The sequence below is a fragment of the Rhodoferax sp. GW821-FHT07F03 genome (assembly GCF_059418745.1).
This window is the reverse complement of sequence record NZ_JBWKQM010000022.1, coordinates 1-56,639: the sequence shown is the minus strand read 5'-3', so window position 1 is coordinate 56,639 and position 56,639 is coordinate 1. Positions and strand designations below refer to the sequence as shown.

The following is a 56,639-nucleotide window of genomic DNA, read 5'->3' as shown; positions in this document are numbered from 1 at the left end:
TGCCGTGGTCAACGTGACCGATCGTGCCCACGTTGACGTGGGGCTTGGTGCGCGTGAACTTTTCTTTTCCCATTTTTTCGACTCCGAAAAAAACAAACCAAATCAACCGAAATATTGGTGCCCATTCCGGGAATCGGACCCGGGACCTCTCCCTTACCAAGGGAGTGCTCTGCCACTGAGCCAAATGGGCATTTCAAGTTGCTACAAATTTGTAGCAACCTAAACAAAACTTTCGCGCCGACGATCGCTTTTGGAGCGGGAGACGGGAATCGAACCCGCGTCATTAGCTTGGAAGGCTAGGGTTCTACCATTGAACTACTCCCGCATATGAAGTAAAAACTTCCATGCGAAACGCCGCCGCTAAATCCAAAAACGCGCATCAACACATCAAAAACTCACAGCTCGCAAGCAAGCCTGTCGCTGGTGGAGAGGGCTGGATTCGAACCAGCGTACTCGTAAGAGGGCAGATTTACAGTCTGCTGCCATTAACCACTCGGCCACCTCTCCGGCGAACTTCGAATTATAGCATCACAATGCTATTGCATTTTGTGCGTCTACGTTCGATAGCTTTCTATTATAGCGTGCTTTCTTGTCGGTGGGAGGGAGAGTAGAAATTCTGCTCAGTCCATGCTGCTCCAGCGAATGGGCCGGGAGCCATGTCCTACCAAAAAATCGTTGGCGGCTTGGAAGTGGCCGCAACCCACGAATGGTGTCGGCGGACGGTTGGCTGACAAGGGGGATGGATGGTTTGCCTGCAGTACCAGGATATTGCGATCGTGTGCAGCCGCCAGTTGCTGGATCATGGGGGCCTTGGCTTGGGCATGGGCGCCCCATAGCATGAAAACGCAGATGTGCGCGGTTTGAGCAATTTGCGCAACGACGGCATCGCTGAGTGCTTCCCATCCTTTTTTGGCATGGCTGGCGGGGTGGCCGTCTTCTACCGTCAGGCAGGTATTGAGCAGCAGCACGCCCTGTTGTGCCCAGGATGTGAGCGATCCATTGGTGTCGGCTTGATGGGCACGGCGCAATCCTTCTTGCTGCAGTTCTTTGAAGATATTGCGTAGTGAGGGTGGAGGCGTCACGCCTGGCGCAACAGAGAATGCCAATCCCTCGCCTTGGCCTGGGCCGTGGTAGGGGTCTTGGCCCAATATGACTACGCGCACAGAGTGCAGCGGCGTCAGTCGAAGAGCCCGTAGAGGTTCGGGGGGGTAAATGGTCGCCCGCTCGCCTAGGCGCGTGGCGATAAATTGCGATAGCTGCTGACCCTGGGGGCTGGCCCAAAACTGCGTTACCGTGGTTTGCCAGTCGGGTGCCACGGCCCCTGGCTCTGGGGGCCACGTGCGTAAAGTGGGGATAGCGTCTGTTGCGTCAAGCAATGCAAGTTGTCGCGAGACTTGCGTTGGTGTGAGCATCCCGTGTGGTTTGGATGCCGTCAATTAGTCCAGTCCAAATAATTTGGACAAAGCGGCGCCGGGTTCTTCTGCGCGCATGAAGGCTTCGCCGACCAGGAATGCGTCCACTTTGGCTTCACGCATGCGCTGTACATCAGCAGGGGTCATGATGCCGCTTTCGGTGACCAGGATACGATCGCCGGGCACGTCTTTGCGCAGTGCCAATGTGGTTTCCACGCTGACCTCAAAGGTTCGCAGATTGCGGTTGTTCACTCCCACCAAGGGGGTTTTCAGTTTCAAGGCTCTTTGCAGCTCTGCTGCGTCGTGTACTTCCACCAGTACGGCCATGTCCAGGGTGCGGGCAATGGCTTCAAAATCGGCCATCTGTGCGTCGTTCAGGGCGGCTGCTATCAACAGGATGCAATCGGCCCCCATGGCACGCGACTCGTAAATTTGGTACGCGTCCACCATGAAATCCTTGCGCAGCACCGGCAGCTGGCAGGAGGCGCGCGCCTGCTTGAGGTAGTCGATCTGGCCCTGGAAAAACTGCTTGTCGGTCAACACCGAGAGGCAGGCCGCTCCATATTCCGCATAGCTCTGGGCGATGTCGGCGGGAATGAAGTCTGCGCGGATGACACCCTTGGACGGACTGGCTTTTTTGATCTCGGCGATTACTGCAGGCTGTCCTGCAGCAATTTTTGCGCGTATCGCCCCCACAAAATCGCGGGTCAGAACGCGGGATTCGGCGTCGGCACGCATTTCCGGCAGAGGCTTGCGCTTGCTGGCTTGGGCGATTTCTTCGCGTTTGACGTCAATGATTTTTTGCAGGATGTCGGACATGGGGCGTAGGCAGGTTCAGATGGATCGACCTGCATTATCCCTCTACACCTTTCAGGGCAGTTCCACGCTGGGCATGCGGGCGACGATGGTGCCTGCGCGGCTGCTCAGATAGCCGGAGTTGGGCAGTTTCTCGAAGTATTTGGGGCGCGGCAGCATCACGGCTAGGCGAGCGGCCTCAAATGCGCTCAGGCGCGCTGCTGGCTTGCGAAAGTAATGCTGGGCCGCGGCCTCCGCGCCAAATACGCCCTCACCCCATTCCACGTTGTTCAGGTAAATCTCCAGGATGCGTTGCTTGTCCAGCAGCAGCTCCAACACCATGGTCAGCACAAACTCTTGCCCCTTGCGCAGCAGAGTGCGCTCGCCCGAAAGCAGCAGGTTCTTGGCCAATTGCTGGGTGATGGTGGAGCCACCGATGATTTTCGGAGCCCGCACCGGCGCCAGCGTCTTGGCTTTGGCGGGGGCAAATTTGGCGGCACGCTCTTGGGCTTTCTCGTTTTTTTGCCAGGCTTTCTCCAAAGCCTCCCAGTCCACTCCGTCGTGATTGACGAAAGAGCCGTCTTCTGAGGCGATGACGGCACGCTTGAGGTTGTCGGAGATCTGCGCGTACGGCACCCACTGTTGCCTCCAGCGCAGTCCCGGGCTGTCGGGGCTGGTCAGCAGTCGCCAGGCTTCTGAACGTTCAAACGTGGTTGACTCAGGTGCAACAGCCACCATCATGGCAATACGACCGATAAAAAACAGTTGCAGTGCAAGTGTGGCAAAAGCCGCCAGCACGCACCAGCGCAATAGCGGGCGCATGGATCAGGCCAAGGTAGCGCGTAATTCGGCCAATACCTGGGCCGATGGTGGACGCACGCCGCGCCAGATCAGGAAGGCTTCTGCCGCCTGTTCCACCAGCATGCCCAGTCCATCGCGCGGCACGGCTTGGTGTGCACGGGCCCAGTCCATGAAGCCCGCGGCGGCGGGGCCGTACATCATGTCCAGTGCCAGTGCGCCAGGCTTGAGTACTGCGGGCGACACCGGGACGCCGGCGCCGCTGAGGCTGCTGGCGGTCGCGTTGACCACCACGTCGAATGGACTCTGTACGTCGTGCAGTTCGCTGGCGTGCAATAGGGTCCCATGCTGCTGGGCCAGTGCCGTGTGGCGCGTCACCAGGTCGTCTGCCTTGGCCAGCGTGCGGTTGGCCACGGTGATGCTGCGTACCTTGGCTTCGATCATGGGGCCGATGACGCCGGCTGATGCGCCACCTGCACCTATGAGAAGTACATCTCGTCCCGCCAGGGCAAAGCCGGCATTAGATTGGATGTCATTGACCAGGCCGGCGCCGTCGGTGTTGTCGGCAAAAATGCCATCCGGGCGCAGGTGCAGGGTGTTGCAGGCGCCTGCCAACTGGGCCCGGGGCGTTTGCGTGGTACTGATGCGTGCCGCGTCAAATTTGAACGGCACGGTGACGTTGCAGCCCAGACCGCCCTCGGCCCGAAAGGCGGCAACCGCTGCGTCAAAGCCATCCAGCGGGACCAGCTTTTTGCCGTACTGCAGGCTGTGGCCGGTCAATTCGGCGAAGCGGGCGTGGATCCAGGGAGACCGGCTGTGTTCCACCGGGTTACCCATTACGCAATACTGGTCCATGAAAAAGCTCTTTACAAAATAAGGGGAAATTCAGGGCGAAGCGCTGACCTTGGTTTCCAGCGTTTGGTCGCGGGTGAAGCGAAAGCGCGACACCACCACCAATTGGTCCACCTTGCTGCGCATTGCATCCGTAAAGGGGCCGAACGGGCCGGCGCTGCGCACAATGGCCTCGGCGCGGCGGTCCAGCACCCGGTTGCCCGAGCTTTCGGCAATCTGGGTGGCGAGCACCTGGCCATCAAAGTTGACGGTGACGATCATGGTGAGCGCGCCGTAGAGCTTCTTACCGCCGTATTCGGGGAAGTTCTCGGTGCCGCGGTCTTCCACCTTGTGGCGCAGGTTGTCGTAGTACACCGCGTACACCTCTTCCCGGGTGGAGGGGCTGACATAGCGGCGCTTGGGGCGCGAGTTTTCCTGGTTGATGCGGCGCTCGATTTCGGCCAGCAGGTTCAGCAATTGGCGGCGTTTTTCCTCCTGGGCCGTGGCCTCGGGCGCATTGCTGGCCAGCTTGGGGTCCGGCAGCGGCATGGTAGCCAGCTTTTGACTGACCTGCGCCAGCAGCATGGCTTGCTGCTGCTGCATGGCGTCCATCTTGCGCTGGGTTTCTTCCATGGTCTCGCCGATGTCGGTAAACGCCGAAGGCGGCAGCGGCGAGGTGGCGCGCCCCCTGTCGGCCTCGCCACCGCCGGCCAGCGAGGCCTGGGCGATAGCGGTGGCCTTGTCTGGCGGGGTGGTGGACTGGGCGTTGACCAGAATCACCTCCAGCGGCGTGTCCTGGAACACCCGGTTGAAGCTCTCTGGGTCTATGAAGCGCACCGTCAGCAGCACCGCGTGCACGCCGATGGAGGCGCCCAGCGCCCACTGCAGAGTACTCAGATGGCGAATAGTGCTGAGGATGCGCAAGATCACGGTGTGGCGTCGGTGGCGGCGGGGGCCTCAGTTTCGTCGATATCGACAGCGATGGCGATAGGCCCGGCGCTGGGTTCGTCGTCTTCTTCGGTGTCGTCCTGCGGTGTTTCGGCCGGCGCATCCAGGCGTTCCACGACGGTGCCGGCAATGTCCAGCGTGATTTCGTCGATCGCACCCAATTGCACCCGCACCTTGGCGCCGCGCGGCAGGTCTTGCGTGCCCAGCACCGGCAGCACCAGGGGCAGGTTGTCGGCGCGCACCATGCCTTCTTTGAAGACGGTTCCGACGATGTCGTTGATGCTGTTTTGCTGCAGGTACTTCAGCGTCCAGAAGCGCTCCATTGCGCCTTGGTAGCCGTTATAAGTGGCATACGCCGCGTCAAACATCGAGATGATGGAGAACAGGTCGGCATCCTTGGGCTTGAACGGCGCGGCAAGGGCTGCGGTCTTGCCGTGGCGGGCGCAGGCAATGATCTGCCACTGGTTGACCAGATCGGTGTAGCGGCGTAAAGGCGAGGTGCTCCAGGCATAGCTTTTGACGCCGATGCCGGCGTGCGGCAGGGCCTTGGTGCCCATGCGCACCTTCACGCCCGGCAGCAGGCTGGCCTGGCTGCGGTAAATGCCGGGGACGCCGTTGTCGGCCATCCATTCGCCCCAGGTGCTGTTGGCCAGGATCATGGCCTCGGCCACGATCAGGTCCAGCGGTGCGCCGCGCTGGCGGGTGCTGATCTGCACCTGTTCGTTGCCGCTGGGCTCGGCGCCGTCGTTGCCAACCAGCTTGAAGTTGTAGTCGGGCCGGTTGAAGTTCTCTGGCTTGCCGCGGGCGATCTCGCGCAGGCCTTTCAGGTGTTTGGCCAGGCGGTATAAAAATGATAGCTGCTCGCGCTGGATATCCGTGCGCTGCAGTCCATTTTCATGTTCAAATGTGGGGTCTTCCAGCCAGGCCTCGGTGACCAGGGTGTCGAGCTGGTCATGGCGCAGGTTGGCTGCGATGTGTACGCGCTCCAGCCGGGTTTCGCTGGCGGTGATCTCCAGCGTCGCCTCGTCCAGCGTGACGTACAGCGACACGGCCGGGCAGTCGCGGCCTTCTTGCAAGGTGTAGTTCTGCACCACGGCGTCGGGCAGCATGGTCAGCTTGTAGCCCGGCATGTAGACCGTGGACAGGCGGGAGCGGCCCAGTTGGTCCACGGCGCTGCCCGGCGTGATGGCCAGGCCGGGCGCGGCGATGTGGATGCCGACCGTGACCGTGCCCGAGCCCAGGTTTTGCACCGACAGCGCATCGTCGATCTCGGTGGTTTGCGAATCGTCGATGGAAAAGGCCTGTGCGGTGGACAAGGGCAGCTCGTCCTTGATTTGCGGCGCCTCCAGCGTGGGAAAACCCGTGCCCTTGGGGAAGTTCTCCAGCAAGAAGCGGCGCCAGTGGAACTGGTAGGGCGAGTCGATGGCGCCGGCATGTTGCAGTAGCACCAGCGGCGCTTTGTGCGTGGCGCGCGAGGCTTCGACCACGGCCTTGTACTCGGGGCCGTTTTTGTCCGGCTTGAAAAGAATCTTGTAAAGCTGCTCGCGCACGGCCGGTGGGCATTCGCCGCGGCCCAGTTCTTCGGCCCAGGCGGCGATCTGCAACTGCAGCTGGGCCTTTTTCTCGATGGCGGCCAGTGCCAGCTGCAGGATGTCGGCCGGCGCTTTGCGGAAACGGCCTTTGCCGGCGCGGCGGAAATAGTGCGGCACCTCGAACAGGCGCAGCAACATGGCGGTTTGCTGCTCCAGCGTGGCGTTGGCGCTGAAATAGTCGCGCGCCAGGTCGGCGAAGCCGAAGTCTTCCTCGGGGGCAAACTCCCAGGCCAGCTCCAGCTCAATGGTTTGGCTCAGCGCCTGGGCGTCGCGCAGCAGGATGGCGGGAGCCGGTTTGTCGAATTTCAGCAGCAGGTTGGCGGCCTTGACCTTGACCCGCTTGCCGCTGTCCAGCTCTACCTGGGCGGATGACTCCGCCTCAGACAGGATACGCCCGGCCATGAATTTTCCGGCTTCTTCAAATATTGCAAACATGGGATGAATTCTCCCATGCGGCGCGCCGGGGTCTGGCGAGTCGGCGGAAAGCGCTTGGTTTGGCGGTTTGGATATGTGGGGCTTAGCCGCTACGATCACAGCCTGTCGATGCGATTGTCCGCAGTTGACCTAATTGTGAAAACCCATGTCTACCCGATCTCCTGGCGAAATTGCACGCGAAACCCTGAAGCTGCTGACTACCCGTAAGCTGGTTCCTACGCCGGAAAACTACCAAGCGCTGTACCACGAGGTGGCTGGCACCATGGTGCCGGCCCATTTCCCCTACGAGCCGCTGCGGCAGATTGCGGCCTCCCTGCCGGCCAGAAATCCGGGCCAGCAGCGCCAGTTGGGCTTGATGGAGTCCGCGATCGGCCAGCGTAGCTGGGACGGTGTGCACAACGCGCTGATGGCCTATGCCAACTTCGGCGTAGCCGCTTCCGACAGCCTGCAAAGTGGTCTGCCCTCGGGGCCAAACCTCAGTAACCCGGCGTTGACCCCCGAGTTCATGGAGCAGATTGCGCGCCTGATCGGCAATATGCTGCCGGCGCTGGGCGACGAGGACACCCGGTTTCTGGCGCAAACCGAGGAACTATTGAACTTCATGCGCCAGCCGGTGCCCGATTTGCCCCGCACCAAGACCATGCTGGCCGATTTCAGCCACCGTTTGTCGTTTACGGCAGAGGACCAGGGCGAGATCAAAACCGTGCTGCTGCAGCTGCTGCACCTGGTGTTTACCAATATTGGCGTGTTGTGCGTAGACGACCTGTGGCTGAAAGGGCAGATCGACGCCTTGATGGAGGCCTCTAAGCCGCCGTTGAGCTTGCGCCGGCTGGACGACGTGCAGCGTCGGCTGGTGGATGTAATCGCCAAGCAGTCCGAGGCCAAGGAGCGCGCCGTCGAAGCGCAACTGGAGATGCGCCAGCTGCTGGTGGCTTTTGTGGACCGCCTGTCCATCATGGGCGAGGCCAGTGGTGTCTACCAGAGCAAGATCGAGGAATGTGCCCGCCAGATAGAACAGGCCCAGTCGATTGAAGAATTGAGCCCCGTGCTGCAGGCTGCGTTGGGGGCCACGCGCCATATGGCGCACGACACCCAGGCGGCGCGCGACCAGCTACAGGCCATGCGGGACAAGACCGAAAAGGCCGAGGCCGAAATCTTCAAGCTGCACCAGGAGTTGGACCGCGTGAGCGTGCAGGCCCGACACGACCCGCTGACCGGCGCCCTGAACCGCCGCGGCCTGGACGAAGTCATCCAGCGCGAGATCGCCAACGCCCGGCGCAAAGGCACGCCGTTGTGCCTGGCTTTGCTGGACGTGGATAACTTCAAGAAGCTCAACGACGACCTCGGGCACGAGGCAGGCGACGAGGCGCTGAGCCATTTGGCCAAGGTGACGCGCGAATCCATGCGCCCACAGGACAGTCTGGCCCGTTTTGGCGGCGAAGAGTTCGTGATCGTGCTGCCGGACACCTTGCTCGACATGGGGGTTGTCGCCCTAACCCGGTTGCAGCGCGAGCTGACCAAGAAATTCTTTCTGCGTGAGAACCAGAAGGTGTTGATCACCTTCAGCGCTGGCGTGGCCCAACTGGCTGCCGACGAGGACGGCCAGGAATGCATCAAGCGTGCGGACAAGGCGATGTACCTGGCCAAGCGCACCGGCAAGAACCGGGTGTTGGGCGGCTAAGGCGCCTCAGCCGGCACCAGGGGTATACAGCCTGCGCCGATAATTGCGCCATGTCTGTTGTTTTTGAAAAACCACCCCTGTGGCGGCGCATCGCCCCCTTGTTCCGCGGCTTTGACGGGCCGCTGGCATTTGCTGTTTTCATGCTGGTGTGTGCCGGGTTGCTGACCATGTATTCGTCCGGCTACGACCATGGCGCCCGGTTTGTGGACCATGGCCGCAATATGCTGCTGGCGGGGGCCATTCTGTTTGTGGTGGCGCAGATTCCACCGCAGCGCCTCATGGCTTTTGCCGTGCCGCTCTATACAGTGGGCGTGGCCTTGCTGATTGCCGTGGCTATCTTCGGTATTACCAAGAAAGGGGCCCGGCGCTGGCTGAACGTGGGTATCACCATCCAGCCCAGCGAGATTTTGAAGATCGCCATGCCCTTGATGCTGTCCTGGTGGTTCCAGCGGCGCGAGGGGCAGCTCCGTCCGCTGGACTTTCTGGTTGGCGGCGTGTTGCTGGCCGTGCCGGTGGGGCTGATCGTTAAACAGCCCGACCTGGGCACCGCCATTTTGGTGATGACGACCGGTTTGTCGGTGCTGTTTTTTGCCGGTTTGAGCTGGAAGCTGATCGTGCCGCCGGTGCTTTTGGGCTTAGTCGCCATCGGCCTGGTGGTCTGGAACGAACCGGCACTGTGCGCCGATGGCGTGCGCTGGGTGGTGTTGCATGACTACCAGCAGCAGCGTATTTGCACCCTGATGGACCCGAGCCGCGATCCGCTGGGCAAGGGCTTCCACATCATCCAGGGCATGATCGCCATCGGCTCGGGCGGCGTGCTGGGCAAGGGCTTTATGCAGGGCACGCAAACCCATCTGGAATTCATCCCTGAGCGCACCACCGACTTCATCTTTGCCGCCTTTTCCGAAGAGTTCGGCCTGATAGGCAACCTGTTGCTGATTGCAGGCTTTCTGTTCCTGGTAATGCGGGGGCTGGTGATTGCGATGGACGCGCCCACCATGTTCTCGCGCTTGCTGGCGGGCAGCGTGACGCTGATCTTCTTCACCTATGCCTTCGTCAATATGGGCATGGTCAGCGGCATCCTGCCGGTGGTGGGCGTGCCCTTGCCCTTCATCAGCTATGGCGGCACCGCCATGGTGACTTTGGGCTTGGGCCTGGGCATTTTGATGTCCATCGCCAAGGCCCGGCGGCTGGTGTTGTCCTAGGCCGCGCCATGGGGATGCGCTGCGTCGTACGCGCAGTCCGGATCGCAGGCCTAAAATGCCTGCATGACCCTCCGTGAACCCACCCTCGAACGCCTCGCCATTGCCCAATCCCTGTTGCTGGACCCGTTCGGTCTGACGCCCGCGCACCTGAGCCGGGCGCTGGCCGAAATCACCGCGCACAAGGTGGACGACGCCGATCTGTACTTCCAGTACACCCGCAGCGAGGGCTGGAGCCTGGAGGAGGGCATCGTTAAAACCGGCTCCTTCAGCATCGACCAAGGCGTGGGCGTGCGCGCCGTCAGCGGCGAGAAAACCGCCTTCGCCTATTCCGACGACATCTCCGAAGCCTCGCTGCTGGATGCGGCCCGTACCGTACGGGCTATTTCGGCTGCAGCGCAGACAAAACGTACGAAGGTAGCTACGCAAAAGATAGCAAAAGGGCGCAGCCTTTATCCTGGCGTGGACCCGATTGCCTCGCTGGACAGCACGGCCAAGGTGAAGCTGCTGGAGCGGGTGGAAAAGCTGGCCCGCGCCAAAGACCCGCGCGTTGCGCAGGTCATGGCCGGCCTGGCCGCTGAATACGACGTGGTCATGGTCGCCCGTGCCGACGGCACGCTTGCCGCCGACGTGCGCCCGCTGGTGCGCCTGAGCGTCACGGTGATTGCCGAGGCTACAGTCAAGGGCGTGGTACGCCGCGAAGTGGGCTCGGGCGGCGGTGGAGGCCGTTTCGGTCTGGCCTATTTTGACGACGCCATGATCAACCAATATGTAAACGATGCTGTGCATGCGGCTCTGACCAATCTGGAATCACGGCCCGCTCCGGCCGGCGTGATGACGGTGGTGCTGGGCTCCGGCTGGCCCGGCATCCTGCTGCACGAGGCTATCGGCCACGGGCTGGAAGGCGACTTCAACCGCAAGGGCTCCAGCGCATTCAGCGGTCGCATCGGCCAACGCGTTGCCGCCAAGGGCGTGACTGTGCTGGACGATGGCACCATTAAAGACCGCCGCGGCTCGCTGAATGTGGACGACGAAGGCCACGCCAGCCAGCGCAATGTGTTGATTGAAGACGGCATCCTGAAGGGCTACATCCAGGACTCGATGAACGCTCGCTTGATGGGCGTCAAGCCCACCGGCAACGGCCGCCGCGAAAGCTATGCCCACATCCCCATGCCCCGCATGACCAACACCTATATGTTGGGTGGTGACAAGGAGCCAGCGGAAATCATCGCCAGCATCAAGAAGGGGCTGTATGCCAGCAACTTCGGTGGTGGGCAGGTGGACATCACCTCGGGCAAGTTTGTGTTCTCCGCCAGCGAAGCCTACTGGGTGGAAAACGGCAAGATTCTCTATCCAGTCAAGGGTGCGACCATCGTTGGCAGCGGCCCCGAATGCCTGAAAAAGGTCAGCATGATCGGCAACGATATGAAGCTGGATCCGGGCGTGGGTACCTGCGGCAAGGAAGGCCAGAGCGTGCCCGTGGGTGTGGGCCAACCCACCTTGCGTATCGACGGCCTGACGGTCGGCGGCACAGCCTGACCACGGCCCTAGGGTTTCGCCCCGGCATGTTGTGCAAATGACTGTGGTACATTGATCCTCTATGCAAAAGCACGTGTTTGCCTTTTTTTACTTTTGGTTCTCGGTCCCCGGCGGATGAGAGGCTAAGCTGTAAAAACTGCAAGTCCTTCCTAAAAACCGCCGGAGTCCAAAACTCCGGCGGTTTTTTTTCGTTTGTTTGTTTCCCATATCCATCCTTACAGGAGTCACCCCATGAATGCGAAAACCTATCCCGCCAGCAGTGAAGCCTGGTATGCGAGCGTCGAAAAAACCAGCCAAACCGACGACGAACGTATTAAGGATATTTCCGTGCTACCACCTCCAGAACATCTGATCCGCTTCTTCCCCATCCGCGGTACCGCGGTGGAAACACTGATCACCGACACCCGCAAGAACATCCACAACATCATTTCCGGCACGGACGACCGCCTGCTGGTGGTGATCGGCCCTTGCTCCATCCACGACCCGGCCGCCGCGCTGGAATACGCCCGCCGTCTGCACGCCCAGCGCCTGAAATACGCCGACACGCTGGAAATCGTGATGCGCGTCTACTTCGAGAAGCCGCGCACCACCGTGGGCTGGAAGGGCCTGATCAACGACCCCTACTTGGACGAGAGCTACCGCATCGACGAAGGCCTGCGCATCGCACGCCAGCTGCTGATCGAGATCAACCGCCTGGGCTTGCCTGCTGGCAGCGAGTTCCTGGACGTGATCTCGCCACAGTACATTGGCGACCTGATTTCCTGGGGCGCTATCGGTGCGCGCACCACTGAAAGCCAGGTGCACCGCGAGCTGGCGTCGGGCCTGTCGGCACCGATCGGCTTCAAGAACGGAACCGACGGCAATATCCGCATCGCCACCGACGCTATCCAGGCCGCCGCCCGCGGCCACCACTTTCTGTCCATCCACAAGAGCGGCCAGGTGGCCATCGTGCAAACCAATGGCAACAAGGACTGCCACGTGATCCTGCGCGGCGGCAAGACCCCTAACTACGATGCCGCCAGCGTCGCCGCTGCCTGCGCCGAATTGGCTGCCGCCCAGATGCCAGCCACGCTGATGGTGGATTGCAGCCACGCCAACAGCAGCAAGCAGCACGAGAAGCAGATCGACGTGGCGCGCGACATCGCTGGCCAGGTGGCCGGTGGCTCGCGCCAAGTCTTCGGCCTGATGGTGGAAAGCCATTTGCAGGAAGGCGCGCAGAAGTTCACCCCCGGCAAGACCGACCAGAAAACCCTGGAATACGGCCGCAGCATTACCGACGCCTGCCTGGGCTGGGAGCAGTCCCTGCAGACGCTGGAAATCCTGTCCGACGCGGTGAAGGCGCGCCGCGCTCGCTGATTGCTGCGTGCGCTAGAGGTTTAAGAGAAATAGGCCTCTGGCGCAGCTAGTGCCTGCGTTGGTAGCTATTTATTTTGTAGCGTATCCAGCAACTTGGCGTGGATGCCGCCAAAGCCGCCGTTGCTCATGCAAAGTATGTGGTCGCCCGGCTGGGCGGCTGCGCATACCTGCTGCACCAGGGCGTCGATGCTGTCGGCGACCTGCGCCCGGGCGCCCATGGGCTCCAGGGCACTGCGTGCATCCCAGCCCAGCCCGCCCGCGTGGCAGAAGGCCAGGTCGGCTTCTTCCAGGCTCCAGGGCAGCTGGGCTTTCATGGCGCCTAGCTTCATGGTGTTGCTGCGCGGCTCGAATACGGCCAGGATGCGCTGGCTTGGCGGCAGGCGCCGGCGCAGCCCGTCCACCGTGGTGCGGATGGCCGTGGGGTGGTGGGCGAAATCGTCGTAAACCGTGATACCGCGCACCGTGCCGCGCACCTCCATGCGCCGCTTTACATTCTGAAAACTGGCCAAGGCTTCGGCCGCTATGGCGGGCGTAACGCCCACATGGTCTGCTGCGGCAATGGCGGCCAGGGCATTGAGCTGGTTGTGTACGCCGCCCAGTGACCACTCCACAGTCGCAACCGGCTGGCCCTGTTGCAGTACATCGAAGTGGTGCGGCTCGCCACGCGCACTGAAGTCGCTGACCGCCGCGCCAAAGCTGCGTACCTCGCTCCAACAGCCCTGGTGCAACACGCGGGTCAGGCTTTCTTCCAGGCCGTTGCTCACCACACGCCCACTGGGCGGCACGGTGCGCAGCAGGTGGTGGAACTGGCGTTCGATAGCAGCCAGGTCGTCAAAGATGTCGGCGTGGTCGAACTCCAGGTTGTTCAGTACGGCCGTGCGCGGGCGGTAGTGCACAAACTTGCTGCGCTTGTCGAAGAAGGCTGTGTCGTATTCGTCGGCCTCGATGACAAAGGTTTTGCCGCTGCCCAGGCGGGCGGACACGCCGAAGTTCAGCGGCACGCCGCCCACCAGGAAGCCAGGGACCAAGCCGGCGTGTTCCAGCACCCAGCTCAGCATGGCGGTAGTGGTGGTCTTGCCGTGCGTACCGGCTACGGCCAGCACGTGCCGGCCTTGCAGCACGTGTTCGGCCAGCCACTGCGGGCCGCTGGTATAGGGCAGGCCTGCGTCCAGGATAGCTTCCATCAGCGGAAATTTGGGGCTACCGTCGGCCAGGCGGGCGCGTGACACCACGTTGCCGACCACAAACATATCGGGTTTGAGGGCCAATTGGTCTGCCGAAAAGCCTTCGATCAGGCTGATGTCCAGTGCGCGCAGCTGGTCGCTCATGGGGGGGTAGACCCCAGCGTCGCAACCGGTAACCCGGTGCCCGGCTTCGCGCGCCAAAGCCGCCAGTCCGCCCATGAAAGTGCCGCAAATACCCAGAATATGAATGTGCATGGCGGGGATTTTAGGGGGGGGCTGGGCGGCACCCTCCGGGCTTGGGCAAAAGGTGCAAAATCCGGTTCATGCAAGCATTGACTTCTGAAATCGCGGCCACGGCCGCCCGCCTGGTGGTCGAGGAGGGGCTGGAGTACGGCCCCGCCAAGCGCCGTGCCGCGTCCCAGTTGGGAGTGGGCCGTGCGCCCTTGCCCAGCAATGACGATCTGGAAGACGCCGTGCGCGAGTACATCGAGCTGTTTTGTGAAGACACCCAGCCTGTGGAGTTGCGGGCTTTGCGCGCGATGGCTTTGGTGTGGATGGAGCGCTTGGCCGCTTTCCGTCCCCATTTGTGTGGCGCGGTCTGGCACGGCACGGCGAACCGCTTGTCGGATATTTCCATCCAGCTGTTTTGCGATGACTCCAAATCAGCGGAGATTGCCCTGATCGACCACCGCGTGCCCTATACACCGGCGACAGTTACCGGTTTTCGGGGCGAGCCGGTCGAGGCCTTGAGTTTTGCCAGCCAGAACCCTGAGCTGGGTTTGGCCGTAGGTGTGCATTTGATGGTGTACGACCTGGATGATTTGCGCGGCGCGCTGAAGCCGGATAGCAAGGGGCGTAGCCCGCGCGGCGATACCGAGGCCGTGCGTAACTTATTGAAGGGGGCTGCATGAGTGCAGAAGTGTCAACACAGCGCCGGCGGCTTGTCGGCGGCGTTGCCGCTGTGGCTGGCTTGGCGGGGGCTGGTCTGGCTTGGTGGAGGCATCAACCGGAGTCCACATTGAACGAGGCTGAACAAGCGCTATGGGGGCTGCGTTTCGATACGCCCGCAGGCGGTGGTCTGGATATGCGGGGATTGCGTGGCAAGCCGGTGCTGCTGAACTTCTGGGCGACCTGGTGCCCGCCCTGTGTAGAAGAGATGCCGCTGATTGACCGTTTTTTTAAGGAAAATGCGGCTAACGGTTGGCAAGTTGTGGGATTGGCCGTGGACCAACCAGGGGCTGTGCGGCAATTTTTGCAAAAAACCCCGGTCAGTTATCCTATTGGAATGGCCGGGTTGGGCGGTACGGAGCTGGGCCGGTCTTTGGGCAACCTGAGCGGTGGCCTGCCCTTTACACTGCTGCTGGGGGGCTCCGGTGCTGTGCTTCATCGTAAAATGGGTAAGCTAAGCCCCGCTGATTTGCAGCTGTGGGCCGGGTTGAAGTAGAGGCTTCAACCTTCATGCACGCCGTCTTTTTGAATAAATTTCAACCCGGCGTGTACATCGAAATCAAAGAAATAAGCGACTGTTCGATCAATTTGGGGTAGATTGCCCCATTTTCTTACGTCGTGGCTGGAGGTTTTATGGATTTGCGCAAACTCAAAACGTTGATCGACTTGGTGTCTGATTCCAATGTGTCGGAACTGGAAATTACCGAGGCCGAGGGCAAGGTCCGCATCGTCAAGGGTGGTGGTGCCATGGTGTATCAAGCCGCTCCCGTGATGATGGCGCCCGCGCATGCTGAAACGGTGGCCCCTGCTGCTCCCGTTGCGGTGGCTGCCGCACCGGTGGCTGAAGCAGCCACTGGCCACGTGGTGAAGTCGCCGATGGTGGGCACCTTCTATCGCTCTTCCAGCCCAGGTGCCAAGGCCTTTGTGGAAGTGGGTAGCCAGGTCAAGGAAGGCGACACCATCTGCATTATCGAAGCGATGAAGATTTTGAACGAGATCGAAGCGGACAAGGCCGGGACGGTGGTGCAGGTCTTGTGTGAAAACGGCCAGGCTGTGGAATACGGTCAGCCTTTGTACGTGATCGAGTGATCCCGCAGGATTTGGTAGAGCATGTTTAAAAAAATACTGGTTGCGAATCGCGGCGAAATTGCCCTACGTATCCAACGCGCGTGCCGCGAAATGGGTATCAAGGCGGTCATGGTGTACTCTGAAGCCGACCGTGACGCCAAGTACGTTAAGCTGGCCGACGAGGCTGTGTGCATTGGCCCGGCGGCGTCGGCTCTGAGTTATCTGAATATGCCAGCCCTGATTTCGGCGGCAGAAGTCACGGATGCCGAGGCTATTCACCCCGGCTATGGTTTTCTGAGTGAAAACGCTGATTTTGCAGAGCGCGTGGAGAAAAGCGGCTTCCAGTTCATCGGCCCAACTCCGGAAAACATCCGCACCATGGGTGACAAGGTGTCTGCCAAGCAGGCCATGATCAAGGCCGGTGTGCCTTGTGTGCCCGGCTCGGAAGGTGAGTTGCCGGATGATCCGGTCATTATTCGCCGTACTGCGAAAGCTGTGGGTTATCCAGTCATCATCAAGGCGGCGGGCGGCGGCGGTGGTCGTGGCATGCGTGTGGTGCACACGGAGGCCGCATTGGTCAATGCCGTCCAGATGACCAAGGCGGAAGCCCTGGCTGCATTTGGCAATGGCGCTGTGTATATGGAGAAATACCTCCAGAACCCACGCCACATTGAAATTCAGATCCTGGCGGACAAGTTCAAGAATGCCGTCTACTTGGGCGAGCGCGACTGCTCCATGCAGCGCCGCCACCAAAAGGTACTGGAAGAAGCCCCTGCGCCTGGTATTCCACGCAAGCTGATCGAGCGTATCGGCGAGCGCTGCGTTGCTGCGTGCAAGAAGATAGGTTATCGCGGTGCGGGTACGTTCGAGTTTCTGTACGAAAACGGCGAGTTCTATTTCATTGAAATGAACACCCGGGTGCAAGTTGAGCATCCTGTAACCGAGATGATCACTGGCATCGATATTGTGCGCACCCAGATCATGGTGGCTGCCGGTGAGAAACTGCCGTTTGCCCAGCGCCAGATCGAAATCCGTGGACATGCGATCGAATGCCGTGTGAACGCGGAAGATCCTTACAAATTCATCCCATCTCCGGGGCGAATTTCCATGTGGCATCCACCGGGTGGCCCGGGTGTTCGGGTGGATTCGCATGTTTATACGAATTACTACGTGCCACCGAACTACGACTCGATGGTCGGCAAGATCATTGTGCACGGCGACACCCGTGAGCAGGCTTTGGCCCGCATGCGTACGGCCTTGCTGGAGACGGTGGTCGAAGGGATCAATACCAATATCCCGTTGCACCGCGAGTTGATGGTGGATGCCAAGTTCATGGCCGGTGCCACCAATATCCATTACTTGGAAGAGTGGCTGTCTCAGCACAAACGGTAAGCGCCGATGTTTGAAATCAGTCTGATGTGCCCGCAAGACCGGGTGGAGATGCTCAGCGATGCGCTGGACGCTCTGGATGCCCTGAGCGTGAGCGTGGAAGATGCAGACGCGCAAACCGATGCCGAACAGGCGCTGTTTGGCGAGCCCGGCATGCCACCGCCGCAGGACGGTTGGCAGCGCTCCCGTATTCAGGCGCTGTTTGCTAACGAGGCTTTGGCGCGCGATGCTGCTGAAGTTTTGACGGCACAAGACTTTTTTGTCGATTGCAGCGTGCTGGGTGTGGCTGTCGTGCCCGAGCAGGACTGGGTCCGCGTGACACAGTCGCAGTTTGCGCCGGTGGAAATCACACCTACGTTCTGGATTGTGCCTACTTGGCACGAGCCACCGGCACAGGCGACGCGTGTCATTCGTCTGGATCCGGGTTTGGCATTCGGTACGGGAACCCATCCCACAACCCGTATGTGTTTGCGCTGGATTGCGGGCCAGGAGGCGAGTCGCCTGGCTCGAGTGCTTGACTACGGTTGTGGTTCTGGCATTTTGGCTATTGGTGCAGCCAAGTTTGGTGCGGCAGAAATTGATGCCGTCGATATTGACGATGCAGCGGTGGAGTCCACGGTTCTCAATGCACATGCAAACCACGTGCAACTGCATGCTGGTTTGCCGGACCGCGCCAAGGGGCAGTACCAAACGGTGCTTGCCAATATCCTGGCAACGCCATTGAAGGTGCTTGCGCCCTTGCTGTGTTCCCATGTGGCACCGGGCGGCTCATTGGTGCTTGCCGGCATTTTGGAGCGCCAGTCGGAAGAGCTGAAACAGGCTTATGCGCCTTGGGCGCAGCTGGACGTATCGGACCGGGAAGACGGTTGGGTGCTGATGACGGCAAGCTTGTAGCGCATGCTACTGTTGGCTGGAACTGTAAAAGTCTATGGCCTTGATTACACGTTGTCCTGTTTGCGGTACGCAGTTCAAGGTTGTTCCTGACCAGCTCAGGATTTCCGAGGGCTGGGTACGTTGTGGTCAATGTGCAGAGGTTTTTGATGCCTCCAGCGATCTTCAGCAAGGTGAGATGGCGATGCCAGGGACGGCGGTTTTAGGTGCTGCTGTCGCTCCCGTTCTTGATGCTGCACCTGTAGAAAGTGTGGGAGTAGATGCGGATCTACCCCATGCTCCGTATTTGAATCCTACTGAGCCTGAGTCGTTTACCAATTACCTGAATCAGGCATCGGTGTCGTCAGTGCTTCCCGTTCAAGAAGATGTCTTACCCGAGGAGCCCGAAGAGGGGCCTGCGGCACCACTACTTCCTCCGGATATAGAGGCTGCTGGGGGCCAGGAGTCGGATGTTTTCCCGGTTGTCGACCAAGTTGACGTAAATGTGCTGCCTGAAGCGGAGCTTGAGGCGGAGCCTGAAGATGCGCCAGAGCTTGAAGAGCAGCCATTGTCTTCACCTGTGCTTTTTGCACCTGGACCCTCTGTAGAGTCATTGGCTGCAAATTACTCCTTTGCCCGGGCTCCAACTCCTCCAAGCGATGGTCAGACGCGGTTTGTACGCTGGGGCACCTTGTTGGGAGTGGGGTTGCTGGGCTTGCTGTTGGGCTTGCAGGTGCTGATGTACGGGCGGGACCGTATTGTTGCCAGTTGGTCGTCCACCAAACCATGGTTCCAGTCTGCGTGTGGGTTGTTGGGGTGCGAGGTGCAGGCGCTGCGACATATAGAGTCCATTGCCATCGACAGTTCATCGCTGAGTGTTGCGCATAACGACGCTTACCATTTGAGCCTGGTGTTAAAAAATCATGCGATGGTTGATTTGGCGATGCCTGCACTGGAGTTCGTGCTGACGGATGGTGATGAGCAGGCGTTGTTCCGTCGCGTGCTGTCCCCATCGGATTTCGGCGGGGCATCCCGATTGTTATTTGCAGGACGGGAATGGGCAACATCGGTCGATGTGCAGGTGTTGGACAATGCCATGAAGTCCCATATCGTCGGCTACCGCTTGCTGGCGTTTTACCCCTGAAGTAAAAAAGGCCTGGCATCTTGCGATGCCAGGCCTGAGACGAACAAGTCTTGTTCGATCAGGGTTTGCTTGCGGTTGGAAACGGCCAAGCAGCTTGTGGATTGAGCGTGGTCTGTGCCGAAGATGCTGCGGGGGCAGGCGCAGGCTTCGCTGCAGGGGCCTTTGTAGCTTTTTTTGCTACCGTTTTCGTGGCCTTCTTGGCCGCAGGGGCTTTCTTGGCTACAACAGCTGCCTTCTTCGCAGGAGCGGCTTTCTTGGCGGGTGCTGCCTTCTTGGCTGCTGCCTTGGGTGCAGGAGCGGCCTTTTTTGCTGCTGCCTTTACGGGTGCGGCCTTCTTGGCTGCAGCCTTTGCGGGAGCGGCCTTGGCTGCTGGAGCCTTGACTGCAACTGCCTTTTTGGCGGGTGCGGCTTTCTTGGCTGGTGCAGCTTTCTTTGCTGGCGCGACAGCAGCTTTTTTGGCCGGAGCCGCTACTTTTTTCGCAGGCGCAGCCTTCTTGGCGGGCGCGGCAGCTTTCTTTGCTGGCGCAGCCTTCACAGGTGCCGCTTTCTTTGCAGCGGGCTTAGCAGCCGCTACTTTTTTGGCTGCTGCCGCTTTCACGGGAGCCGCTTTCTTTGCGGGAACAGCCTTTTTTGCGGCTGGTTTTTTTGCAGTTGCCATTATTTTCTCCTTGATCTGTTTACAAAGAGCACTTGCTGCCGGTTGGTTGGCATCAAGCGATGCATGGTGTTGGGCCAATGCCCAGCACCATGTACTCGGGAGCGCAAACATCTACTCGCCCGTGGAGGCGAGTGGTGATTTGCGCATTGTTGGAAAGCATGGGGCAAGAAAAGCTTAATCCCAGGAGAGCGCACCGCCCGATTGGTATTCAATCACGCGGGTTTCAAAGAAATTGCGCTCTTTTTTGAGGTCGATCATTTCGCTCATCCATGGGAATGGATTTTCTTCGTGCGGGAAGCAGGCTTCCAGGCCGATCTGGGTCGCACGGCGGTTGGCAATGTAGCGCAGATAGCCTTTGAACATGGATGCGTTCATGCCTAGCACACCACGCGGCATGGTGTCTTCTGCGTACTGGTATTCCAGTTCGACGGCTTTCATGAACAGGTCTTTGATCTCGGTCTTGAACTCAGCAGTCCACAGGTGCGGATTCTCCAGCTTGAGTTGGTTGATCAAATCGATGCCAAAGTTGCAATGCATGGACTCGTCACGCAGGATGTATTGGTACTGCTCGGCTGCACCCGTCATCTTGTTCTGCCGACCCAAAGCCAGGATCTGGGTGAAGCCGACATAGAAGAACAGGCCTTCCATCAGGCATGCAAACACAATCAATGACTTCAGCAGGGTTTGGTCGTTCTCTGGAGTGCCCGTACGGAAATTCGGGTCCATGATCGCTTCAATGAAGGGGATCAGGAACTCGTCCTTGTTGCGAATGGATGCGACTTCGTTGTAGGCGTTGAAGATTTCGCTTTCATCCAGGCCCAGCGATTCCACGATGTACTGGTAGGCATGGGTATGGATGGCTTCTTCAAACGCCTGGCGCAACAGGAACTGGCGGCATTCGGGCGCCGTGATGTGGCGGTAAGTGCCCAGCACGATGTTGTTGGCGGCCAATGAGTCGGCAGTGACAAAGAAGCCGAGGTTGCGCTTGACGATACGGCGTTCATCTTCTGTCAGGCCGTTGGGGTCTTTCCAGAGCGCGATGTCGCGGGTCATGTTGACCTCTTGCGGCATCCAGTGGTTGGCGCAGGAGGCCAGGTATTTCTCCCAGGCCCATTTGTATTTGAAAGGCACCAACTGGTTGACATCGGTCTGACCATTGATGATGCGTTTGTCGGCGGCATTCACGCGACGTGCAGCCGTAGCTTGTGCGGTGACGTGTGCTGCTGCTGTGGCCACAGTGGCCTGGACGGCAACCGGTGTTGCAGCTGGTGCGGATGTAGGTGTAGCCGAAAAAACGGCGTGTGATGCCTCACGGTTGATGGGTAAACCGCTTTGCGCTGCAGATGGCGATGAGGGCGTGACTTCTTCGTCCCAGGTCAACATAAATTTTCCAATGCTAGGATTATGAGAGCAGCGTCACAAAATGAAAAGCGTTCATTTTCAACGCTGCTATTTTGTGCCGTTTGTGTTGCTCATGCGCATCGTGAAAACAAGGTTTCACGATGCGTGGCAAGCAGGCTTGGATTTATTGGCAGGCTTCGCAGCCTGGGTCGTCGATGGCGCAGAACTTGATGTCGGTTGCAGGGCTGGTGGCCAGTGCATCGGCGTTGATTTGCTGGCGTGCTGCGACTGCGGCTGCATCGACCGCGCTCATGGTTTGCCCAGGAGCTTGACCTGACGAAACTGCATTCATGCGGCCTGCCGCCACAGTGGATTTCTCCACGTGGGTGGCACTGCGGGTACGCAGGTAGTAAGTCGTTTTCAGGCCGCGCGTCCATGCCAGCTTGTAGGTGTCGTCGAGCTTCTTGCCGGAGGCGCCGGCCATGTATATGTTGAGCGACTGGGCTTGGTCTATCCATTTCTGGCGGCGTGACGCAGCTTCGACCAGCCAGGTGGTTTCCACTTCGAAGGCCGTGCGGTACAGCGCCTTGATTTCGTTTGGTACGCGGTCAATTGATTGCAGTGAACCGTCGAAATGTTTCAGGTCCATCAGCATCACGTTGTCCCACAGGCCCAAGCGCTTCAGGTCATGTACCAGGTAGCTGTTGATGACGGTGAATTCGCCGGACAGATTGGACTTGACGGACAGGTTGCCAAAGCAGGGCTCGATAGATGCATCCACGCCGATGATGTTGGAAATCGTGGCCGTAGGGGCGATGGCGACGCAGTTGGAGTTGCGCATGCCGTCGGCCTTGATTTTTTGGCGCAGCGCGTCCCAGTCCAGTGTTGCCGAACGGTCCACGTCTACGTAGCCGCCGCGGGCTTGGGCCAGCAGGTCCAGTGTGTCCAGTGGCAGGATGCCCTGGTCCCACAGGGAGCCCTTGTAGGTGGAGTATTGGCCGCGCTCTTTGGCCAGCTCGCTGGATGCCCAGTAGGCGTAGTAGCAGATGGCTTCCATCGATGTGTCTGCGAATGCCACAGCGCCTTCACTGGCATAGGCGATGCGCAGCGCGTACAGACTGTCTTGGAAGCCCATCAAGCCCAGGCCAACCGGGCGGTGGCGCATATTCGAGTCGCGGGCTTTTTTGACGGCGTAGTAGTTGATGTCGATCACGTTGTCGAGCATGCGCATGGCCGTGGAAATGGTCTTTTGCAGCTTGGCGTGGTCGAGTTGGCCGTTGGTGATGTGTTGGCGCAGATTGACCGACCCCAGGTTGCACACAGCGGTTTCGTCATCACTGGTGTTCAGCGTGATTTCTGTGCACAGATTGGATGAGTGCACCACACCGGCATGCTGCTGTGGGCTGCGCACATTGCAGGCATCCTTGAAGGTGATCCAGGGGTGGCCGGTTTCGAACAGCATGGTCAGCATCTTGCGCCACAGGTCGCTCGCTGGCAGGGTGCGCGAAGGCTTGATTTCACCGCGTTGGGCCTTGGCTTCGTAGGCGGTGTAGGCCTTTTCGAAATCGACTCCGAACTTGTCGTGCAGGTCGGGCACGTTGGAGGGTGAGAACAGCGTCCAGCTGCCGCCTTCCATGACGCGGCGCATGAACAGATCCGGCACCCAGTTGGCGGTGTTCATGTCGTGGGTGCGGCGGCGGTCATCGCCGGTGTTCTTGCGCAGCTCCAGGAATTCTTCGATGTCCAGATGCCAGGTTTCCAGGTAGGTGCAGACCGCGCCCTTGCGCTTGCCGCCCTGGTTCACCGCGACAGCGGTGTCGTTTACAACCTTCAGGAAGGGAACCACACCTTGCGATTCGCCATTCGTGCCTTTGATGTGGCTGCCCAGGGCGCGCACACGGGTCCAGTCGTTGCCCAGGCCGCCGGCAAACTTGGACAGCAAGGCGTTTTCCTTGATGGACTCGTAAATGCCGTCCAGATCGTCGGGCACGGTGGTTAGATAGCAGGACGACAGCTGGGGGCGCAGCGTGCCGCTGTTGAACAGCGTGGGCGTGCTGGACATGAAGTCAAACGCCGACATGACTTCGTAGAACTCGATGGCGCGGGCTTCGCGGTCGGTTTCGTTCAGGGCCAGGCCCATGGCTACGCGCATGAAGAAGGCCTGTGGCAGTTCGATGCGGGTCTTGCGGATGTGCAGGAAATAGCGGTCGTACAGGGTCTGCAGGCCCAGGTAATCAAACTGCAGGTCGCGCTGGGGCTTGAGTGCCGCGCCGAGCTTTTGCAGGTCGAAGGTCAGCAGCTTGGCATCCAGCAGTTCAGCGTCTACACCCTTTTGGATATAGCTGGGGAAGTAGTTGGCGTATTCCTGTGCCAGTTCGGCTTGCGTGACGTCCTTGCCCAGTACTTCTTTGGCAATGGTGTGCAACAGCAGGCGGGCGGTGGCGTAGGTGTAGTCGGGGTCGGTTTCGATCAGGGTACGGGCAGCCAGAATGGCGGCCTTGTAGACCTCTTCCATGGGCACGCCGTCGTACAGGTTGCGCATGGTTTCCGCCACGATGGGGGCGGCCGTCACTTCGCCGCCCAGGTTGGCGCAGGCCTGTTCGATCAGTTGTTGCAAGCGTGCCGTGTCCAATGGCACGCGTTGGCCCGCGTCCAGTACATGCAGCACGGGGGCTGCTGGTGCCTGTTCAACGCTTTGTTTGGCACGCTCTTGGGAATGGCGCTCGCGGTACAGCACATAGGCGCGCGCGACTTCATGGTGGCCGCCGCGCATGAGGCCCAGTTCCACATGGTCCTGCACGTCTTCGATATGGAAGGTACCGCCGCCTGGACGCGAGCGCACCAAAGCCCGAATCACGCCCTGCGTCAACGCGTCCACCACTTCGCGCACGCTGGCTGATGCTGCGCCTTGCGTGCCGTGCACGGCCAAGAAGGCTTTCATCATGGCGATGGCAATTTTGCCCGGCTCAAAAGGCACGACTGCGCCATTGCGGCGGATGACCTGGTAGTGGGCCAGCGTACCTTGCACTGCGGCGTCGCCATGGCTTGCGTCGTGGAGCGTGGAGTGTGGCTGGGGGACGGTAGACGGGGTGTTCAACGCGGTTTGCATAGCTTCCTTTGGACTTTTGGGACAGTATGAAGAGTGGAATGGGCGGTAATGGCAACCGCCGCAGCGAAACTGAGGTGCTTCGTAGCACTGGCTGGACACTATATATAGGGTCTTAAATCAATTCAAGCCACTACCGGTAGTGTACCGCCCTGCGAATAGCGCCTTGCGTGTCGGGTTTTGTTTGAGCACGGAGTGCAACCCTCCGGCAAGTGTTGTACTGCCTTGTCTGCGGCAGAAAAACCTAGGCTGGATGCGGGTTCTCGCCGGATTTGCCTTGTTTGGCAGCGTAATTCCTGGGGTGAGGCATGTGTCCGGGTGTATCTGGCCGCAGCCAGCAAGCTAAAAATATTTCTCAGAGTCCGGTGCCGAGCGGGAAATAACGGGCGTCCCAACCGGTTCCGCGTTGCAGCCTTGGCCAGCTGAAGCCGGTTCCTGGGTCTTTTTTTCGGCCTGGGGCGATATGTTCATGGCCTGCGATATGGCGTATCGGATAGGCTTGTGCGATGGCCGGAACCAGACTGGTCAGGGTTTCATATTGCGCGGCTTCGAAGCTGTCGCCTTCCAGGCCTTCCAGTTCGATACCTATGGAGTCATCGTTGCAGTTGCTGCGCCCCCGGTACTGGGATACCCCGGCATGCCAGGCTCGGTCGTCCGTACTCACAAACTGCCACAGCTCGCCATTGCGGCGTATATAGAAGTGGGCAGATACCTGCAGCCCGCGGATGCTGTTGAAATAGGGGTGGGCGTCCCAGTCCAGCGTATTGGCGAACAATGCCATCACCTCGTCTCCGCCATATTGCCCCGGCGGCAGGCTGATGGAATGGATCACCACCAGGTCGATGCGTGCCTGGGGTGGGCGTGGGCCGTAATTTGGCGAGCGTTGCTGGTGGGCAAAACGGTACCAGCCGTTTGACCACAGGGGGCGGCTGGGCTCGGTTGCTGCTTTAGGCGTCATGGGGCTCGTTGTCCTGCGGAGTGGCGATGTTGAGCCGTTCGATGCGGTAGCGTATCTGGCGCAGGCTCAGTCCCAGGCGATTGGCTGCCGCTGTGCGGTTGAAACCTGTTTCATGCAGTACCTTGACCAGGATCTCTCGCTCCTGCCGGTCCAGAAATGCCTGCAGGTCAGAGGGGACCGAGTCCAGGGTCCAGGGACTTGACGAGATACCGGGATCGGCGGGGGCCGTCGGCTCTGATGAGGTTTCGGGCAGCGGTACCAAGCCCATGTCCTGCGTGGGTTCAAAGTCCAGGTCCAGGTGCAAGGCTTCACCATCACCCATGGCGACCGCGCGGTGTAGCAGGTTTTCAAGTTCACGCACATTGCCGCCCAGCGGGTGGTTGGCCAACTGCTCCAGCAGTTCACAGGATAGGCGCGGTGGCGGCATGCCCGACTCTTGTGCGATGCGCTCCAGCAAGGCCTCGCATAGCGACGGCAGGTCTCCGCGGCGCTCGCGTAGTGGCGGGATGGCGATCTCGATCACATTCAAGCGGTAGTACAAATCCTGGCGGAAGCGGCCGGCCTTGACATCGGCGGCCAGGTCCTTGTGCGTAGCGCTGACGATGCGTACGTCTACCGCCTCTTCCTGGACCGAGCCCAGGGCACGTACGCTGCGCTCCTGTATGGCCCGCAGCAGCTTGGACTGCATGGCCAGGGGGAGGTCGCCAATTTCATCCAAAAACAAGGTGCCATTGCGGGCGGCCTGGAAGTAACCTTGTCGGTCTTGCGTGGCACCGGTGTACGAGCCTTTTTTGGCACCGAAGAACTCGGCTTCCAGCAGGTTCTCGGGGATGGCGCTGCAATTCACCGCCACCAGTGGGCCAGCGGCGCGGTGGCTGTTGGCGTGCAGGGCTTGGGCCACAAGCTCTTTGCCGGTGCCTGATTCGCCTCGAACCAGTACCGGTGCCATGCTGCGCGCGACCTTGATGATGCGCTGCTTGACTTGCTGCATGGCGTCCGAGGTGCCCACCAATTTTTGTAGCGCACTGTTCCCGGAAGCTGTGCGTTGGGGCTCCTTTTCATTCGGGGGGGCGGTGCGCTGTGTTCGGTTGCTGTCCTGGATCGCCGACGCCACCACGGTGCGAAATTGCTTCAGGTCCACCGGCTTGGTCAGGTAGTCGAAAGCACCAGCCTTCAGTGCCTCCACGGCATTTTCGGCCGAGCCGTAGGCGGTCATGACGATGACGCGCTCAGCGCGTTGCTGGGCTTTCAGGCTGTGCAATAGTGTGCTCCCCAGGCCGTCAGGTAGGCGCATATCGGTGATCACGACGTCGAAGCGCTGCTGGTCCAGCATCAGGCGGGCCTCTTGCAGGTCGGCTGCGGTGTCGATACGGTAGCCCTCGCGCAGCAAGGTCAGCTCATACAGCGTGCGCAAATCGGGTTCATCATCCACCACCAAGACGGATGCCGGGGAGGATGCACTGGATGAGGCCATGGTCAGACGGGTTGGATATCTAAAGGACGTGCCGCCAGGCTGCTTGGCTTGGGCGGGCGGAATTGCACAAAAAACTCATTGCCTTGTACTTCCTGGCCATTGCGCACCCGCGTCGCACGCTGGTAGCCGATGCTGGCGCGGTGGCGTTCGCACAATTCCCGGCAAATATACAGACCCAGTCCGCTGGAGCGGCTCTCAGAGCTGAAAAAAGGTTCAAACAAATGCTGCTCTACGGTTTGCTCCAGAGCTGGGCCGTCACTCCAGACTTGCAGATGCGATTGCTGGTTGGCCGACAGGCTGGTGCTGACCTGGATGGCCTCGGGCTGTGTGCTGACGTGGCGTGCGGCGTTGTCCAGCAGATTCAGCAGTACGCGCCGCAAATGGTCGGCATCGAAGTCCACCGGCATGCCCAGAGTGGCAGGGGTAACCTTGACTTGCTGGCGGCGCGCGTCCTGTTGCGTCCAATCGGCGCAAATGTTGTTGATGGCTTCGTCCAGACGGGTTTGCGGTGGCCGGCCGGTGCCGGAGTGCTGCAGGCGGGCAATACCCAGCACTTCATCAACGATCTTGGACAGCCGCAATGCATTCTGTTGCACCATATGCGTCAGCCGCTGGTGGGCCGGGTCTGTCAGGTCTTCTTCCAATAGCGCGTTGGCTTGGGTAATGGCGGCCAGTGGGTTGCGGATTTCATGGGCTACGGCGGCCGACATACGGCCCATGGCGGCCATTTTTTCAGTGCGTAGCCGGGCCTCAATTTCACGCAGATCGTGCAAAAACAGCACGCACAGGCTTTCCGTGCGAGCGGCCTGCGCCACCGTCATGCGGGTGCGGACCCGTACGCGGCGCGGGCTTTTGCCCGTCGCGTGGATGCTGATGTCACCGTTCTGGGGGCTCTCCGTGGCAAACGTCTTTTGCGCCAGCGCCAGCAGAGTGCGCCAACCGGGCTCACTGGACAAGAGTAGCGGAGGGCCTGCCTCTGCTCCCAGCAGCCAGCGGGCTGCCGGGTTGGCGGTACGGGTGGCGCCGTGGATATCGACCACCAGCACACCGTCGGCCAGGGTTTCGATCACCAATTCATTGACGCGGGTCTGCAGCTGTGCGTTCATCTGGCTGCGCAAGGCTAGCTGTTCTTCGCCCTCCAGTCGGGCTGCCAGTTGATTGACCAGGAAGGCCACCACGAAATACCCCATGCCGGTGAGCCCGCTTTGCACCAACCGGGCGGTACCGTCCGCGCTGTGGTGGGACGTCCACCAGGCTTCCAGCAGCAACAGCAGGGTCATGCCGGCCGCCGTACCCAGGGCAATGCGGCGCGAACCCTGCACCGCGGCCAGCAGTACTGGCAGCGCCAGCAGCGGGCTGTAGTTGATGCTGCTGGACTCCAGCAGCTGCAAAATGGAGAACACCAGCGCATCCACGCCGACCGTGCCGGCCCAGTAGCGGGCCGGCGGCTGTGCATCGCCGCTGGGGTGCACGCGCAGGCGCACCGCCAGGGTGCTGGCGAAATAGCCTACGCAGAACAGCAGCATCCACAGTGATACATCCTGGCCCAGAGCCCACAGTGAGACATGCAGCAACAGAATAGCCAGCGCAATGCTGACCCGGGCTGTCATGAACCCGTACCAGACCCGTGCCAGCGCCAGCGGCGCGCTGGGGGCCTGCAGGGTGGGGGTGGTGTTTGCCATTACCCTTCTGCCTGCTTGCGGTGTGCTTCGCCGCAGTAAGCGCCGTGCGCCGTGTGGATGGCCTCGGTGGACGGCAGATGTACGCCGCAGACCCGGCAAGTCACCATGTTTTGCAACTCCGCAGGGCGGCGCGGCGCTTGGGGGCGTTCGGCGAGTCGCCTTGATCGCCACAGCCATACGCCGAACAATACGGCCAGCAAGACCAGCAATAGCTTCATATGCCGCGCCTCAACACCACTTCCAGTACAAACTGCGAACCCACATAGGCCAGCAACAGCAGGCCGGCGCCTATGTACAGCACCCGCACGGCTTTGCGCCCGCGCCAGCCAAAGCGGCTGCGCCCCAGCAGCAGAATCGCAAAGGTCAACCAGGACAGCAGCGAAAACACGGTCTTGTGGCTCCATCGCCAGCCATGTACTCCATACAGCTGTTCGTCAAAAAACCAGCCCACCAGCAGAGTGGCGGACAGCAGCACAAAGCCCGCCGTGACCAGCCGGAACGTCAGCCGTTCCAACGTCAGCAAGGGTAGGCCGCTGGGTGCTTCTGCGGCGTTGCGCATCTGCCGTTCGGCCCGGGTCATCAGCCAGGCGTGCACCACCGCCGCCGCAAACAAGCCATAGGACGCAATGCCCAGGGCCCAGTGCAGAGGCAGCCAGGGCGAGGCAATGTCGTGCAGTGAACTGCCCGGAAACAACAAGGCCAGTAGTACCGCTACCGCCCCCAGTCCGGCCAGGGCCCAGCGTGCCTCCAGCTGCGGGAACAGATGGCTTTCAACCGCATATACCGTCAGCACCAGCCAAGCCGTGACCGATAAGGCCGGGGCAAAGCCGAAGTGCGGTGGCGAGTTAAATAAGCCTATGCTGAGTGCCAGCCCGTGCAATAGCCAAGCCAGCCACAACGCGCTTTTGCTGGCCCGCATGCTGAGGTGCGGGGCGCCTAGCGCGGGTACCGCATAGGCCAGAGCGGCAGCCACGCACAGCAGCACGTTGGCGAAGGGCGCAGTCGTTAAAATCATGGGCACAGTTTAGCGTTTCGCCCCGTACCCAGTCCTTGGCGCGGGCCTGCCTTGCGCAGCACCCGCACAACCCTCTCCGGAAATTTCTTATGGCCTCCGCCCTCACCGACAAACTCTCCCGCCTAGTCAAGGAAATCCGAGGCCAGGCCCGCATCACCGAGTCCAATGTGGCGGACATGCTGCGCGAAGTGCGCATGGCCCTGCTGGAGGCCGACGTGGCCTTGCCGGTGGTCCGTGACTTCATTGCCCGGGTGAAAGAAAAAGCCTTGGGCCAGGAGGTCATGGGCTCGCTGTCGCCCGGCCAGGCACTGGTGGGCATTGTCAACCGTGAGCTCAGCCGCACCATGGGCGAGGGTGTGAGCGACATCAATCTGGCAGCCCAGCCACCCGCCGTGATTTTGATGGCCGGTCTGCAAGGGGCGGGCAAGACCACTACCACCGCCAAGCTGGCCAAGCACCTGATCGAAAAGCGCAAGAAGAAGGTGCTCACCGTGTCCGGCGACGTCTACCGCCCTGCTGCCATCGAGCAGCTGAAGATGGTCACCAAGCAAGCCGGTGCCGAGTGGTTCCCCAGCACGCCTGACCAAAAGCCCGCCGACATCGCCGCAGCCGCCATCGATTACGCCCGCAAGCACTACTTTGACGTGCTGCTGGTCGATACCGCCGGCCGCCTGGCCATCGATGAAGTGCTGATGAACGAAATCAAGGGCCTGCACGCGCTGCTCAAGCCAGTGGAAACCCTGTTTGTGGTCGACGCCATGCAGGGCCAGGACGCGATCAATACCGCCAAGGCTTTCTCTGATGCCCTGCCGCTGACCGGCATCATCCTGACCAAGACCGATGGTGATTCCCGTGGCGGTGCGGCCCTGTCGGTGCGCCATGTCACCGGCGTGCCGATCAAGTTTGCCGGTACCAGCGAAAAGATCGACGGACTGGAAGTGTTTGACGCTGAGCGCCACGCTGGGCGGGTGCTGGGCATGGGCGACATCCTGGCCCTGGTCGAACAGGTCACGGCCGGCGTGGACATGGCCGCCGCGCAAAAGCTCGCCCTGAAGGTGAAGAGCGGCGAGAGCTTTGACCTAAACGACTTCCTGGGCCAGATCCAGCAGATGAAGCAGATGGGCGGCCTGTCCAGTCTGATGGATAAGCTGCCCACCCAGATGACCGCCAAGGCCGGTCAAATGGACATGGACAAGGCCGAACGCGACATCCGACGCAAGGAAGGCATCATCCACAGCATGACCCCGCTGGAGCGCCGCAAGCCCGACCTGATCAAGGCCACCCGCAAGCGCCGCATCGCCGCCGGTGCCGGCGTGCAGGTGCAAGAGGTCAACCGCATGCTGAACGAGTTTGGCCAGATGCAGGAAATGATGAAAAAGATGAAGGGCGGCGGCATGATGAAGATGCTCAAGCGCATGGGCGGTATGAAGGGCATGCCCAAGATGCCGTTTTAGGCTTTTAAGCCTTTTGGGCTGCCAGCGCAGGTGGTCGTTCCACCGGGGTATAGGGAAAGGTATCAAGGACGATATCTATGCGGGCATAGCTTTTCAGGTACTTTTGCCGTGGCAACGGGCCCGCCAGAGTGACCCGGGACGCATCGATACCTGCGCTTTCCAGTTTTGCTCGGAATTGTTGCTGGAACGCTTCGTCACTAACCGGATGGTTGGAGGGCTGTCAAGCGCACCGCGCGGGCACGGATGGCTTGCTATATCCAAACGAAAATGGTTCGGTTACAAAAAACATATCCGGCATTACCCTGGGTTCACCGGGTTTGCAGACTTTGGGCGACTGAAGCGGGGCTTGCTGAGGTATTCTGAACATTAACTTACATTTTCGGGGCAAGATGGCTCACATGAAAAATCTCAAGATTTCCACCCGGCTGCTGGTATTGGTCGGTGTTTTATCGGCCTTGCTGGTGGCGATTGGCGCACTTGGTCTGTTCGGGATCGCCAAGTCGAATGGGGCCATCGAGTCCATGTACAAGGACCGCATGCAGACCCAGACCTGGGTGTCTGACTTCTTGCTGCTTACCACGCGCAACCGCCTGCTGGTGTCCAACGCTCTGATGTCGCCGGTGCCGGAGAAGGTTGCCAAGGCCATGGCTGAGGCCACCGCCAATATCCAGAAGGTGAATACGGTGTGGGCATCGTTGTCGGCGGTGCCCATGGGGCTGGAAGGTAGCAAGCTGATCAAGGCGATTGGCGACCAGAACCAGAAGATCATGCAGGAAGGGCTGCAGCCTGCAATGGCCGCTCTGGCCAGCGAAGACACGGCCACGGCGCGGGTGCTGGTGGTGCGCAAGTTTGGTGATTTGTTCGACCCGCTGCTGGACAATACCAGCGCTCTGCTGACCCTGACCAAAGAGGCCACGCTGCGTGATTACCAAGATGCCGAGGCGCGGTACCTGGTGATTCGCAATATTGCCATCGCCGCCATCGCTGTCGGTGTCGTGTTTGCAGTACTGTTTGGTTTTGCCTTGATGCGCAGCATCACCCGGCCGCTGCAGCAGGCCAGCCAGGTGGCGAATGCGGTGGCCAGTGGCGACCTGAGCCAGCAGATCGACACCACGGGTAAGGACGAAGTGTCGTCCGTGATGCTGGCGCTCAGTTCTATGCAGTCCAGCCTATCGCAGGTGGTGGCCACGGTGCGCCGTGGATCGGAGAGCGTGGCCAATGCCAGCGCCGAGATTGCCGAAGGCAACCATGATCTGTCGGCCCGTACCGAACACCAGGCCAGTGCACTGGAGGAAACCGCTGCTTCCATGGAAGAGCTGGGCTCTACCGTGCGGCAGAACGCCGACAGCGCCTCCCAAGCCAACCAACTGGCCCTGCGTGCCAGCAAGGTTGCCATGCAGGGTGGCGAGGTGGTGGCCGAGGTAGTGACCACCATGCAGGGCATCAACGAGTCTTCGCGCAAGATCAGCGACATCATCGGCGTGATCGACGGCATCGCCTTCCAGACCAATATCCTGGCGCTGAATGCGGCGGTGGAAGCCGCCCGCGCGGGCGAGCAGGGCCGTGGCTTTGCCGTGGTGGCCAGCGAGGTGCGCAGCTTGGCTGGACGTTCGGCCGACGCAGCCAAGGAAATCAAGCAGCTGATTTCTGCCAGCGTGGAGCGCGTCGCCCAGGGTAGCCTGCTGGTGGACAAAGCCGGCACCACCATGACCGAGGTGGTGGATGCCATCCGCCGTGCCACCAGCATCATGGGCGAGATCAGTTCCGCCAGCCAGGAGCAAAGCCTGGGCGTGTCCCAGATCGGTGAAGCCGTGACCCAGATGGACCAGACCACACAGCAAAATGCCGCGCTGGTCGAGCAGATGGCGGCGGCCGCCAGCAGCATGCGCGCCCAGGCGCAAGACCTGGTGGACGCGGTGGCCGTGTTCCGGCTGCCGCAGGACCACATGGCTCTGGTGCCGATTGGTAACAACTAGGCCAACTAGCCGTACATCACACCAAGTTCAAGAGCATTTTCCTGGCACAGCGCAGACGAAATATGCGCTGCATGCTATGTTTTAAATAGCGGTTTAATGCCTGTGTGGCAAGTTTATGGACTTGTCATAAAAACATGTAGTTACAACCGCTAAGGTCTAACCCTAGGTCGCCACGTCGGCGGCGCAACATCTCCGGGCGTAGCAGGCTGCACTTGTCTGGCCTCGCCCGTTGCACAGGGTTAGCACATGAAAAATCTCAAAATATCCACCCGCCTGCTGGTACTCGTGGGGGTTTTATCGGCCCTGCTGGTCGCCGTGGGGGCCATCGGCTTGCTGGGCATTTCCCAGTCGAACGCCGTGGTGGAAGCCATGTACAAGCAGCGGATGCAGTCGATTGCCGCCCTGGGCAATTACCAGTTCCTGGCCATGCGTGCGCGGCAGGTGATTTCCGACACGCTGATCGACCCCGTGCCCCTGGTGGTCGCCAAAAATATCCAGGAGGTGGACGCCATCAGCGCTGCCTCCCAGAAGGCCTGGGATACTTTCATTGCCACCCCGATGTCCCCCGCCGCTGCAGGCCTGGTGAAGGAGCTCACCCAAAAGCGCCAAAGCTTCCAGCAAGAGGGCCTCAAACCGGTGATGGAGCGTCTGCGCGACGACGACTTTCTGCCCGCCCAGGTGCTGGTGCTGGGCAAGTTCACCGCCTTGTTCAACCCCATCAGCAACGACATCGTGGCCCTGCTCAAGCTGACCACCGACGAGGCCCAGCAAGACTATGACGCCGCTGTGCTGCGTTACCACGCCATCCGTACCGCCTGCATCGCCGCCATTGCCTTTGGCCTGCTGTTCTCCATGCTGTTTGGCTGGACGCTGATGCGCGGCATCACCGCACCCCTGCTGCGCGCTGGCGGCCTGGCCGAGGCGGTCGCCGGTGGCCGCCTGGACCAGACCGTGGACACGGCGGGCAGAGACGAGGTGGCCGCCGTGATGCAGTCCCTGGCCGCCATGCAGGCCAGCCTGTCCACTGTGGTGGTAAATGTGCGCCAGGGGGCGCAGTCCGTGGCGGCTGCCAGTGCCGAAATCGCCCAGGGAAACCACCACCTCAGCGTGCGTACCGAGCAGCAGGCCAGCGCGCTGCAGGAGACGGCCGTGTCCATGGATACGCTCAGCGCTACCGTGCAGCACAACGCCAGCAGCGCCGTCCAGGCCAACCAGTTGGCCCAGCGCGCCAGTACGGTGGCCCAGCAGGGCGGTGCCGTAGTGGCCGAGGTGGTGACCACCATGCAGGGCATCAATGCTTCTTCGCGCAAGATCAGCGACATCATTGGCGTGATCGACGGCATCGCCTTCCAGACCAATATCTTGGCCTTGAATGCTGCCGTGGAAGCCGCCCGCGCCGGCGAGCAGGGCCGTGGCTTTGCCGTGGTGGCCAGCGAAGTGCGTAGCCTGGCCGGCCGCAGCGCCGACGCGGCCCGGGAGATCAAACTGCTGATCTCCGCCAGCGTGGACCGCGTCGCCCAGGGCTCGGCGCTGGTGGACAGGGCCGGCGCCACCATGGGCGAGGTGGTGGACGCGATCCGCCAGGTGACCGCCATCGTGGCCGAGATCAGCGCCGCCAGCAGCGGCCAAAGCGCGGGCGTGGCCCACATCCTGCAGGCCGTGGGCCAGATCGACCAGGCGACCCAGCAAAACGCGGCCATGGTCGAGGAAATGGCCGCAGCAGCCCGCAGCATGAAGACCCAGGCGCACGAGCTGGTGGCTGCCGTGGAGGTTTTTACCCTGCCCGAGCAGCCGCTGCTTGGGGCTGTGGAGTCGCGTAGCTTGCTATTGAATGCATAGCTGCTGGCGCAGGTTTTGTCTGCGCTAGCAGGTTTTTTGCTGGTTAGAATCCAGCGCCCATGACTGTGCCTGCCATTTCACGCCCCCGTTGCCCGGCCTGCCTGCGCCCGCAGCGCGCCTGCATCTGCGCCTGGGTGCGGCCGACCGAACATGCCGTGGAGCTGTTGCTGCTGCAGCACCCGCTGGAGGTGGACCAAGCCAAGGGCAGCGCGCGCCTGCTGCACCTGAGCCTGCCGCACAGCCGCATGTTGGTCTGCGAAGCCCTGGCGGACGCCGCACTGCTGACGGCTCCCTGGAGCCGGCCTGCGCCGCAACACACCGTGCTGCTCTACCCCGACACGCCGGAAGACGCTGCCCTGGGCCTGCTGCCAGCACCCTCGCTGGACCCCGCAGCGCTGCAAGACCCGGCGCAGATCCGCCTGGTGGTGCTGGACGGCACCTGGCGCAAAAGCCGCAAGATGCTCTACCAAAGCCCCGCGCTGCAGCAACTGCCGCGTCTGGGCCTGCGCGACGTGCCGGCCTCGCGCTACCGCATCCGCAAGGCGCACCGGCCGGACCAGTTGTCCACGCTGGAGGCGACATGCCAAGCCTTGGCTCAGCTGGAGGGTGACGCCGGGCGCTTTCAGCCTTTGCTGGACGCGTTTGATGGATTTGTGGCGCAGCAACTGGCGTACCGGCCAGCTTAAATTTGCTGCGGTTTTAATAGCAGCTTACGCAAGTACTACCTGCGCCAGAGCCCGATTTCTTTTAAATCCCTAATGGATCGACGTCAATCGCCCAGCGGATCAGCCCCTTAGCCTCGGGCTGGCTGCGGGTGGCGCGCAGCACGGCTTGCCAGGTCGACAAGAAGCGTTGCAGCGCCTGGCGCGATGGGCTTTCCACCAGCATCTGGGCGCGCTCGACATTCGCCACCCGCTGCACGCCCATGGGCACGGCGGGGTAGAGCGTGACGCGGTCGGCATCAGGCACATCGCAGGCGGCGGCACTGGCCAGGGTCAGGAAGGCCTGGGCGGCCTTCTGCGTGCGCGCCTCGGCCCGCACCAGGGCCTGGTAGCTGAAGGGCGGCATGCCGGCGCCCAGGCGCTCGCCCAACTGGCTCTGCGCGAACGCCGGGTAGTCGTGCTGGCGCAGCGCGGTAAACAGCGGGTGGGTGGGGTGCTCGGTCTGCACCCACATCTCGCTGGCCGCGCTATGGGCGGCGTCGCGGCCGGCGCGGCCCCCGGCCTGCATCAGCAGGCTGAAGAGTCGCTCCGGCGCACGGAAGTCGCTGGAGAACAGCGCGCCGTCCGGGTTGATAGCCGCCACCAGGGTGATGCGGCGAAAGTCGTGGCCCTTGGCAATCATCTGCGTGCCGACCAGCACATCCACCGCGCCGGTGTGCACCTGGTCCAGCTGGGCTTCCAGCGCGCCCTTGGCCTTGGTGCTGTCGGCGTCTATGCGCGCCACCACCACAGCTCCGCCGTCGGGGCGGCGCAGGTTGACCAGTAGCTCGGCCAGGTGTTCTTCCAGCCGCTCGGTGCCCCGGCCTACGGGCGAGATGTCGGGGTTGCCGCAGCTCGGGCAGGCGCGCGGCACCGGCTCGGCGTAGCCGCAGTGGTGGCAGCGCAGGCTGCGGTCGATCTTGTGGAACACGCGGTAGGCGCTGCAGTGCGGGCATTCGCTCTTCCACTCGCAGGCGCTGCAGGCCAGCACCGGGGCGTAGCCGCGCCGGTTCAAAAACACCATGCTTTGCTCGCCGCGCTCCACCCGCTGCTGGATGGCGGCCAGCAGCGGGGGCGAGAACACGGTTTTCTTCTGCTGCAGATTCATGTCCACCAGGCGCACCTTGGGCAGGGCGCCAGCGCCTATGCGGCTGGGCATGGATAGGCGCACGTAGCGGCCGCCCTCCGCGGCCGGGCGGCTGTGGTGCCAGCTCTCCAGCGAGGGCGTGGCCGAGCCCAGCAGCACCTTGCAGGGCGTGGCTGCGGCGTCGGCCTGGGTGGCTAGGCGGGTTTCCAGCTGGCTGCGGTAGACGGCCAGGTCGCGCGCCGAGTAGCGGGCGCCTTCCTGCTGCTTGTAGCTGGGGTCGTGCTCTTCATCCACCACGATGAGTTTCAGGTGCGGCATGGAGGCAAACACCGCCATGCGCGTGCCCAGCACGATGCGGGCCGTGCCATGGTGGGCCGCCATCCAGCTTTTCAGACGCTGCGGCGGCGTCATGCCGCTGTGCATGGACACCACCGAGGCGGCGCCATACTGCGGCTCGAAGCGTTCGCGGAAACGCGCCTCCAGCTGCGGCGTGAGGTTGATCTCGGGCACCATCACCAGTGCCTGGGCGGTGGGGTCGCGGGCCAGCAGGCTTTGCACCAGCTGCAGGTACACCTCGGTCTTGCCGCTGCCGGTGGCGCCGAACAATAGGAACGGCCCGGCCTGTGCATCAAATTCGGCGATGGCGCTGGTTTGTTCTGCGCTGAGTGCTGCGGAATGTGTAGCGTCTTCGGTTCCTGCTGCTGCACCAATCGGTGGGCGCTTGAGTCGGCGTGCCAGTTGGGTGGTGTCCAGTTCGCGCAATTGCGGGGGCAGGGCGGCCAACGCCACCTCGCCCACGGCGCGCTGGTAGTACTGGGCGGCAAACTGCACCAGGCCGCGCCAGGCGGCGTTCAGCGGCAGCAGCCCGTCCAGCGCCGCGCTGAGGGGGCGGATCTCGAAGTCACTGTCTTCTGGCATCACATCCCACACCACGCCCAGGGTTTCGCGCTTGCCCAGCGGCACCCGCACCAGGCTGCCGGGTGGCAGCGGCGTGGCGTGGCTGTAGGTCAGCGGGCCGGACAGTGCGCTGTGGGCGGGGGTTTGGACAACGACGGAAAGCCGGTGGGACATGTGGGGTGGTGGAGGGTGCAGCTTATGTGCGTTTGTTCACGAAAACTTGTGGATTGGAGCCTAAGTGCTTGATTTACAAATGATTTGAAAGCTATCCCAAGAAGCTGTGGATAACTTTGTTGATATCCCAAGCGGGGGCTCTGTAAAGGCCCGTAAATCAAGGCTCTCAACACTTTGCCTGTAAAAAAAGCATTTTCAGATGACTATATAAATCAACCACTTACGTGCGCTATTCGTTTTATAGCGGCTTGCTGCTTTACGGCCGCTTCACCAAAGGGCAAGCACAAGTTTTGTGCATAACTGGGGCTTGCCAAAACTATTTTTCGCGTGCAGGGCCGCTATTTAGGCCCGGATTCGGTGCGAAGCCCGGTGCACAGCGGCCACCAGTGCGGCCACATGCTCTGGCGGTGTGTACTGGCTGATGCCATGGCCCAGGTTGAAGATGTGTGTCGGCCCGGTGCCGGCGCCCTGATGGGGCCGGCCGAAGCTTTGCACCACCTTGTCCACCTCGGCTTCTATCTGCGCTGGCGGCGCGAACAACACGTTCGGATCGATATTGCCTTGCAATGCTTTGCTGCCGCCAACGAGAGCGCGCGCCTTGGCCAGGTTTACCGTCCAGTCCAGGCCCAGCACCTCGCAGTCCAGGCCGGCCATCTCGTCCAGCCACAGGCCACCGCCCTTGGTGAACACCAGGCGCGGAATGCGTTGGCCGTTGTGCTCGGTCTTGAGTTGCTTGAGCACCTGCTGGGTATAGGCCATGCTGAACTGCTGGAACGCGCCATCGGCCAGCACGCCGCCCCAGCTGTCGAAAATCATCACCGCCTGGGCGCCGGCTTCGATCTGCGCGTTCAGGTAGGCCGCGACCGCGTCGGCATTCACCTGCAGCATGCGGTGCATCAGGTCCGGGCGGCTGTACAGCATGCTCTTGACCAGGCGGTAGTCGTCCGAGCCCTTGCCTTCGACCATGTAGCAGGCCAGCGTCCAGGGGCTGCCCGAGAAGCCAATCAGCGGCACGCGGCCGTTCAGGGCCTTGCGGATCGAGGTGACGGCGTCGAAGACGTAGCGCAGCTTGTCCATGTCGGGCACCTGCAGTGCGGCCACGGCGGCCTCGTCACGCACCGCGTGGGCGAAGCGCGGGCCTTCGCCCTGTGCAAAGCTCAGGCCCAGGCCCATGGCGTCGGGCACGGTGAGGATGTCGCTGAACAGGATGGCCGCGTCCAGCGGGTAGCGCTCCAGGGGCTGCAGCGTGACTTCGGTGGCGTAATCGGTATTGGTCGCCAGTCCCATGAAGCTGCCCGCCTTGGCCCGCGTGGCCACATATTCCGGCAGATAGCGGCCGGCCTGGCGCATCAGCCAGACGGGGGTGTGGTCGGTGGACTGGCGCAGGCAGGCGCGCAGGAAGCTATCGTTCTGGAGCGGGGCAAAGGACATGGTGTGCAAGCGGAGCGTGGGGAAACGCCAAGCTTACCGTACCCACCTGGCTAGATTACTCCACGCGCGGAAAGCACGGTGTGCGCCGTCTTGATGCATTTGTTCTGCACCACCCGCAGTCCGGCGGTCGTGGCGCGCTTGGCGGCTTCGCGGTGGGCGATGCCCTGCTGCATCCACACCGCCTTGGCTCCTATGGCAATGGCCTCTTCCACGATGGGCGGGATGTCCTGGCTCTTGCGGAAGCAGTTCACCACCTCGATGGTGTGCTCCTGCGCGGCGGCTTTCAGGCTGGGGTAGACCTTTTCACCCAGGATCTCGGTCGCATCCGTCACCGGGTTGACCGGAATGATGCGGTAGCCCCGCGACTGCATGGTGCTGGCAACGTCGTGGCTGGCCCGGCCCGGGTTGGGCGACAGACCCACGACCGCGATGGTGCGGGCATGGGTCAGTATTTGGCGGATGACATCAGCTTCGTTCATGCGCCACAGTTTACGCATGCAGGCGGTTCTGCGTGAATACCCTTAGCCGAAGTGGTCGAAGCCGGTCAGCGTCAGCTGCAATGCCTGGCCGTGGGCATCCACCAGGCGGATGGCCGGTCCCTGCGCCGTGCGGGGCTCTATTTGGCCGATGCGGGTCACCGGGGTCTGGGCTTGTGTGGAGGCGGCTTGCACGGCTTGGCGTGCGCTTGCGGGGGCGGTGAAGACCAGCTCGTAGTCGTCACCGCCGGCCAATACGTACTCTCTTTGCTTTTCCAAGTTAAAACTGCCGCTAGCGCAGGAGATATCTGCGCGAGTAGCTATTAAACCTGTAGCGATATCGGCATCCACCACGGCGCCCACGCCGGAGGCTTGCAGGATGTGGCCCAGGTCGCCCAGCAGGCCGTCGCTGATGTCGGCGGCCGCATTGGCCACGCCGCGCAGCGCCAGGCCCAGCGCCACTCGGGGTGTGGGGCGCTCCAGCCGCTGGCGGGCTTGGGCAAAGGCCGCTTCGGGCAGCGACAGCGTGCCGCGAAAAACCTCCAGCGCCATTCGTGCGTCACCCAGCGTGCCGCTGACGTACAGGTCGTCGCCCACGCGCGCGCCGGAGCGCAGCAGCGCCTGGCGAGGGGGGACTTCGCCAAAGACGGTGATGCAGATGTTCAAGGGTCCGCGCGTGGTGTCGCCGCCTACCAGTTCGCAGCCGTGGGCGTCGGCCAAGGCCAGCAGGCCTTGTGAGAACGGTTCCAGCCAGGCCGCATCGGCATTGGGCAGGGCCAGGGCCAGGGTGAAGGCCAGGGGCTGGGCGCCGCAGGCCGCCAGGTCGCTGAGGTTCACCGCCAGTGCCTTGTGGCCTAGCGCCGCCGGGTCCACGGTGGACAGAAAGTGCCGGCCTTCGACCAGCATGTCGCTGGATATGGCCAGCTGCATGCCGGGGCGCGGCTGCAGCAGGGCGCAGTCATCGCCCACGCCCAGCACCGCGCGCGGCGTGGGCCGGGTGAAGTAGCGGCGGATCAGGTCGAATTCGCCCATGCTGGCGCTCAGTGCAGGGTGTGCGATGCGGGCAGGCCGCTGTCGCCAGTGGAGTCGAGCACAAAGGTGGGAATAGGTACGTCGAAGCGTTCGCCGTCTTCGGCCACAAAGAAGTAGCTGCCGCGCATCGCCCCGGTGCTGCTGCGCAGCTGGCAGCCGCTGCTGTACTGGAAGGACTCGCCGGGCTGTAGCAGCGGCTGGTGGCCCACCACACCCAGGCCTTTGACCTCTTGCAGCTGGCCGTTGGCATCGCTGATGTTCCAGTGGCGCGAGATCAGCTGCGCCGCCACGCTGCCGGTGTTGCGGATGGTGATGGTGTACGCGAAGCTGAACACGGATTGCGCGGGCGCGGACTGCTCCGGCAGGTACTGCGGTACCGCTTCGATGGTGAACTGGTATTTGGGCATGGCGGCATCGTACAGCGCCGTTTTGGGCCCAAGAACGTGCTTACGGTTTATTTGAGGCCGCGTTGGGGAGCAATCGGGATGAGTTGGCTGTCAGCGCCTGCAGCATGGGCTCCCTGCCCATGCAAGGGTGATGGCTGACAAATCGCCCGATTTCTCCCCAACCCGCAGGGCAGTTGCCTTCTCGGGCAGTCTGGGGCGTTGCAACTCTTGCCCATAGCCGGGCTATGGACGGCGAGCCGCGCCTACCAGCCCCTCCCGAGAAGGCAGCTGCGCGGCCACAAATAAATCGTAAACACGTTCTTGCCGTGCAGGCCTGCGAAAATACGGCCCATGAAAAATTACCGCATCGCCCCTTCGATCCTGTCCGCCGACTTCGCCCGCCTGGGCGATGAGGTTAAAAATGTCATCCAGGCCGGTGCTGACTGGATCCATTTTGACGTGATGGACAACCATTACGTGCCCAATCTGACCTTCGGGCCGATGATCTGCAGCGCCCTGAAGCCGCACGCCAAAAAGCCCGATGGCACGCCAGTGCCCATTGACGTGCATTTGATGGTGCAGCCCGTGGATGCGCTGGCCGCTTCGTTTGCCGATGCGGGGGCTTCCTTGATCAGCTTCCACCCCGAAGCCTCGGGCCATGTGCACCGCAGCGTGCAGGCCATCAAGTCCAAGGGCTGCCAGGCCGGCGTGGTCTTTAACCCCGCCACGCCGTTGGACGTGCTGGATTGGGTCATTGACGATATCGACCTGATCCTGATCATGAGCGTCAACCCGGGGTTCGGCGGCCAGAGCTTCATCGATTCGGCCCTGCGCAAGATTGAGCAGGCGCGCAAGCGTATCGAGGCATCTGGTAAGGACATCCGCCTGGAAGTGGACGGCGGTATCAAGACCGACAACATTGCGCGTGTGGCTTCAGCTGGCGCCGATACCTTTGTGGCGGGCAGCGCGATCTTTGGCAACCCTGATTACAAGGCGGTAATTGACAGCATGCGCGGCGCTTTGGCGGGCGTGTGACCTACCATCCGCACATGAACGACCGGACCGCACTATGGCTTTGATCATCACCGACGAGTGCATCAACTGCGATGTGTGCGAGCCCGAGTGCCCGAACGATGCGATCTACCTGGGCGAGAAGATCTACGAGATCGATCCGCACAAGTGCACCGAGTGCGTGGGCCATTTCGACGAACCGCAGTGCGTGCAGGTCTGCCCCGTGTCCTGCATCCCGGTGAACCCGGATTTTGTGGAAGACAAGGAAACCCTGCTGCAGAAATACCGGCGGCTGCAGGCCGGTATCGCCAAGCCCTAGCTCTTGTCAGGGGTCGCCGGAGCCTCTGGCGCTTTTGGGGTTTCTGGCGGACGCTCCGGCTTGGGCCGTGGCGGTTTTGTGGTGTGGATGGCCATGGTGGCTTTGTTCATATCGCCTGCCAGCAGGGCCGGCACGGCTTTCAGTGCTCGGTGCATGCTGTCTTCGATGGCATGCCGATGCTCTGCCGAGGGTTTTTTGAGCACCCAGTTGGCGACTTCTTCCCTGGACCCGGGGTGGCCTATGCCGATGCGTAAGCGCCAGTAGTCCGGGCTGCCCAGTTGGCCGTGGATATCGCGCAGGCCGTTGTGGCCCGCATGGCTGCCGCCCAGTTTGAGTTTGGCCTGGCCGGGGACCACGTCCAACTCGTCGTGCACCACCAGAATCTCGGCCGGCTGAATTTTGAAGAAGCGGGCTAATGCCGCCACTGATTTGCCAGACAGGTTCATGAAGGTCTGTGGCTTGAGCAGCCAGCGCGGTTCCCCGTCCACTACCGTGCGGGCCACGAAGCCGTAATAACTTTTATCTGGCTGCAGGCTGGTTTTCAGCTCTTGGGCCAAGGCATCTATCCACCAGAAACCGGCGTTGTGGCGGGTCGCCTCGTATTCGGGGCCGGGGTTTCCCAGGCCAACAAACAATTTGATCATGCGCAGATTATCCCGAAGCAGAAACAAAAACGGCCCACCGAGGTGGGCCGTTGTGCAAGGCTAAGAAGTGGATTACTTCTTGGCTGGCTTGGCGCCGGCCTTGCCCTTGGCGGGTGCGGCAGCAGCGGCAGCTGGATCGACAGCCACTTCTTCAGCCAGAGCCACGACGGACACCAGAGCGGGGTTTTCTTTGCCGCGGGTCACAACCGACACGCCCTTGGGCAGGGTCAGATCCTTGGCGTGCAAGGAGGAGCCCTTGGTCAGGCCACTCAGGTCCACAGCGATGAACTCAGGCAGATCGGCAGGCAGGCAGGAAATCAACAGCTCGGTCACCACGGGGGTGACCATGCAGTTTTCCGTCTTCACAGCGGGGGACACTTCCTGGCCGCTGTAGTGCAGTGGCACTTTCATGGTCAGCTTGGTGTCGGATTCCACGCGTTGGAAGTCCACGTGCAGGATCAGCTGGCGGAAGGGGTGCATTTGCACGTTGCGCAGCAGAACCTTGCTTTCCTTGCCAGCCAATTCCATGTCCAGAATGGTGGAGTGGAAGGTTTCCTTTTTCAGGGCGTGCCACAGCGCGTTGTGATCGACTTCGATCTGGCTGGCAGGCGTAGCGCCACCGTAAACGATGCCGGGGGTACGGCCAGTAATGCGGAGACGGCGGCTCGCACCCGTGCCCTGCTTTGCGCGCTCAAAAGCGACGAATTTCATAACTAACTCCTGTAAGAGTGCACCGCGACCAGTGTCACTCCGATTTCATAAAAACCGGTGGGCACAGTGCACACCGGTCTGCTTTTTGTCCTGTTCAGAACAAATAGGGGAGGCTGCTGGGATGCAGCCTTAAAACGCGCTGTCCTGGTCCGAGAACAAGCTCATGACCGACTCGCCATTGGCAATGCGTTGAATCGTTTCTGCGATCAGCGGTGCCACGGTGAGTTGACGAATTTTGGAACATGCCGCAGCAGCCGGGCTGAGCGGAATGGTGTTGGTCACCACCACTTCGTCGAGCGCAGAGCCATTGGCAATGCGTTCGATGGCGGGGCCCGAGAAAATAGGGTGCGTGCAATAGGCGTAGACCTTCTTGGCACCGCGCTCCTTCAGTACTTCGGCGGCTTTCACCAGGGTGCCCGCGGTGTCGATCATGTCGTCCATGATGACGCAGTTGCGGCCATCGATTTCACCGATCACGTGCATCACTTCACTGACATTGGCCTTGGGGCGGCGCTTGTCGATGATGGCCATGTCGCAACCCAATTGCTTGGCCAGGGCGCGTGCACGCACCACGCCACCCACGTCAGGCGAGACCACGATCAGGTCTTCGTAATTTTTTTGGCGCAGATCACCCAGCAAAACGGGCGATGCGTAAATATTGTCGACCGGAATGTCGAAGAAACCCTGGATCTGGTCGGCATGCAGATCCATGGTCAGTACGCGTTCCACGCCCACGGCCTGCAGCATATTGGCCACCACCTTGGCGGTGATGGGGACGCGCGCCGAGCGAGGGCGGCGATCTTGCCGGGCATAACCGAAATAGGGGATCACAGCGCTGATGCGCTCAGCCGACGCACGCTTGAGCGCATCGACCATGATCAGCAATTCCATCAGGTTCTCATTGGTCGGCGCGCATGTGCTTTGCACCACGAAAACGTCGCGAGCGCGCACGTTTTGGTTGATTTCAACGGTTACTTCGCCATCCGAGAAGCGACCCACGCGGGCTGCGCCCAGTGAGATGCCCAAATGTTTGGCAATATCGGAGGCCATGCCAGGATTGGCATTGCCGGTGAAAATCATGAAATCAGTGTGGTGGGGCTGCATGAACGTCTTTGCGATGAATTGACTGTGTGCATATTTTGAACATCCGCAGGTTCAAAATATTTGGCAGGGGAAGAAGGATTCGAACCTTCGCATGCTGGAATCAAAATCCAGTGCCTTAACCAACTTGGCGACTCCCCTACACGGGTCAACAGCGTGACGCTGCCAACCGATTAACCATCGCTGGATGCCCAACCCACCAGAGGATGAACATCCATATTGCTGCACTTGCGAATGCTCCAGGCGCTTGGCGCATCTGTCACATCTACATCGCTTGGCATCGGCGCAAATACCGCGCTTCCTGAGCCAGTCATTCTAGCATGTAAACCTTTGCCTCCAAGCCACTCAAGGACTTGTTTTACAGCAGGGCAAAGATTTTCTGCGACTGGCTGCAAGACGTTTTCACCGAAGTGAAGTGGCCTAGCAGCAAAGCCTGCGAGTATAGCATGGTCTGAATTGCGCTTTAGATCTGGCGAAGAAAAAATTAATTTCGTATCCAATCCTTCGGGGGGTTTGGCGACCAGAAAGCGGCTGGGCGGCAGAGACAGTGGGGTGATTTTTTCGCCAATGCCTTCGACCCAGGCGTTGCGGCCACCCACAAAAAATGGCACGTCGGCACCCAGTGGCAAAGCGATGGCCTGCAGCTGGATTACGCTGAGTTTCAAGTTCCACAGGCGGTTCAATGCCAGCAAGCACGACGCTGCATCCGATGAGCCGCCGCCCATGCCGGCCTGTGCGGGTATGTCTTTGTGCACGCCGATATGCGCACCTTGCCGTGTGCCGGTGGCGGCCTGCAAGGCCCGAGCTGCGCGCAACACCAGATCGTCTGGCGGCAGTGGGGTGCTGAGATCTTCGCGGCTGAGCTGGCCGTCGCTGCGCAACTCGAAGTGCATGGTGTCGCACCAGTCGATCAGCATGAAGACGGATTGCAGCAGGTGGTAGCCGTCTTCACGGCGGCCGGTGATGTGCAAAAAAAGATTCAGTTTGGCTGGGGCGGCTACGTCGTACAGGGCTTGCATGTTTATTGGTCGATGACGACCCGCAGCGTGGCTGTGGGTTGGGGCTGGCTGCGCACCGCGTTCAGGCGCCCGTCGGCCAGCTGCGACAGGTCGGCTTGCCAGCCGGCTATGGGGGTATTGTCGCCACGCAGCCAGTCGAACAACGCCGCGACGGGCAGTGGGGCGCCCGTGGCTTGCTCTACCAGGGTTGCCAACGAGTCAAACTGGCGTGTTTCGCCGCGTGCCAGCAATGTGGCGGTGCCGGGCTGCCAGGCCATGCGGGCAACGGTTCCACCTAGCGGGTTAAACAGGTTGAGTTCGCCTGTTTGGGCTGAGCCTTTGAGTTCAAAGCCCGCCGAGAAAGACTGGGCGGCAGAACCTTCCACCTGCAATGCCAGGCGGCCACTCCAGAATGGGGTGCCTTCGGTGCGCTGTGTGGTGGTGCCGAGATGGGCACAGCCGCTGAGCAGCGCGATGCACAGCAACAGACCCCAGCGGCGAGTGAATTGCTTCAAAGTTTTACGTGCAGGCGCTTGAGGGTTTCCTGCAGTGTTTCGTTGTCGGCATTGAGTTGCAGCCCTTCTTTCCAGATGCTGGTAGCTCGTTCGCGTTGGCCCATGGCCCACAGGACTTCACCCAGGTGGGCGGCAATTTCGGCGTCGGGCTTCGCCTTGTAGGCAGAGTCCAGCACGCGTAAAGCTTCGGTTTGGTTACCCATGCGGAATTCCACCCAGCCCATGCTGTCGGAAATATAGGGATCGTTGGGCACGAACTCCAGGGCCTTGCGTATCAAGTCCCGGGCTTCCGGTAGCCGGATGTTGCGGTCCGCCAGGGAATAGCCCAGTGCGTTATAGGCATGGTGGTAAGTCGGCTTGAGTTGAATCAACTGGCGCAGCAGGCGCTCCATCTCATCCAGCTTGTTGAGTCTTTCGGCCAGCATGGCCTGGTCGTAGAGAAGGTCGGTGTCGTCGGGCGATTGTTTGATGGCGGCGGCCATCAGCTCGTAGGCCGCTTTGTATTGTTTGTTGTCACGCAGCAGCTGTACTTCGGCCACCAGCTTCTGCCGTGCGTCCGTGGGGCCTTGTTCCGGCAGTGCTTGCAGCAATGCGCGGGCTTGCGCCAGCTTGCCCTGCTTGGCTAGCAGGCTTGCCCGGCGGCCCTGTACTGCGATACGGTCTTGCCCGTCGTCGATTTTCTGCAGCCAGGCGTCTGCCCCGGCGTAGTCCTTACGGCTTTCGGCGATCTGGGCCAGGGATAAATAGGCCTGTGCCATGCCACGGGTGCGGGCTTCTCCTGCGGGCAAGGGTTGGGCCAGTGCCACGAATTGCTTGAAAGAGGTTTCGGCTGCTGCAAGCTGCTTGTCTTGTAGCTGCAGACTACCTTGCAACAGCCAGCCGTCGGCAAAGTCAGGGTTTTGCTCGGTCAGTAGCTTGGCTTGTGCACTTGCATCGTCGAAGCGTTGTCCGTCGATCAACACCCGTGCATAGCTCATGCGCAGCTCTGGCGCCGGTTGGCCGGCCATATAGTGCTGCACGATGGGTTCGGCCAAAGGCGTTTGGGGTCCCATCATTTCAAGAGCCAGCATGGCGGGGCCTGGGGCGTTGCGGTCGATTTCCTGGGCGCGGCGTGCGGCATCCAGGGCGCCTGTGCTGTCGCCTGCAGCCAGGCGCATGCGGCCCACGGTGGTCCAGGCATTTGCGCCTACGCTGGGGCTGGCGAGGTAGTCTGCCAACGCCGTTTCCACCACGCTGGCAGCCTGTTTCTTGTCAGAGCTTTGTGCGTAGCTCGGAGGTATGGCGTTGATGGCCGCGGCCCGCTCCATGGCCGGGGCCATGGCCAGTTCGTTTTTCAGCGGTTCGGCGGTGTCAGCGACACGGTTTAGCGCCAACAGTATTTGCAGGACGTAGCGGTTGGCTTCGCGGGAATAGGGCTGGGCCTTGTTCCATGCGCGTGCGGCTTGCAGCGCAGCATCGCCCGAGCGGGACTGCAGCGCAATTTCGATGGCCCGTTGGTACAGGCTGGCGTCGTCGGCTTTGCGTGCGCCTTCCAGATATAGCTGGTAGGCGTAGCCGGGCTCGCCGCCTGCCGCATTCAGTTCACCCAGCAGCAGAATGTAGAACAGCTCGCCATTCAATGCAGACTGTGCCGGCTCCGTAGAGGGGGTGCCAAGTGTTTGCGCCTGTGCGGGCAAACTACCTGTGATCAGGGCCAGTGTGGCAAGACTGGTGGTGGCTAAACGTTGGAATCGCTTCATCGGCTCATAATAATCCAAGCCTGCGAACTTACTGCTTATAGGGGGCTTGCCACCCTTGCCCTTGAAAATACTTTACCTGAATCCCTGCACGCCATGCCCGAATTACCCGAGGTGGAAGTCACCCGACTGAGTTTTGCCGATCGCATCCAGGGCGCACGCATACAGCAGCTGCGTATGGGCAAGCCGCTGCGCTGGCCCTTGGGCTGCGACACCTCCTTGCTGCAGGGGCGCACGGTGTTGCAGGTGCGTCGGCGCGGCAAATACCTGCTGCTGGACCTGGACCGTGGCCTGCTCCTGTTGCATCTGGGCATGTCTGGCAGCCTGCATTTCGCATCTGAGTTGCCGCCTGCCGGGGTGCATGATCACTGCGACCTGTTCACCAGCCGGGGCACGCTGCGTTTGCACGACCCGCGCCGGTTCGGCGCCGTGGTGTATGCCGACAGCCAGGATGCGCCGGTTGCGACCAAGTTGTTGGGGCACCTGGGCATGGAGCCGCTGGGCGACGATTTCCCCCTGGCTGCGTTCTACGCGGGCCTGCACGCGCGCAAGACGGCCATCAAGCAGGTACTGCTGGCGGGTGAGGTAGTGGTGGGGGTTGGCAATATCTATGCCTCCGAGGCGCTGTTCTTGGCCGGTATCCGCCCTACGACCAAAGCGTCCAGCATAGGCCGTGCGCGGGTGGCCAGGCTGCACGAGGCGGTGCGCACAGTGCTGGCGCGCGCCGTGCTGAAAGGCGGCAGCACCTTGCGCGACTTCTCCAATGCCCACGGTGAAAGCGGGTATTTTCAGCTGGAGGCGATGGTCTATGACCGCCAGGGCCTGCCATGCCGGGCTTGTGGCAGCACAATACAGCTCCTGCGACAAGGCCAGCGGTCTACCTATTTCTGTCCGCAATGCCAAAAGCGCTAGTGCCCGCAAATTACGGTGCCAGGCGGTGCTATATTGATTTTTTAACGCCCTATGTAAAGCACAGCCCACCGTGGTGACCTCCATCAATCAACAATTAGGCGAATACGCGGCCTGGCGACGCGAATTCGTGCTGCGCTTGAAGCTGCTTTCAGCCTGGATGAAAGAGCACGCCTTGATGGACGCCGGGGTTGAGGCCCGCCTGCAGCGTCTGGAAGAGCAGATGCGCAGCGACAAGGTCACCGTGGCCTTCGTGGCCGAGTTTTCACGCGGCAAGTCGGAGCTGATCAACGCTCTGTTTTTCGCTGGCTACGGGCGGCGCATCATGCCCGCCAGCGCCGGCCGCACCACTATGTGCCCGACCGAGCTGCGTTTCGATGTCGGCACGCCGCCCAGCTTGCGCCTGCTGCCCATCGAATCCCGCCTGCTGCCCCAGTCCTTGGCCGAATGGCGCCAGTCGCCTGACAAGTGGACCCAGTTCGAGCTGGACGTGGACAACGCCGAACATCTGGCCCACGCTTTGGAAAAGGTCACCGAAGTCCGCCGGGTAAGCCAGTCCGAGGCCCGTGCCCTGGGCTTCTGGCATGACGAAGTGCCTGAGGACAACCCCGTGCTCGACGCCGAAGGCAAGGTGGAAGTGCCGCGCTGGCGGCATGCCGTGGTGAATGTGGAGCACCCTCTGCTGGCCCAAGGCCTGGTGATTCTGGATACGCCTGGGCTAAATGCGATTGGCGCCGAACCCGAGTTGACCGTCAACCTGATCCCCCAGGCCAATGCCGTGGTCTTCATGCTGGCGGCCGACACCGGCGTGACCAAGTCCGACCTGGCAGTATGGCGAGAGCACCTGGGCCTGGATGGCGAAAACAGCCATGCGCGCCTGGTCGTGCTGAACAAGGTTGACACCTTATGGGATACGCTGAGCTCAGCTGAACAGCTACAGACACAGATCGACCGCCAGCGTGCCGAGTCGGCCGCGCTGCTGGGCGTGGCGGTGGAGCGCGTATTGGCCGTGTCGGCCCAGAAGGGCCTGGTGGCCAAGATCGGCGCCAACGCGGCCCTGCTGGAAGCCAGCGGCCTGCCTCTGCTGGAGACAGCGCTCAGTGAAGGCATTCTGGGCCAGCGCCATGCCATCTTGCGCGATGAATTGTCGCGCGGCATTTCTGATTTGCGCAAGGAAACAGGTCGTGTGCTGCACATCCGCCGCCGCGACCTGGCCGAGCAAAAGCAGGAGTTGCAGGGGCTGGGTGGCAAGAACACGGTGGTAGTGAAAAACATGCGCTCCCGCATCGAGCAGGAAAAGCGCGCTTTCGAGATGGGCAGCACCAAGATACAGGCCGTGCGCTCCGTGCAGCACCGCCTGCTGAGTGAAGTGTTTGCGTTGCTGGGCAGCCGCGCGGTGAAGGCCGAAATGGCATTGCTGGCCCAGGCCCTGCGCCAGCCCGGCCTGAAGCTGGGCGCCAAGGGCGTGTACACCGCCACCTTTACTCGGCTGCGTGACAACCTGGCCCGCGCCCAGGCCTTGGCGCAGGAGATGCAGCAGATGCTGGAAGGCACCTTCCGCCAGCTGAATGCCGAATACAGCTTCTCCTTGCAGCTGTATGGCATGCCCGATGTGCCGCACTACCAGGGCGAGCTGGACCAGATCGAGAACAGCCATATTCAGTACCTGGGCCTGCGCAATGTGATGAAGCTGGCCCAGCCCGAGTTTGTCGAGAGGCTGGTGCGGGCATTGACCGCGCGCCTGCGCCTGGTTTTCGAGTCGGCGTTTGGCGATGTGGAGCTGTGGAGCAAATCTGCCGCCGCCCAGCTGGACGACCAGCTCAAAGAACGGCAAAAAAGCTTTGTGCGGCGCATAGAAGCCATAGACCGCATCCAGGAAGCCGCCGGCGGCCTGGATGAGCGGGTTGCCGAAATCGAAGCACAAGAAGCGGTGCTGGGCCAGTTCGACACCCGCCTGCAGTTGCTGACCTCGTACTTTATTTCCACCGCCAGTGCGCATTTGCCGCCCCGGCCCGAGGTGGCATGACGGCGGCCTTGGCCGCACGCGAGGCCGCTCCCCCGTTTGCATCGCACCAGGCGGTGGCGACCGCGTTTGCTTCGCAGGTGATCTACTGGCAGCAAAGCCATGGCCGCAACAGCCTGCCCTGGCAAAACACGCAGGACCCTTACCGTGTCTGGCTGTCTGAAATCATGCTGCAGCAGACCCAGGTAAGCTCGGTATTGGAGTATTTCCCGCGCTTTCTGGTCCGCTTCCCGGATGTGCAGAGCCTGGCCGCTGCTGGCCTGGACGATGTGCTGGCTTTGTGGAGCGGCCTGGGCTACTACAGCCGCGCCCGCAACCTGCACCGCTGCGCCCAGCAGGTCATGGAAGTGCACGGCGGCCGCTTCCCGCCTACAGCGGAGCTGCTGCAGACCTTGCCCGGCATAGGCCGTTCGACGGCGGCCGCGATTGCCTCGTTCTGCTATGGCGAGCGCGCCGCCATCCTGGATGCAAATGTGAAGCGGGTGCTGACCCGGGTGCTGGGTTTTGATGCCGACCTGGCCGTGGCCGCCAATGAGCGCGCGCTGTGGGACCAGGCCACCGCCTTGCTGCCCGCCCAGGCCGGTTTGCACACTATGCCGCGCTATACCCAGGGCTTGATGGACCTGGGCGCCACAGTTTGCATGCCGCGCCAGCCCACCTGCCTGCTGTGTCCGGTGCAGCCGGTTTGCACCGCCCAGCGCGAGGGCGCACCAGAGAAATATCCCGTCAAAACCCGCAAGCTCAAGCGCAGCACCGAATCCTGGTGGCTGCTGTGGGCGCAGGACGCGGCTGGCCGCGTGTGGCTGCAGCGCCGGCCGGATGCCGGCGTGTGGGCCGGCCTGTACTGCCTGCCGGTGTTCGACAGCCGCGAGGCGCTGGCCGACACGACCGGGGTGGCAGAGTTGGATGATCTGCCGGTATTTCTGCACGTGCTGACGCACAAAGACCTGTACCTTCACCCTGTGCGGCTGCAGTTGCCGCCGGGCACGCGCCCGGGCCTGGATGGCGACTGGGTAGAGGCTGCGCGTTGGCCCGAGGTCGGCTTGCCTGCACCCATACGCAAGCTGCTGTCTGCAGCTTGATGTAAATCAGTTTGCTATTGATTGTGTAGCTGCTAGCGCAGGTATCTTCTGCGCTAGAGGCACTTTTTATTTAAAAAATAGTGGCGCCTGCCGTAGGTTCGGTGGACGGCCCCCGGGCGCTGGCCCGCGCGTCCAGTTCGCGGTGTCGCTTCAGGGTGACCCAGCGGGTGTTGAACGCCGCGGCCAATTGCTCCACCAAATAGACCGAGCGGTGCTGCCCGCCGGTGCAGCCCACCGCCACCGTGACGTAGCTGCGGTGGTCGCGCGCCAGCCGCTCCAGCCAGTGCGAAAGGAATTGCTCGATGTGGGTGAACATTTGCGCCACGTCGCGGCTTTTGTGCAGAAACTCGGCTACCGGCGCATCGCGCCCGGTCAGCGGGCGCAGTTCGGCCTCGTAGTGCGGGTTGGGTAGCATGCGCACGTCGAACACATAGTCCGCGTCCACAGGAATGCCGCGCTTGAAGGCGAAGGACTCGAACACCAGCGTCAGCTGTGCATCGGGCGCGGCCACCAGGGACTTGATGTAGCTCTGCAGCTGCGAGGGGCGGATGATGCTGGAGTCGATCACATGGGCCAGGTCGCGCAGGTCGGACAGCAGCTCGCGCTCCAGCTCGATGGCCTCCACCAGTGCGTGCTGCTGGTCTACCTGGTCTGAGCGCGATAGCGGGTGCTTACGCCGGGTTTCGGAGTAGCGCTGCACCAGGGTGTCGGTGGTGGCGTCCAGAAACAATGATTTGACCGTGACGCCGCTTTTGCGCAGCGTGGACAGGTACTGCGGCACCAGGGGCAGCGAGGTGGCGCTGCGCACGTCCATGGCAATCGCCACCTTCTGTGCGCCCTGGGTCTGCTCCAGCTTGGCAAAGCTCAGCAGCAGCTCGGGTGGCAGATTGTCCACACAGTAGTAGCCCGCGTCTTCCAGCGCATGCAGGGCGACCGACTTGCCCGAACCGGACATGCCGGTGATGAGGATGATTTCAAGTTTCATGGCGCTTAGGAGTAGGTGGGACCCAGCATTTCCTTGGCGTGTGCCAAGGTGGTGCCGGATAGTTTTTCACCGCCCAGCATGCGCGCAACCTCGGCCACGCGCTGCTCGCCCTGCACCAAGGCCACGCTGCTGACCGTGCTTTTGCCGTCGTGCTGCTTGGCCACCACCAAGTGGTGGTCGGCACAGGCCGCTACCTGGGGCAGGTGGGTGACGGCCAGCACCTGGCGGTCGCGGCCCAGCTGCTTCATCAGCCGGCCCACCGTTTCGGCCACGGCGCCGCCCACGCCGGAATCCACTTCGTCAAAAATCAATGTTTGCGCCGTGCCTAGCTCGCTGGTGGTGACGGCAATCGCCAGCGCGATGCGCGACAGCTCGCCGCCCGAGGCCACTTTGCCCACCGCGCGCGGCGTGCTGCCGGCGTGGCCGGCCACCAGGAACTGCACCTCTTCCATGCCGCTGGCGCTGGGCTCGATCTTTTGCAGTGCCACCTGAAACTGGCCGCCCTGCATACCCAGGCCCTGCATCGCCAGGGTGATGGCCTTGGCCAGCTTCGGGGCGGCGAGGGCGCGGACCTTGGTTAGTGCCTGGGCTTCGGCCAGATAGGTCTTGTGCGCCTGGCGCTCGGCGGCTTCTAGCTTGCCGGTGTCGGCGGCGGCATCGAGCCGGGCCAGCTCGGTTTTCCAGCTGTCCAGCAGGGCGGGCAGCTCAGGGGGCGTACGTTTGTAGCGCCGCGCCAGCGATACCCATTGCGCCATGCGTTCGTCCAGCTCGGACAGGCGGTCCGGGTCCAGCTCGGTCTTGCGCAGCGTGGCGTGCAGCGAATGCGCGGCATCTTCGGCCTGCGCCAGACTGGAGGCTAAAACCTCGGCTAGCGCAGCATATTCGGGCGCAATGTGCTCCTGATTATGTAGCGCTGTGTAGGCACGCGACAGGCCGGTCAGTGCACCGGAGTCCTCACCTTCGAGGGCATCGATGGCGGCCTGCACCGCGTCCAGCAGGGCCTGGGCGTGCGAAAGCCGGGTGTGCTCGGCGTTCAGTCCGTCCCATTCGTCTGCGCCGGGCGCCAGCTTGCCGACCTCGCCAATTTGCCAGGCCAGACGCTCCTGCTCCTGTTGCAGCGAATCGCGGGCGGCATGGGCGTCGGTCAGCGCTTTTTGGGCGCTGCGCCACTGGGTCCAGTAGCTTTGCAAGGCGCTGGTATTGCAGCCCGCGTAGGCATCCAGCAGGCCGCGCACGGTGTCGGGCCGGGTCAGGCTTTGCCAGGCGTGCTGGCCGTGGATGTCCAGCAGCAGGTCGCCGATTTCACGCAGCTGCGTGGCGGTGGCCGGGCTGCCGTTGATCCAGGAACGGCTCTTGCCTTGTGTGTCCACGGTACGGCGCAGCAGCAGGCTGTCGCCCAGGTCAAAGCCGGCGTCTTCCAGCCAGGCCGTGGTGGCGGGGGCGGTGTCGAATTCGGCGCTGATATCGGCCCGGGTCGCGCCCTCGCGCACGGTGCCTGCGTCGGCCCGGCTGCCCAGGGCCAGTTGTAGGGCGTCTATCAATATGGATTTGCCCGCACCGGTTTCGCCTGTGAGCACGCTGAAGCCGGTGTGCAGGTCCAGTTCTAGCTCGCGCACGATCACGAAGTCGCGCAGGGTGATGCGTTTCAATGCCATGGCTCAGGCGCCCTCGTTCCAGTGAAGTTTTTTACGCAGGGTGTCGAAGTAGCTCCAGCCCTGGGGGTGCAGAAAGCGCACGCGGTGCTCGGAGCGGCGCACGACGATGCGGTCACCGTGTTGCAGGGTGGCCAGCGACTGCATGTCGAAGTTCGCGCTGGCATCTCGGCCTGCTATGAGTTCTATAGCTACCTCCGCAGCATCTGCCAGCACGATAGGCCTGTTTGTCAATGTGTGCGGGGCAATGGGCACCATCAGCCAGCCGGGGATGGAAGGGTGCATCAGCGGCCCGCCGGCCGACAGCGCGTAGGCGGTGGAGCCGGTGGGCGTGGCGATGATCAGGCCGTCGGCCCGCTGGTTGGACACCAGGTGGCCGTCCACCTCCACCCGCAGCTCCACCATGCCAGAGGTAGCGCCGCGGTTCACCACCACGTCGTTCATGGCCAGTGCGCTGAATACGCATTCACCCGCCCGCATGACCCGGGCGTGCATCAGGCTGCGGTGGTCTTCCTCGAAAGCGCCCAGCAGCATCGGCGTCAGCGTGGCCTGGTAATTGTTGAGCGGGATGTCGGTAATAAAGCCCAGGCGCCCCTGGTTGATACCGATCAACGGCACGCCGTACTGGGCCACCTGCCGGCCTATGCCGAGCATGGTGCCGTCGCCGCCGACCACCAGGCCCAGGTCGCATTGCTTGCCAATCGCGTCTACATCCAGTGCCGGATAGCCCTGCAGGCCGGTGTTGGCCACCGTGTCCAGGTCCACCACCACGGAGCATCCTTGGCTGCTTAAAAAAAGTGCAATATCCTCCAGCACCTTGCATGATGAGGCGTTGGCGACATGGGTGCCCGGTGCAGCATATTTCCCAAATAGCGCCACGTGGCGGAATTGTGATTTCATCTACAAATTACATCATTAAAATGGTGACATGCTCGATGACCGTGCCAAGTTGTTAATGAAAGCGCTGGTCGAGCGCTATATCGCCGATGGCCAGCCGATTGGCTCGCGCACCTTGTCCAAAGCCTCGGGCCTGGACCTGTCGCCAGCCACCATCCGCAATGTGATGTCCGACCTGGAAGAGCTGGGTCTGATCGTCAGCCCGCACACCTCGGCCGGCCGCATCCCCACCGCGCGTGGCTACCGCCTGTTTGTGGACACCATGCTCACCGCCCAGCCCGGCCCGCTGGCACCGCCCAAGCTGGTGGCCGAGCAGCCGCAGAAAGTCATCGTCAACGCTGCCAACCTGCTGTCCAACCTGTCGCAGTTTGTCGGCGTGGTGATGGCGCCGCGGCGCACCTCGGTGTTTCGCCATATCGAATTTTTGCGCCTGTCCGAGCGGCGCTTTCTGGTCATCATCGTTTCGCCCGAGGGCGATGTGCAGAACCGCGTGATCTTCACCGAGGTCGATTACTCGTCCTCGCAACTGGTCGAGGCGGCCAATTACCTGAACGGCAATTACGCCGGCTTGTCCATCGAGCAGGTGCGCGAACGCTTGAAGAATGAGGTTGAATCTTTGCGCGGCGAAATCGCCAGCCTGATGCAGGCGGCGGTGAATGCCGGCTCCGAAGCCCTGGCGCGCGAGCAGGACGAGGTCGTCATTTCCGGAGAGCGCAACCTGCTGTCCGTCAGCGACTTTTCCAGCGACATGGGCCATCTGCGCCGGGCGTTTGATCTGTTCGAGCAAAAGACCCAGCTGATGCGCTTGTTGGATGTCTCCAGCCGGGCTGAGGGCGTTCGTATTTATATCGGTGGTGAAAGCCAGGTCGTGCCCTTCGAAGAGCTGTCCATCGTCAGCGCACCCTATGAGGTCGATGGCCAGATCGTAGGCACCTTGGGCGTCATCGGTCCCACCCGCATGGCCTATGACCGCATGATCCAAATTGTGGACATTACGTCCAAGCTGGTCAGCAACGCCCTCAGCCACCAAAAATAGGCCCCGGCGCCAGTTAGAATGCTGGGTTGTGTGGGGCGTTAGCTCAGTTGGTTAGAGCAGAGGACTCATAATCCTTTGGTCGAGTGTTCAAGTCACTCACGCCCTACCATTTCATCTTTTGCATGAAAAGGTTCCCATGAT

49 protein-coding genes and 5 tRNA genes are annotated in these 56,639 nt (G+C 61.7%); 21 read left to right on the top strand and 33 right to left on the bottom strand.

The genetic code is table 11. The features are described 5' to 3' along the window. Positions 1-115: 115 nt before the first annotated feature. The 9 genes from AC07R0_RS25070 to AC07R0_RS25030 all read right to left on the bottom strand — a co-directional run bounded on the left by AC07R0_RS25070 (position 116) and on the right by AC07R0_RS25030 (position 6,811). Positions 116-190, bottom strand: a tRNA-Thr gene (locus AC07R0_RS25070). Between the two features lie 61 nt (positions 191-251). After that, positions 252-325, bottom strand: a tRNA-Gly gene (locus tag AC07R0_RS25065). 96 nt (positions 326-421) lie between these two features. Next, positions 422-507 (bottom strand) — tRNA-Tyr (locus tag AC07R0_RS25060). A gap of 113 nt (positions 508-620) precedes the next feature. Further along, complete coding sequence (locus tag AC07R0_RS25055; RefSeq protein WP_495106925.1) at positions 621-1,412, bottom strand: uracil-DNA glycosylase; 792 nt, start codon at positions 1,410-1,412, stop codon at positions 621-623. 24 nt (positions 1,413-1,436) lie between these two features. Beyond that, a complete protein-coding gene (gene trpC, locus AC07R0_RS25050; protein WP_495106924.1) occupies positions 1,437-2,231 on the bottom strand; it encodes an indole-3-glycerol phosphate synthase TrpC in 795 nt (264 codons plus the stop codon). 51 nt (positions 2,232-2,282) lie between these two features. Continuing rightward, positions 2,283-3,029 (bottom strand): monofunctional biosynthetic peptidoglycan transglycosylase, encoded by a 747-nt coding sequence (gene mtgA / locus AC07R0_RS25045; RefSeq protein ID WP_495106923.1) that lies wholly within the window; start codon positions 3,027-3,029, stop codon positions 2,283-2,285. 3 nt (positions 3,030-3,032) lie between these two features. Further along, entirely contained in the window at positions 3,033-3,860 is an 828-nt protein-coding gene (gene aroE, locus AC07R0_RS25040) for a shikimate dehydrogenase (RefSeq protein WP_495106922.1), read from the bottom strand. A gap of 30 nt (positions 3,861-3,890) precedes the next feature. Then, positions 3,891-4,760 carry an energy transducer TonB gene (locus AC07R0_RS25035; protein ID WP_495106927.1) on the bottom strand — a complete coding sequence of 290 codons (870 nt, stop codon included), beginning with the start codon at positions 4,758-4,760 and terminating at the stop codon, positions 3,891-3,893. Between the two features lie 2 nt (positions 4,761-4,762). After that, positions 4,763-6,811, bottom strand: a complete 2,049-nt coding sequence (locus tag AC07R0_RS25030) for a ribonuclease catalytic domain-containing protein (protein ID WP_495106921.1) — start codon at positions 6,809-6,811, stop codon at positions 4,763-4,765. A 145-nt stretch (positions 6,812-6,956) separates the two neighbouring features. On the opposite strand from AC07R0_RS25030, the gene AC07R0_RS25025 reads away from it, so the two are divergent. The 4 genes from AC07R0_RS25025 to AC07R0_RS25010 all read left to right on the top strand — a co-directional run bounded on the left by AC07R0_RS25025 (position 6,957) and on the right by AC07R0_RS25010 (position 12,589). Further along, positions 6,957-8,492 carry a GGDEF domain-containing protein gene (locus tag AC07R0_RS25025; protein ID WP_495106920.1) on the top strand — a complete coding sequence of 512 codons (1,536 nt, stop codon included), beginning with the start codon at positions 6,957-6,959 and terminating at the stop codon, positions 8,490-8,492. Between the two features lie 50 nt (positions 8,493-8,542). Then, positions 8,543-9,697 carry a rod shape-determining protein RodA gene (rodA, locus tag AC07R0_RS25020; RefSeq protein ID WP_495106919.1) on the top strand — a complete coding sequence of 385 codons (1,155 nt, stop codon included), beginning with the start codon at positions 8,543-8,545 and terminating at the stop codon, positions 9,695-9,697. Positions 9,698-9,760: 63 nt separating this feature from the next. Then, complete coding sequence (gene tldD / locus AC07R0_RS25015) at positions 9,761-11,233, top strand: metalloprotease TldD (protein WP_495075104.1); 1,473 nt, start codon at positions 9,761-9,763, stop codon at positions 11,231-11,233. A gap of 231 nt (positions 11,234-11,464) precedes the next feature. Further along, positions 11,465-12,589 carry a 3-deoxy-7-phosphoheptulonate synthase gene (locus tag AC07R0_RS25010; protein WP_495098958.1) on the top strand — a complete coding sequence of 375 codons (1,125 nt, stop codon included), beginning with the start codon at positions 11,465-11,467 and terminating at the stop codon, positions 12,587-12,589. 65 nt (positions 12,590-12,654) lie between these two features. Here AC07R0_RS25010 and mpl read toward each other — a convergent pair whose 3' ends face one another. Further along, positions 12,655-14,028, bottom strand: coding sequence for a UDP-N-acetylmuramate:L-alanyl-gamma-D-glutamyl-meso-diaminopimelate ligase (gene mpl / locus AC07R0_RS25005; protein WP_495106918.1), 1,374 nt, complete (start codon positions 14,026-14,028; stop codon positions 12,655-12,657). 68 nt (positions 14,029-14,096) lie between these two features. On the opposite strand from mpl, the gene AC07R0_RS25000 reads away from it, so the two are divergent. The 6 genes from AC07R0_RS25000 (at position 14,097) to AC07R0_RS24975 (ending at position 19,192) form a co-directional block, all read left to right on the top strand. Beyond that, positions 14,097-14,684: a hypothetical protein gene (locus tag AC07R0_RS25000; protein ID WP_495106917.1), complete on the top strand. Its 588-nt coding sequence runs from the start codon at positions 14,097-14,099 to the stop codon at positions 14,682-14,684. Between the two features lie 107 nt (positions 14,685-14,791). After that, on the top strand, positions 14,792-15,217 hold the full coding sequence (locus tag AC07R0_RS24995; RefSeq protein WP_495106916.1) for a TlpA family protein disulfide reductase: 426 nt from the start codon (positions 14,792-14,794) through the stop codon (positions 15,215-15,217). A 137-nt stretch (positions 15,218-15,354) separates the two neighbouring features. Then, positions 15,355-15,810 carry an acetyl-CoA carboxylase biotin carboxyl carrier protein gene (gene accB, locus AC07R0_RS24990; RefSeq protein ID WP_495106915.1) on the top strand — a complete coding sequence of 152 codons (456 nt, stop codon included), beginning with the start codon at positions 15,355-15,357 and terminating at the stop codon, positions 15,808-15,810. Between the two features lie 21 nt (positions 15,811-15,831). Continuing rightward, entirely contained in the window at positions 15,832-17,181 is a 1,350-nt protein-coding gene (gene accC, locus AC07R0_RS24985) for an acetyl-CoA carboxylase biotin carboxylase subunit (protein WP_495075110.1), read from the top strand. 6 nt (positions 17,182-17,187) lie between these two features. Further along, positions 17,188-18,072 carry a 50S ribosomal protein L11 methyltransferase gene (prmA, locus tag AC07R0_RS24980; RefSeq protein ID WP_495098953.1) on the top strand — a complete coding sequence of 295 codons (885 nt, stop codon included), beginning with the start codon at positions 17,188-17,190 and terminating at the stop codon, positions 18,070-18,072. A gap of 34 nt (positions 18,073-18,106) precedes the next feature. After that, positions 18,107-19,192 (top strand): zinc-ribbon and DUF3426 domain-containing protein, encoded by a 1,086-nt coding sequence (locus AC07R0_RS24975; RefSeq protein ID WP_495106914.1) that lies wholly within the window; start codon positions 18,107-18,109, stop codon positions 19,190-19,192. A gap of 58 nt (positions 19,193-19,250) precedes the next feature. Here AC07R0_RS24975 and AC07R0_RS24970 read toward each other — a convergent pair whose 3' ends face one another. From AC07R0_RS24970 to AC07R0_RS24935, 8 genes are all read right to left on the bottom strand, one after another. Then, a complete protein-coding gene (locus AC07R0_RS24970; RefSeq protein WP_495106926.1) occupies positions 19,251-19,850 on the bottom strand; it encodes a histone in 600 nt (199 codons plus the stop codon). A 174-nt stretch (positions 19,851-20,024) separates the two neighbouring features. Beyond that, entirely contained in the window at positions 20,025-21,233 is a 1,209-nt protein-coding gene (locus AC07R0_RS24965; protein WP_495106913.1) for a ribonucleotide-diphosphate reductase subunit beta, read from the bottom strand. 142 nt (positions 21,234-21,375) lie between these two features. Then, positions 21,376-24,300 (bottom strand): ribonucleoside-diphosphate reductase subunit alpha, encoded by a 2,925-nt coding sequence (locus tag AC07R0_RS24960; RefSeq protein ID WP_495106912.1) that lies wholly within the window; start codon positions 24,298-24,300, stop codon positions 21,376-21,378. Positions 24,301-24,652: 352 nt separating this feature from the next. Then, on the bottom strand, positions 24,653-25,255 hold the full coding sequence (gene ampD / locus AC07R0_RS24955) for a 1,6-anhydro-N-acetylmuramyl-L-alanine amidase AmpD (protein ID WP_495106911.1): 603 nt from the start codon (positions 25,253-25,255) through the stop codon (positions 24,653-24,655). After that, entirely contained in the window at positions 25,245-26,729 is a 1,485-nt protein-coding gene (locus tag AC07R0_RS24950) for a sigma-54-dependent transcriptional regulator (protein ID WP_495106910.1), read from the bottom strand. The genes ampD and AC07R0_RS24950 overlap by 11 nt, the downstream gene beginning before the upstream one ends. A gap of 2 nt (positions 26,730-26,731) precedes the next feature. Continuing rightward, entirely contained in the window at positions 26,732-28,411 is a 1,680-nt protein-coding gene (locus AC07R0_RS24945; protein ID WP_495106909.1) for a sensor histidine kinase, read from the bottom strand. Continuing rightward, complete coding sequence (locus AC07R0_RS24940; RefSeq protein WP_495106908.1) at positions 28,411-28,629, bottom strand: PP0621 family protein; 219 nt, start codon at positions 28,627-28,629, stop codon at positions 28,411-28,413. Before AC07R0_RS24940 ends, AC07R0_RS24945 begins: the two co-directional genes overlap by 1 nt. Beyond that, positions 28,626-29,426: a cytochrome C assembly family protein gene (locus AC07R0_RS24935; protein ID WP_495106907.1), complete on the bottom strand. Its 801-nt coding sequence runs from the start codon at positions 29,424-29,426 to the stop codon at positions 28,626-28,628. The genes AC07R0_RS24940 and AC07R0_RS24935 overlap by 4 nt, the downstream gene beginning before the upstream one ends. Positions 29,427-29,515: 89 nt before the next feature. Here AC07R0_RS24935 and ffh point away from each other — a divergent pair, with 89 nt between their 5' ends. From ffh to AC07R0_RS24915, 4 genes are all read left to right on the top strand, one after another. Beyond that, positions 29,516-30,880 carry a signal recognition particle protein gene (gene ffh / locus AC07R0_RS24930; RefSeq protein ID WP_495106906.1) on the top strand — a complete coding sequence of 455 codons (1,365 nt, stop codon included), beginning with the start codon at positions 29,516-29,518 and terminating at the stop codon, positions 30,878-30,880. Positions 30,881-31,278: 398 nt separating this feature from the next. Continuing rightward, positions 31,279-32,856 (top strand): methyl-accepting chemotaxis protein, encoded by a 1,578-nt coding sequence (locus AC07R0_RS24925; RefSeq protein WP_495075123.1) that lies wholly within the window; start codon positions 31,279-31,281, stop codon positions 32,854-32,856. Between the two features lie 246 nt (positions 32,857-33,102). After that, positions 33,103-34,695, top strand: coding sequence for a methyl-accepting chemotaxis protein (locus tag AC07R0_RS24920; protein ID WP_495106905.1), 1,593 nt, complete (start codon positions 33,103-33,105; stop codon positions 34,693-34,695). 59 nt (positions 34,696-34,754) lie between these two features. Then, on the top strand, positions 34,755-35,381 hold the full coding sequence (locus tag AC07R0_RS24915) for a tRNA-uridine aminocarboxypropyltransferase (RefSeq protein WP_495106904.1): 627 nt from the start codon (positions 34,755-34,757) through the stop codon (positions 35,379-35,381). A gap of 61 nt (positions 35,382-35,442) precedes the next feature. Here the strand turns inward: AC07R0_RS24915 and priA are convergent, their stop codons facing one another. The 5 genes from priA to apaG all read right to left on the bottom strand — a co-directional run bounded on the left by priA (position 35,443) and on the right by apaG (position 40,900). Next, entirely contained in the window at positions 35,443-37,554 is a 2,112-nt protein-coding gene (gene priA / locus AC07R0_RS24910) for a replication restart helicase PriA (RefSeq protein WP_495106903.1), read from the bottom strand. A gap of 342 nt (positions 37,555-37,896) precedes the next feature. Further along, positions 37,897-38,985: a uroporphyrinogen decarboxylase gene (gene hemE, locus AC07R0_RS24905; RefSeq protein WP_495075127.1), complete on the bottom strand. Its 1,089-nt coding sequence runs from the start codon at positions 38,983-38,985 to the stop codon at positions 37,897-37,899. Between the two features lie 50 nt (positions 38,986-39,035). Next, positions 39,036-39,482 (bottom strand): CoA-binding protein, encoded by a 447-nt coding sequence (locus AC07R0_RS24900; protein WP_495075128.1) that lies wholly within the window; start codon positions 39,480-39,482, stop codon positions 39,036-39,038. A gap of 24 nt (positions 39,483-39,506) precedes the next feature. Then, a complete protein-coding gene (gene thiL, locus AC07R0_RS24895; RefSeq protein ID WP_495106902.1) occupies positions 39,507-40,493 on the bottom strand; it encodes a thiamine-phosphate kinase in 987 nt (328 codons plus the stop codon). Between the two features lie 8 nt (positions 40,494-40,501). Then, positions 40,502-40,900 carry a Co2+/Mg2+ efflux facilitator ApaG/CorD gene (gene apaG / locus AC07R0_RS24890; protein WP_495106901.1) on the bottom strand — a complete coding sequence of 133 codons (399 nt, stop codon included), beginning with the start codon at positions 40,898-40,900 and terminating at the stop codon, positions 40,502-40,504. Positions 40,901-41,230: 330 nt separating this feature from the next. Between apaG and rpe the strand changes: the two genes are divergently transcribed. Then, positions 41,231-41,914 (top strand): ribulose-phosphate 3-epimerase, encoded by a 684-nt coding sequence (gene rpe / locus AC07R0_RS24885; protein ID WP_495098936.1) that lies wholly within the window; start codon positions 41,231-41,233, stop codon positions 41,912-41,914. A gap of 34 nt (positions 41,915-41,948) precedes the next feature. After that, positions 41,949-42,209, top strand: a complete 261-nt coding sequence (locus AC07R0_RS24880) for a YfhL family 4Fe-4S dicluster ferredoxin (protein WP_490592199.1) — start codon at positions 41,949-41,951, stop codon at positions 42,207-42,209. Here AC07R0_RS24880 and pth read toward each other — a convergent pair. From pth to AC07R0_RS24845, 7 genes are all read right to left on the bottom strand, one after another. Then, positions 42,206-42,853 (bottom strand): aminoacyl-tRNA hydrolase, encoded by a 648-nt coding sequence (gene pth, locus AC07R0_RS24875; RefSeq protein WP_495098935.1) that lies wholly within the window; start codon positions 42,851-42,853, stop codon positions 42,206-42,208. The genes AC07R0_RS24880 and pth overlap by 4 nt on opposite strands. 72 nt (positions 42,854-42,925) lie before the next feature. Further along, positions 42,926-43,564 (bottom strand): 50S ribosomal protein L25/general stress protein Ctc, encoded by a 639-nt coding sequence (locus tag AC07R0_RS24870; protein ID WP_495075133.1) that lies wholly within the window; start codon positions 43,562-43,564, stop codon positions 42,926-42,928. 129 nt (positions 43,565-43,693) lie between these two features. Continuing rightward, a complete protein-coding gene (locus tag AC07R0_RS24865) occupies positions 43,694-44,668 on the bottom strand; it encodes a ribose-phosphate pyrophosphokinase (RefSeq protein WP_495075134.1) in 975 nt (324 codons plus the stop codon). A gap of 61 nt (positions 44,669-44,729) precedes the next feature. Then, positions 44,730-44,806, bottom strand: a tRNA-Gln gene (locus AC07R0_RS24860). Positions 44,807-44,838: 32 nt separating this feature from the next. Next, on the bottom strand, positions 44,839-45,684 hold the full coding sequence (gene ispE, locus AC07R0_RS24855; protein WP_495075135.1) for a 4-(cytidine 5'-diphospho)-2-C-methyl-D-erythritol kinase: 846 nt from the start codon (positions 45,682-45,684) through the stop codon (positions 44,839-44,841). A 2-nt stretch (positions 45,685-45,686) separates the two neighbouring features. Beyond that, on the bottom strand, positions 45,687-46,178 hold the full coding sequence (locus tag AC07R0_RS24850; RefSeq protein ID WP_495106900.1) for a lipoprotein insertase outer membrane protein LolB: 492 nt from the start codon (positions 46,176-46,178) through the stop codon (positions 45,687-45,689). Then, positions 46,175-47,917, bottom strand: coding sequence for a tetratricopeptide repeat protein (locus AC07R0_RS24845; protein WP_495106899.1), 1,743 nt, complete (start codon positions 47,915-47,917; stop codon positions 46,175-46,177). Before AC07R0_RS24845 ends, AC07R0_RS24850 begins: the two co-directional genes overlap by 4 nt. A gap of 93 nt (positions 47,918-48,010) precedes the next feature. On the opposite strand from AC07R0_RS24845, the gene mutM reads away from it, so the two are divergent. The 3 genes from mutM (at position 48,011) to mutY (ending at position 51,928) form a co-directional block, all read left to right on the top strand. Beyond that, the gene (gene mutM / locus AC07R0_RS24840) at positions 48,011-48,826 is read left to right on the top strand and encodes a bifunctional DNA-formamidopyrimidine glycosylase/DNA-(apurinic or apyrimidinic site) lyase (protein WP_495098930.1); all 816 of its coding nucleotides are present in this window, start codon (positions 48,011-48,013) and stop codon (positions 48,824-48,826) included. Between the two features lie 70 nt (positions 48,827-48,896). Beyond that, positions 48,897-50,849, top strand: a complete 1,953-nt coding sequence (locus AC07R0_RS24835) for a dynamin family protein (protein WP_495106898.1) — start codon at positions 48,897-48,899, stop codon at positions 50,847-50,849. Beyond that, complete coding sequence (mutY, locus tag AC07R0_RS24830) at positions 50,846-51,928, top strand: A/G-specific adenine glycosylase (RefSeq protein WP_495106897.1); 1,083 nt, start codon at positions 50,846-50,848, stop codon at positions 51,926-51,928. The genes AC07R0_RS24835 and mutY overlap by 4 nt, the downstream gene beginning before the upstream one ends. Positions 51,929-51,998: 70 nt before the next feature. Here the strand turns inward: mutY and rapZ are convergent, their stop codons facing one another. From rapZ to AC07R0_RS24815, 3 genes are read right to left on the bottom strand one after another with little or no spacing between them, the layout of a single operon-like run. After that, entirely contained in the window at positions 51,999-52,913 is a 915-nt protein-coding gene (gene rapZ, locus AC07R0_RS24825) for an RNase adapter RapZ (RefSeq protein ID WP_495106896.1), read from the bottom strand. Between the two features lie 5 nt (positions 52,914-52,918). Then, entirely contained in the window at positions 52,919-54,568 is a 1,650-nt protein-coding gene (gene recN / locus AC07R0_RS24820) for a DNA repair protein RecN (protein WP_495106895.1), read from the bottom strand. Between the two features lie 3 nt (positions 54,569-54,571). Further along, entirely contained in the window at positions 54,572-55,465 is an 894-nt protein-coding gene (locus tag AC07R0_RS24815; RefSeq protein WP_495106894.1) for an NAD kinase, read from the bottom strand. Positions 55,466-55,493: 28 nt separating this feature from the next. Between AC07R0_RS24815 and hrcA the strand changes: the two genes are divergently transcribed. Together hrcA and AC07R0_RS24805 are read left to right on the top strand one after the other, a co-directional pair. Continuing rightward, the gene (gene hrcA / locus AC07R0_RS24810; protein WP_495075144.1) at positions 55,494-56,498 is read left to right on the top strand and encodes a heat-inducible transcriptional repressor HrcA; all 1,005 of its coding nucleotides are present in this window, start codon (positions 55,494-55,496) and stop codon (positions 56,496-56,498) included. 32 nt (positions 56,499-56,530) lie between these two features. Further along, positions 56,531-56,607, top strand: a tRNA-Ile gene (locus AC07R0_RS24805). Positions 56,608-56,639: the final 32 nt, after the last annotated feature.

Excerpts from the sequence above, each read along its gene's own strand:
- AC07R0_RS25055 (WP_495106925.1), bottom strand. The coding sequence starts at position 1,412 with ATGCTCACACCAACGCAAGTCTCGCGACAACTTGCATTGCTTGACGCA.
- trpC (WP_495106924.1), bottom strand. The coding sequence starts at position 2,231 with ATGTCCGACATCCTGCAAAAAATCATTGACGTCAAACGCGAAGAAATC.
- mtgA (WP_495106923.1), bottom strand. The coding sequence starts at position 3,029 with ATGCGCCCGCTATTGCGCTGGTGCGTGCTGGCGGCTTTTGCCACACTT.
- aroE (WP_495106922.1), bottom strand. The coding sequence starts at position 3,860 with ATGGACCAGTATTGCGTAATGGGTAACCCGGTGGAACACAGCCGGTCT.
- AC07R0_RS25030 (WP_495106921.1), bottom strand. The coding sequence starts at position 6,811 with ATGTTTGCAATATTTGAAGAAGCCGGAAAATTCATGGCCGGGCGTATC.
- AC07R0_RS25025 (WP_495106920.1), top strand. The coding sequence starts at position 6,957 with ATGTCTACCCGATCTCCTGGCGAAATTGCACGCGAAACCCTGAAGCTG.
- rodA (WP_495106919.1), top strand. The coding sequence starts at position 8,543 with ATGTCTGTTGTTTTTGAAAAACCACCCCTGTGGCGGCGCATCGCCCCC.
- tldD (WP_495075104.1), top strand. The coding sequence starts at position 9,761 with ATGACCCTCCGTGAACCCACCCTCGAACGCCTCGCCATTGCCCAATCC.
- AC07R0_RS25010 (WP_495098958.1), top strand. The coding sequence starts at position 11,465 with ATGAATGCGAAAACCTATCCCGCCAGCAGTGAAGCCTGGTATGCGAGC.
- mpl (WP_495106918.1), bottom strand. The coding sequence starts at position 14,028 with ATGCACATTCATATTCTGGGTATTTGCGGCACTTTCATGGGCGGACTG.
- AC07R0_RS25000 (WP_495106917.1), top strand. The coding sequence starts at position 14,097 with ATGCAAGCATTGACTTCTGAAATCGCGGCCACGGCCGCCCGCCTGGTG.
- accB (WP_495106915.1), top strand. The coding sequence starts at position 15,355 with ATGGATTTGCGCAAACTCAAAACGTTGATCGACTTGGTGTCTGATTCC.
- accC (WP_495075110.1), top strand. The coding sequence starts at position 15,832 with ATGTTTAAAAAAATACTGGTTGCGAATCGCGGCGAAATTGCCCTACGT.
- prmA (WP_495098953.1), top strand. The coding sequence starts at position 17,188 with ATGTTTGAAATCAGTCTGATGTGCCCGCAAGACCGGGTGGAGATGCTC.
- AC07R0_RS24975 (WP_495106914.1), top strand. The coding sequence starts at position 18,107 with ATGGCCTTGATTACACGTTGTCCTGTTTGCGGTACGCAGTTCAAGGTT.
- AC07R0_RS24970 (WP_495106926.1), bottom strand. The coding sequence starts at position 19,850 with ATGGCAACTGCAAAAAAACCAGCCGCAAAAAAGGCTGTTCCCGCAAAG.
- AC07R0_RS24965 (WP_495106913.1), bottom strand. The coding sequence starts at position 21,233 with ATGTTGACCTGGGACGAAGAAGTCACGCCCTCATCGCCATCTGCAGCG.
- AC07R0_RS24960 (WP_495106912.1), bottom strand. The coding sequence starts at position 24,300 with ATGCAAACCGCGTTGAACACCCCGTCTACCGTCCCCCAGCCACACTCC.
- ampD (WP_495106911.1), bottom strand. The coding sequence starts at position 25,255 with ATGACGCCTAAAGCAGCAACCGAGCCCAGCCGCCCCCTGTGGTCAAAC.
- AC07R0_RS24950 (WP_495106910.1), bottom strand. The coding sequence starts at position 26,729 with ATGGCCTCATCCAGTGCATCCTCCCCGGCATCCGTCTTGGTGGTGGAT.
- AC07R0_RS24945 (WP_495106909.1), bottom strand. The coding sequence starts at position 28,411 with ATGGCAAACACCACCCCCACCCTGCAGGCCCCCAGCGCGCCGCTGGCG.
- AC07R0_RS24940 (WP_495106908.1), bottom strand. The coding sequence starts at position 28,629 with ATGAAGCTATTGCTGGTCTTGCTGGCCGTATTGTTCGGCGTATGGCTG.
- AC07R0_RS24935 (WP_495106907.1), bottom strand. The coding sequence starts at position 29,426 with ATGATTTTAACGACTGCGCCCTTCGCCAACGTGCTGCTGTGCGTGGCT.
- ffh (WP_495106906.1), top strand. The coding sequence starts at position 29,516 with ATGGCCTCCGCCCTCACCGACAAACTCTCCCGCCTAGTCAAGGAAATC.
- AC07R0_RS24925 (WP_495075123.1), top strand. The coding sequence starts at position 31,279 with ATGAAAAATCTCAAGATTTCCACCCGGCTGCTGGTATTGGTCGGTGTT.
- AC07R0_RS24920 (WP_495106905.1), top strand. The coding sequence starts at position 33,103 with ATGAAAAATCTCAAAATATCCACCCGCCTGCTGGTACTCGTGGGGGTT.
- AC07R0_RS24915 (WP_495106904.1), top strand. The coding sequence starts at position 34,755 with ATGACTGTGCCTGCCATTTCACGCCCCCGTTGCCCGGCCTGCCTGCGC.
- priA (WP_495106903.1), bottom strand. The coding sequence starts at position 37,554 with ATGTCCCACCGGCTTTCCGTCGTTGTCCAAACCCCCGCCCACAGCGCA.
- hemE (WP_495075127.1), bottom strand. The coding sequence starts at position 38,985 with ATGTCCTTTGCCCCGCTCCAGAACGATAGCTTCCTGCGCGCCTGCCTG.
- AC07R0_RS24900 (WP_495075128.1), bottom strand. The coding sequence starts at position 39,482 with ATGCGTAAACTGTGGCGCATGAACGAAGCTGATGTCATCCGCCAAATA.
- thiL (WP_495106902.1), bottom strand. The coding sequence starts at position 40,493 with ATGGGCGAATTCGACCTGATCCGCCGCTACTTCACCCGGCCCACGCCG.
- apaG (WP_495106901.1), bottom strand. The coding sequence starts at position 40,900 with ATGCCCAAATACCAGTTCACCATCGAAGCGGTACCGCAGTACCTGCCG.
- rpe (WP_495098936.1), top strand. The coding sequence starts at position 41,231 with ATGAAAAATTACCGCATCGCCCCTTCGATCCTGTCCGCCGACTTCGCC.
- AC07R0_RS24880 (WP_490592199.1), top strand. The coding sequence starts at position 41,949 with ATGGCTTTGATCATCACCGACGAGTGCATCAACTGCGATGTGTGCGAG.
- pth (WP_495098935.1), bottom strand. The coding sequence starts at position 42,853 with ATGATCAAATTGTTTGTTGGCCTGGGAAACCCCGGCCCCGAATACGAG.
- AC07R0_RS24870 (WP_495075133.1), bottom strand. The coding sequence starts at position 43,564 with ATGAAATTCGTCGCTTTTGAGCGCGCAAAGCAGGGCACGGGTGCGAGC.
- AC07R0_RS24865 (WP_495075134.1), bottom strand. The coding sequence starts at position 44,668 with ATGCAGCCCCACCACACTGATTTCATGATTTTCACCGGCAATGCCAAT.
- ispE (WP_495075135.1), bottom strand. The coding sequence starts at position 45,684 with ATGCAAGCCCTGTACGACGTAGCCGCCCCAGCCAAACTGAATCTTTTT.
- AC07R0_RS24845 (WP_495106899.1), bottom strand. The coding sequence starts at position 47,917 with ATGAAGCGATTCCAACGTTTAGCCACCACCAGTCTTGCCACACTGGCC.
- mutM (WP_495098930.1), top strand. The coding sequence starts at position 48,011 with ATGCCCGAATTACCCGAGGTGGAAGTCACCCGACTGAGTTTTGCCGAT.
- mutY (WP_495106897.1), top strand. The coding sequence starts at position 50,846 with ATGACGGCGGCCTTGGCCGCACGCGAGGCCGCTCCCCCGTTTGCATCG.
- rapZ (WP_495106896.1), bottom strand. The coding sequence starts at position 52,913 with ATGAAACTTGAAATCATCCTCATCACCGGCATGTCCGGTTCGGGCAAG.
- recN (WP_495106895.1), bottom strand. The coding sequence starts at position 54,568 with ATGGCATTGAAACGCATCACCCTGCGCGACTTCGTGATCGTGCGCGAG.
- AC07R0_RS24815 (WP_495106894.1), bottom strand. The coding sequence starts at position 55,465 with ATGAAATCACAATTCCGCCACGTGGCGCTATTTGGGAAATATGCTGCA.
- hrcA (WP_495075144.1), top strand. The coding sequence starts at position 55,494 with ATGCTCGATGACCGTGCCAAGTTGTTAATGAAAGCGCTGGTCGAGCGC.